General features: G+C 71.7%; 50 protein-coding genes and 1 pseudogene (1 of these 51 running past the window's edge). 35 read left to right on the plus strand and 16 right to left on the minus strand.

What is annotated here, in order from left to right; translation table 11 throughout:
• Positions 1-88 precede the first annotated feature (88 nt).
• The gene (locus ABD330_RS13670) at positions 89-364 is read right to left on the minus strand and encodes a hypothetical protein (RefSeq protein WP_344464517.1); all 276 of its coding nucleotides are present in this window, start codon (positions 362-364) and stop codon (positions 89-91) included.
• 1,389 nt (positions 365-1,753) lie between these two features.
• Between ABD330_RS13670 and ABD330_RS13675 the strand changes: the two genes are divergently transcribed.
• The 4 genes from ABD330_RS13675 (at position 1,754) to ABD330_RS13690 (ending at position 4,535) form a co-directional block, all read left to right on the plus strand.
• The gene (locus ABD330_RS13675) at positions 1,754-2,869 is read left to right on the plus strand and encodes a hypothetical protein (protein ID WP_344464519.1); all 1,116 of its coding nucleotides are present in this window, start codon (positions 1,754-1,756) and stop codon (positions 2,867-2,869) included.
• 89 nt (positions 2,870-2,958) lie between these two features.
• Entirely contained in the window at positions 2,959-3,474 is a 516-nt protein-coding gene (locus tag ABD330_RS13680) for a hypothetical protein (protein ID WP_344464521.1), read from the plus strand.
• A gap of 16 nt (positions 3,475-3,490) precedes the next feature.
• A complete protein-coding gene (locus ABD330_RS13685; protein WP_344464523.1) occupies positions 3,491-4,078 on the plus strand; it encodes a hypothetical protein in 588 nt (195 codons plus the stop codon).
• Positions 4,079-4,181: 103 nt separating this feature from the next.
• Positions 4,182-4,535: a hypothetical protein gene (locus tag ABD330_RS13690; protein ID WP_344464525.1), complete on the plus strand. Its 354-nt coding sequence runs from the start codon at positions 4,182-4,184 to the stop codon at positions 4,533-4,535.
• Between the two features lie 754 nt (positions 4,536-5,289).
• Here the strand turns inward: ABD330_RS13690 and ABD330_RS13695 are convergent.
• Together ABD330_RS13695 and ABD330_RS13700 are read right to left on the minus strand one after the other, a co-directional pair.
• Positions 5,290-6,156 carry a haloalkane dehalogenase gene (locus ABD330_RS13695; protein WP_344464527.1) on the minus strand — a complete coding sequence of 289 codons (867 nt, stop codon included), beginning with the start codon at positions 6,154-6,156 and terminating at the stop codon, positions 5,290-5,292.
• A 186-nt stretch (positions 6,157-6,342) separates the two neighbouring features.
• Positions 6,343-7,167: an SDR family oxidoreductase gene (locus tag ABD330_RS13700; protein WP_344464528.1), complete on the minus strand. Its 825-nt coding sequence runs from the start codon at positions 7,165-7,167 to the stop codon at positions 6,343-6,345.
• A gap of 95 nt (positions 7,168-7,262) precedes the next feature.
• Here ABD330_RS13700 and ABD330_RS13705 point away from each other — a divergent pair, with 95 nt between their 5' ends.
• The 14 genes and pseudogenes from ABD330_RS13705 to ABD330_RS13770 all read left to right on the plus strand — a co-directional run bounded on the left by ABD330_RS13705 (position 7,263) and on the right by ABD330_RS13770 (position 20,147).
• Positions 7,263-7,856, plus strand: coding sequence for a TetR/AcrR family transcriptional regulator (locus ABD330_RS13705; protein ID WP_425555523.1), 594 nt, complete (start codon positions 7,263-7,265; stop codon positions 7,854-7,856).
• Positions 7,857-8,073: 217 nt separating this feature from the next.
• Positions 8,074-8,631: an NUDIX hydrolase gene (locus tag ABD330_RS13710; RefSeq protein WP_344464530.1), complete on the plus strand. Its 558-nt coding sequence runs from the start codon at positions 8,074-8,076 to the stop codon at positions 8,629-8,631.
• A 239-nt stretch (positions 8,632-8,870) separates the two neighbouring features.
• On the plus strand, positions 8,871-9,554 hold the full coding sequence (locus ABD330_RS13715; RefSeq protein ID WP_344464532.1) for an HAD family hydrolase: 684 nt from the start codon (positions 8,871-8,873) through the stop codon (positions 9,552-9,554).
• An 808-nt stretch (positions 9,555-10,362) separates the two neighbouring features.
• Positions 10,363-11,148: a ParB/RepB/Spo0J family partition protein gene (locus ABD330_RS13720; RefSeq protein ID WP_344464534.1), complete on the plus strand. Its 786-nt coding sequence runs from the start codon at positions 10,363-10,365 to the stop codon at positions 11,146-11,148.
• 298 nt (positions 11,149-11,446) lie between these two features.
• Positions 11,447-12,481 carry a hypothetical protein gene (locus ABD330_RS13725; RefSeq protein ID WP_344464536.1) on the plus strand — a complete coding sequence of 345 codons (1,035 nt, stop codon included), beginning with the start codon at positions 11,447-11,449 and terminating at the stop codon, positions 12,479-12,481.
• Between the two features lie 8 nt (positions 12,482-12,489).
• A complete protein-coding gene (locus tag ABD330_RS13730; RefSeq protein ID WP_344464538.1) occupies positions 12,490-13,782 on the plus strand; it encodes an MFS transporter in 1,293 nt (430 codons plus the stop codon).
• Positions 13,772-14,254, plus strand: a complete 483-nt coding sequence (locus ABD330_RS13735) for a CYTH domain-containing protein (protein ID WP_344464540.1) — start codon at positions 13,772-13,774, stop codon at positions 14,252-14,254. Before ABD330_RS13730 ends, ABD330_RS13735 begins: the two co-directional genes overlap by 11 nt.
• Entirely contained in the window at positions 14,251-15,003 is a 753-nt protein-coding gene (locus tag ABD330_RS13740) for an SDR family NAD(P)-dependent oxidoreductase (RefSeq protein WP_344464542.1), read from the plus strand. The genes ABD330_RS13735 and ABD330_RS13740 overlap by 4 nt, the downstream gene beginning before the upstream one ends.
• Before the next feature lie 45 nt (positions 15,004-15,048).
• Positions 15,049-15,567, plus strand: coding sequence for a nucleoside/nucleotide kinase family protein (locus ABD330_RS13745; RefSeq protein ID WP_344464544.1), 519 nt, complete (start codon positions 15,049-15,051; stop codon positions 15,565-15,567).
• Complete coding sequence (locus tag ABD330_RS13750; RefSeq protein ID WP_344464546.1) at positions 15,561-16,016, plus strand: hypothetical protein; 456 nt, start codon at positions 15,561-15,563, stop codon at positions 16,014-16,016. Before ABD330_RS13745 ends, ABD330_RS13750 begins: the two co-directional genes overlap by 7 nt.
• A 100-nt stretch (positions 16,017-16,116) precedes the next feature.
• A pseudogene (locus tag ABD330_RS13755) lies at positions 16,117-17,223 on the plus strand (adenosine deaminase); the annotation flags it as partial.
• 12 nt (positions 17,224-17,235) lie between these two features.
• Positions 17,236-17,967: a phosphoribosylaminoimidazolesuccinocarboxamide synthase gene (locus ABD330_RS13760; RefSeq protein ID WP_344464778.1), complete on the plus strand. Its 732-nt coding sequence runs from the start codon at positions 17,236-17,238 to the stop codon at positions 17,965-17,967.
• 97 nt (positions 17,968-18,064) lie between these two features.
• Complete coding sequence (locus tag ABD330_RS13765; protein ID WP_344464548.1) at positions 18,065-18,877, plus strand: Cof-type HAD-IIB family hydrolase; 813 nt, start codon at positions 18,065-18,067, stop codon at positions 18,875-18,877.
• A 40-nt stretch (positions 18,878-18,917) separates the two neighbouring features.
• Positions 18,918-20,147, plus strand: coding sequence for an MFS transporter (locus ABD330_RS13770; protein ID WP_344464550.1), 1,230 nt, complete (start codon positions 18,918-18,920; stop codon positions 20,145-20,147).
• Between the two features lie 54 nt (positions 20,148-20,201).
• Here ABD330_RS13770 and ABD330_RS13775 read toward each other — a convergent pair whose 3' ends face one another.
• Together ABD330_RS13775 and ABD330_RS13780 are read right to left on the minus strand one after the other, a co-directional pair.
• Positions 20,202-20,735 carry a nuclear transport factor 2 family protein gene (locus ABD330_RS13775; RefSeq protein WP_344464552.1) on the minus strand — a complete coding sequence of 178 codons (534 nt, stop codon included), beginning with the start codon at positions 20,733-20,735 and terminating at the stop codon, positions 20,202-20,204.
• A gap of 61 nt (positions 20,736-20,796) precedes the next feature.
• The gene (locus ABD330_RS13780) at positions 20,797-21,828 is read right to left on the minus strand and encodes a medium chain dehydrogenase/reductase family protein (protein WP_344464554.1); all 1,032 of its coding nucleotides are present in this window, start codon (positions 21,826-21,828) and stop codon (positions 20,797-20,799) included.
• Between the two features lie 125 nt (positions 21,829-21,953).
• On the opposite strand from ABD330_RS13780, the gene ABD330_RS13785 reads away from it, so the two are divergent.
• The 8 genes from ABD330_RS13785 (at position 21,954) to ABD330_RS13820 (ending at position 32,065) form a co-directional block, all read left to right on the plus strand.
• The gene (locus ABD330_RS13785; RefSeq protein ID WP_344464556.1) at positions 21,954-22,637 is read left to right on the plus strand and encodes a TetR/AcrR family transcriptional regulator; all 684 of its coding nucleotides are present in this window, start codon (positions 21,954-21,956) and stop codon (positions 22,635-22,637) included.
• A 437-nt stretch (positions 22,638-23,074) separates the two neighbouring features.
• On the plus strand, positions 23,075-24,271 hold the full coding sequence (gene hemA / locus ABD330_RS13790) for a 5-aminolevulinate synthase (protein WP_344464558.1): 1,197 nt from the start codon (positions 23,075-23,077) through the stop codon (positions 24,269-24,271).
• Positions 24,272-24,368: 97 nt separating this feature from the next.
• Positions 24,369-25,244: a TauD/TfdA dioxygenase family protein gene (locus ABD330_RS13795; protein WP_344464560.1), complete on the plus strand. Its 876-nt coding sequence runs from the start codon at positions 24,369-24,371 to the stop codon at positions 25,242-25,244.
• Entirely contained in the window at positions 25,241-26,215 is a 975-nt protein-coding gene (locus ABD330_RS13800) for a 3-oxoacyl-ACP synthase III family protein (protein ID WP_344464562.1), read from the plus strand. Before ABD330_RS13795 ends, ABD330_RS13800 begins: the two co-directional genes overlap by 4 nt.
• Positions 26,212-27,420, plus strand: a complete 1,209-nt coding sequence (locus tag ABD330_RS13805) for an ATP-grasp domain-containing protein (protein WP_344464564.1) — start codon at positions 26,212-26,214, stop codon at positions 27,418-27,420. Before ABD330_RS13800 ends, ABD330_RS13805 begins: the two co-directional genes overlap by 4 nt.
• Positions 27,417-29,345, plus strand: a complete 1,929-nt coding sequence (locus ABD330_RS13810; protein WP_344464566.1) for a phenylacetate--CoA ligase family protein — start codon at positions 27,417-27,419, stop codon at positions 29,343-29,345. The genes ABD330_RS13805 and ABD330_RS13810 overlap by 4 nt, the downstream gene beginning before the upstream one ends.
• An 87-nt stretch (positions 29,346-29,432) precedes the next feature.
• Positions 29,433-30,797, plus strand: coding sequence for a hypothetical protein (locus ABD330_RS13815; RefSeq protein WP_344464568.1), 1,365 nt, complete (start codon positions 29,433-29,435; stop codon positions 30,795-30,797).
• 2 nt (positions 30,798-30,799) lie between these two features.
• On the plus strand, positions 30,800-32,065 hold the full coding sequence (locus ABD330_RS13820; protein ID WP_344464570.1) for an MFS transporter: 1,266 nt from the start codon (positions 30,800-30,802) through the stop codon (positions 32,063-32,065).
• Positions 32,066-32,225: 160 nt separating this feature from the next.
• Here ABD330_RS13820 and ABD330_RS13825 read toward each other — a convergent pair whose 3' ends face one another.
• On the minus strand, positions 32,226-33,209 hold the full coding sequence (locus ABD330_RS13825; RefSeq protein WP_344464572.1) for a LuxR C-terminal-related transcriptional regulator: 984 nt from the start codon (positions 33,207-33,209) through the stop codon (positions 32,226-32,228).
• Positions 33,210-33,370: 161 nt separating this feature from the next.
• On the opposite strand from ABD330_RS13825, the gene ABD330_RS13830 reads away from it, so the two are divergent.
• A complete protein-coding gene (locus tag ABD330_RS13830; RefSeq protein WP_344464574.1) occupies positions 33,371-36,421 on the plus strand; it encodes an AfsR/SARP family transcriptional regulator in 3,051 nt (1,016 codons plus the stop codon).
• A gap of 2 nt (positions 36,422-36,423) precedes the next feature.
• On the opposite strand, the gene ABD330_RS13835 is transcribed toward ABD330_RS13830, so the two are convergent.
• The 3 genes from ABD330_RS13835 to ABD330_RS13845 all read right to left on the minus strand — a co-directional run bounded on the left by ABD330_RS13835 (position 36,424) and on the right by ABD330_RS13845 (position 38,816).
• A complete protein-coding gene (locus ABD330_RS13835) occupies positions 36,424-36,591 on the minus strand; it encodes a hypothetical protein (RefSeq protein WP_344464576.1) in 168 nt (55 codons plus the stop codon).
• 138 nt (positions 36,592-36,729) lie between these two features.
• Positions 36,730-37,218, minus strand: coding sequence for a luciferase domain-containing protein (locus ABD330_RS13840; RefSeq protein ID WP_344464578.1), 489 nt, complete (start codon positions 37,216-37,218; stop codon positions 36,730-36,732).
• Between the two features lie 269 nt (positions 37,219-37,487).
• A complete protein-coding gene (locus tag ABD330_RS13845) occupies positions 37,488-38,816 on the minus strand; it encodes an FAD-dependent oxidoreductase (RefSeq protein ID WP_344464580.1) in 1,329 nt (442 codons plus the stop codon).
• Between the two features lie 169 nt (positions 38,817-38,985).
• On the opposite strand from ABD330_RS13845, the gene ABD330_RS13850 reads away from it, so the two are divergent.
• On the plus strand, positions 38,986-39,456 hold the full coding sequence (locus ABD330_RS13850; protein WP_344464582.1) for a MarR family winged helix-turn-helix transcriptional regulator: 471 nt from the start codon (positions 38,986-38,988) through the stop codon (positions 39,454-39,456).
• A 98-nt stretch (positions 39,457-39,554) separates the two neighbouring features.
• Here the strand turns inward: ABD330_RS13850 and ABD330_RS13855 are convergent, their stop codons facing one another.
• The 3 genes from ABD330_RS13855 to ABD330_RS13865 form a co-directional block, all read right to left on the minus strand.
• The gene (locus tag ABD330_RS13855; protein ID WP_344464584.1) at positions 39,555-40,157 is read right to left on the minus strand and encodes a superoxide dismutase; all 603 of its coding nucleotides are present in this window, start codon (positions 40,155-40,157) and stop codon (positions 39,555-39,557) included.
• 88 nt (positions 40,158-40,245) lie between these two features.
• Positions 40,246-40,683, minus strand: coding sequence for a nuclear transport factor 2 family protein (locus tag ABD330_RS13860; protein ID WP_344464586.1), 438 nt, complete (start codon positions 40,681-40,683; stop codon positions 40,246-40,248).
• A gap of 29 nt (positions 40,684-40,712) precedes the next feature.
• Positions 40,713-41,630, minus strand: coding sequence for a zinc-binding dehydrogenase (locus tag ABD330_RS13865; protein WP_344464588.1), 918 nt, complete (start codon positions 41,628-41,630; stop codon positions 40,713-40,715).
• A 120-nt stretch (positions 41,631-41,750) separates the two neighbouring features.
• On the opposite strand from ABD330_RS13865, the gene ABD330_RS13870 reads away from it, so the two are divergent.
• On the plus strand, positions 41,751-42,734 hold the full coding sequence (locus tag ABD330_RS13870; protein ID WP_344464590.1) for a LysR family transcriptional regulator: 984 nt from the start codon (positions 41,751-41,753) through the stop codon (positions 42,732-42,734).
• A gap of 159 nt (positions 42,735-42,893) precedes the next feature.
• On the opposite strand, the gene ABD330_RS13875 is transcribed toward ABD330_RS13870, so the two are convergent.
• Both ABD330_RS13875 and ABD330_RS13880 read right to left on the minus strand, forming a co-directional pair.
• Positions 42,894-44,183 (minus strand): L,D-transpeptidase, encoded by a 1,290-nt coding sequence (locus tag ABD330_RS13875; RefSeq protein ID WP_344464593.1) that lies wholly within the window; start codon positions 44,181-44,183, stop codon positions 42,894-42,896.
• Positions 44,184-44,453: 270 nt separating this feature from the next.
• Positions 44,454-47,294: a PKD domain-containing protein gene (locus tag ABD330_RS13880; RefSeq protein ID WP_344464595.1), complete on the minus strand. Its 2,841-nt coding sequence runs from the start codon at positions 47,292-47,294 to the stop codon at positions 44,454-44,456.
• Positions 47,295-47,515: 221 nt separating this feature from the next.
• Here ABD330_RS13880 and ABD330_RS13885 point away from each other — a divergent pair, with 221 nt between their 5' ends.
• Complete coding sequence (locus tag ABD330_RS13885) at positions 47,516-50,302, plus strand: PKD domain-containing protein (protein WP_344464597.1); 2,787 nt, start codon at positions 47,516-47,518, stop codon at positions 50,300-50,302.
• Positions 50,303-50,355: 53 nt separating this feature from the next.
• On the opposite strand, the gene ABD330_RS13890 is transcribed toward ABD330_RS13885, so the two are convergent.
• Both ABD330_RS13890 and ABD330_RS13895 read right to left on the minus strand, forming a co-directional pair.
• Positions 50,356-51,351, minus strand: a complete 996-nt coding sequence (locus tag ABD330_RS13890) for an MASE1 domain-containing protein (RefSeq protein WP_344464599.1) — start codon at positions 51,349-51,351, stop codon at positions 50,356-50,358.
• A 74-nt stretch (positions 51,352-51,425) separates the two neighbouring features.
• Complete coding sequence (locus ABD330_RS13895) at positions 51,426-52,259, minus strand: PP2C family protein-serine/threonine phosphatase (RefSeq protein WP_344464602.1); 834 nt, start codon at positions 52,257-52,259, stop codon at positions 51,426-51,428.
• A gap of 248 nt (positions 52,260-52,507) precedes the next feature.
• Here ABD330_RS13895 and ABD330_RS13900 point away from each other — a divergent pair, with 248 nt between their 5' ends.
• From ABD330_RS13900 to trxA, 5 genes are all read left to right on the plus strand, one after another.
• Complete coding sequence (locus tag ABD330_RS13900; RefSeq protein WP_344464604.1) at positions 52,508-54,166, plus strand: alkaline phosphatase family protein; 1,659 nt, start codon at positions 52,508-52,510, stop codon at positions 54,164-54,166.
• Between the two features lie 180 nt (positions 54,167-54,346).
• Positions 54,347-54,775, plus strand: coding sequence for a YciI family protein (locus ABD330_RS13905; RefSeq protein ID WP_344464606.1), 429 nt, complete (start codon positions 54,347-54,349; stop codon positions 54,773-54,775).
• Between the two features lie 103 nt (positions 54,776-54,878).
• Positions 54,879-56,225 carry an RNA polymerase sigma factor gene (locus ABD330_RS13910; RefSeq protein WP_344464608.1) on the plus strand — a complete coding sequence of 449 codons (1,347 nt, stop codon included), beginning with the start codon at positions 54,879-54,881 and terminating at the stop codon, positions 56,223-56,225.
• 72 nt (positions 56,226-56,297) lie between these two features.
• Positions 56,298-56,732, plus strand: coding sequence for a MerR family transcriptional regulator (locus ABD330_RS13915; RefSeq protein WP_344464610.1), 435 nt, complete (start codon positions 56,298-56,300; stop codon positions 56,730-56,732).
• A gap of 75 nt (positions 56,733-56,807) precedes the next feature.
• Positions 56,808-57,086, plus strand: partial view of a thioredoxin gene (gene trxA, locus ABD330_RS13920; RefSeq protein WP_344464612.1) — the 5' portion only. Its footprint extends 60 nt past the window's final position; 279 of the gene's 339 nt are visible here — the first part of the coding sequence; it begins with the start codon at positions 56,808-56,810; the stop codon falls past the right edge of the window.

The raw sequence follows: 57,086 nt of genomic DNA on the forward strand, positions 1-57,086 counted from the left end.
GCGCGGCTTCTTCTTCCCCATGCTCTCCATGATGGACATCATCCTTCCGGGGCCGAAGCCCCTGATCTCAGGTGTCCGTCAAAGCGGATCAAGCCCAGTTGAGCGACAGATCCGACTGGGCCAGCACCGGCGGTCGGCCGACGCCGTCATCGGAGGATGAGGTACTGAATTCAGTACGTGCCTCTGTGGTTGGCAGATGTGAAGCCAGGGCTTCAAGGACAGCGGCCCGACACTGCTCATCCTTGACCGTGATCTCGCCGGTCTTGAAGTCGTACCAGCCGACGGCTTTGTCGGCCCCCTCCCGGTTCACGTACAGCCGGTCGTGCCCGTGTCGACGCCAACGTCCGACGCTGAAGTCACCCATTCCCACCCCGAGACAACGATCATCTAAGGCTCCACCTCAGCACACGAGACAGCACCCGCCAGGGGGGCGTCAGCTCCAGCCGTGCCGATGGCATCGGGGGCACCGGGGGGACTTGAGTAAAAACCTTCTCTACGGGTTCAAGGCGGCTCGCTACCGCTCGCCGCGCGCGCCCCGGCTCACCGCCGGGCCGACGCTCCTGTCTTCGCCCCGCTTCCGGCCCGGCTCCGCCGGGCGCGCGGCTGTAAGCGAGCACGCTGTGAGACCCATGGGGCTCTGCCCCACACCCCGGCCCTCTCTCGGAGGGGGAGGCCGGCAGGCACGAGGGTGCACCGTCGTCATGGTGAACGTGGTGGGTCGCGGGACGGTCCCCTCCTCGACCGGACACCCAAGGGCGTACCCGGAACCTCCAGAGGCCGCCAAGGCCAAGCGCAAGCGTCACGACGTGAGCCTTGGCGGCCCCTGGAGAACCCGGGTGCGGCAAAGCTGCCCGATCGAGGAGGGAACCACCCCGCTCAGGCGGAGGTGTGCTGGCGGGCTGCTGTGGTGCTCCGACGTCCGCGCATTGACGTGCCCGGTCGCGCTCCCCGACGATGCGCAGTGTGATTCTTTCGATAGCGGCAGCCAGCGGCATAGGCATGGCCAGCAGCCCCCAGAGTTCCCAGGGGGGTTTGGCGTATCTCGTGGCTGGGCTACCGGGCCTTGCCTTCGGGCTCCTGCGGGCCACCAACTTCCGAGGCGTGGTCACACGCCAATATGCACAACAAGTGGCCTACCGGGCACGTCTGCCGAAGGTGCTCCGATGGGTATCGCCGCCGGCCGCGAGGCCCGGCGTTCAGCGCGTGGTTGGAGCGGCCATCGCTATCGGTAGCAGTGCGCTCATCGTTGCCGGGCTTCTGAGCTGAGCGGCCGTGCCCTTTGCGTGCCCTAACGGGCGGATGCGAGCGGTAAATCACGGTCATTCGAGGGCAGTGGACAGGTCGAAGCTCAGGCCGCAAGTAGAGAGATAGCAGCAGGTCAAGAGCACTCTGCTGGACCAGAGTTGGCGAAGGTTCCCAAGCTTGTAGCGCGAGTTCGATTCTCGTTGCCCGTTCAGAGAGAAAGCCCCAGGTCAACAGCCTGGGGCTTTCTTGTTGTCTGGACCAATTCCGGGTCGTCGCGCCAGATTCGTGCCAGAAGGGCCCGGGTGGCCAGTCGGATTCGATCGGCTGGGGATTTTCCGGCGTCGGGGTGGGCAGTAGGCAGTGACCCGCATCGGATGGCGAGACGCATTCTTCTGTGATCCGCGCCACGTGCACCTCCCGGGTTGGCCGACAGCGTGCGGCGTATCCCTGGTTGGGTGATATCCCACAGGAGTTCGGCTGACGAAGCTCCTGGCTAGGCTTCTGGCTCGTGACCTCTGAACAGCTCGAACCCATGACTCGCGACCGGGCGCTCGCCCTGCTTGCGGCACTCCCGGCGACCATCGGTCCCGGTCTCAGCGACGCCGAGGTCGAGGCCACCGAGGAGCGCTTCGGGTTCCGATTCGCGGCGGATCACCGGACCTTCCTGCAAGCCGGGATGCCGCTGGGCCGAGGCTGGCCGGACTGGCGCAATGGTGACGCCGGCGAGCTGCGCGGCCGCCTGAACTGGCCGAGGGACGGCGTGCTGTTCGATGTCAAGCACGGTTTCTGGTACCCCGGTTGGGGCGACAAGCCCGAGGACCGCCAGGAGGCACTCCGGCTCGCGGAAGCCCGTCTTCGCGAGGCGCCGCAGCTGGTGCCCGTCTTTTCGCACCGCTTTCTGCCCGGAATCGCCGGCCAGAGCGGACACCCCGTGCTCTCGGTGTACCAGACAGACATCATCTACTACGGCAACGACCTCGCGGACTACCTCCACCACGAGTTCGGAGGCCCCGTGGACAACCTGAGTCGTGCTCGCGCGAGTGTGCCCTTCTGGTCGTACTTCCTTGGGGGTGAGGAGCAGCGGGAGATCGCTGCGACCACTCCTCACGACCCCTATGCGGTCACCGCCGAGGAAGCCGTCGACCACCTGCTCATGCTCGCGATCGAACAGCGGATCGGCCGTCGCGTCGGAGCAGACACGCTCATCCAGGCCGCCTTGGTCGCGCTCGTCCTCGACATCGACACCCCCGCCCTCCGCGACCTCGCCGGCCTGACCCGAAGCGAGGAGTCGCAGGCCCACGAGCTCTTCGCGCAGGTCGTCGAGGAGCTCGGCCTCGCGGCACGGGTCCCCGCCACCGATGCGGAGGCCCGCTGGGCACTGGTGCGCTGGTGGCTGCAGCTCATCGCCAACGGCAGCATGAACGCCATCAAGGGCGGCAACCTGATCTCGTACGAGGCGTGGGACCAACTCGACCGCCCCGCAGCCCTCCGACCGTTCCTCGCTTGGACCAGCGAGTACGACGACTGGAAGGCGGACTGGGACACGCCCCGCAACGTCTTCAAACAACGGATCATCGACGACGCCCGGGCTCTCCTCGCCGGGCCGTGGCCGCCGGTGGCATGAGCCCCAAGCCGGTGTCTTCCGAGGCCAGGGTCAGACGAGCAGGCGGAATCCGTATGCCTCTCCGGCCGACGCCGGCCCATACTCGCCATGTGTCCACGATTCCGCGCTCCAGGACCCTGCGCCGGTTCCGGGACCCGCGCAGCACCGTCCACGACTTCCTCAAAGACATCCTGGTGGTCTGCCCGCGCTGCGCGGGCAGCGCCAACGTGCAGCAGGCGCAAGGTGGTTCTGATGCCGGAAACCGGCCGATCTTCGCGCCGCGTCGACTTGTCTGCCGCCACTGCGGCCTGGCGAAGGCGATGACGAGCCGACGACTGACCTTCTCTCGGGGAACCACCCGAGGGGCGACAGACCCGTACTTCGGGCTCCCGCTGCTGCTGCAGACCGAGACCCGCCACGGCTGGCTCTGGGCCTACAACCCCGAACGCCTCACCCTCATCCGCAGCTATGCCGCCGCCTCGCTGCGTGAGCGCGTTCCCTGGTACGACACCGGGCAGAAGATGACGCTCGTCGCTCGTCTCCCGGTCTGGATCAAGCACGCCAAGAACCGGGACGAGGTCCTGCGCGCCGTCGACCGCCTCCGCGCCGCGCTCATCGCTGACTGAAACCGGAGCCGACTCAATGATCACCGAATACCAGCGCCAGCTACGGGACCGACTCCTGGCCGCGCCGGTCATGGCCCCGCCTGCGCCGTGGAGGCCGGTGCTCGACAACAGGACGCCCGTCGGCGGTCTACAGGGCATCGGCTTCGGTATCCACCCCGACACCGGCAGCGACTTGGTCATGGTCGTCTCCATGGACGGCCACGGCCTCTTTGACGCGGTCACCGGCGAGAAGATCGCGCGTGACCGTGACCCCGACCCGGATACCAGCACCCCCGACGATTCCCGGGACCTCAGTTGTCCTGGCCTTGGTCCGTTGGCCGGCACTCGTGTGCAGATCGCGGGCCTGTTCGGCGGCGGACTGCACAGCGGCTCCGGTGACGGTTGGGCCATCGACGTGGTCACCCCGGAGTGGCCCAATGAGCAAGTCATCCTGTCCACGGACGGCGGTGTCTACGGGGGTGAAATGGGCCGGAGTTGGTGGCACATCTTCCACTCCGACTACTCCACTCTGCGCACGGCGGGCTTCTCCCCGTCCGGTCGCACCCTTGCGGTGGCCACGAGCAGCGACTTCACCCTGTGGGCCAAACCAGGCGTCTCCCGATGACCTTCGAAGGGAAGAGAGCTGCGGAACCGGGGCCGCTTCCTCCCGACCGCGCCGTGGCCGCGACGGGGTGAGTGCTGTCGGACGCGCGTGTGAGACTCCCCGGATGCTGATCGCCCGAACCAGCCGCGGTGCCGGTATTCGTAAGCCGTCACGTCCGGCCATCCGGAACATGCTCGCCAACCTCCGGCGAGGCAATTCCCACCTGGTGCTGGAACGTACCGAGGAGAACCTGGAGGGCGACTGGTACATCCAGGTACGCCTTCGGGACAACAACATCTACGAGCTGGAGTACCGCGACGGCGTACCCGCCGTGCACTACCAGACTCTGACTGTTTCGCTCGCGAAGGTCACCGACGCCTTCATAGCCTGGGCTGACGGGCGCACGGACTGGAAGGCCGGGTTCATGTGGACCAATATCGGCTCGCGGTTCATGGAGCAGGCCGACACCGCTGAGTGAGGGATCCACTCCGACTGCCGCCGAAGTGGTGGGCGAGGGAGAGCAGTTCGGATAGCGGCAATAGAAGACCGTAGGCCCGGAGAGCGGCACCTCCCGTGACCCTGCCCAGTGGGTGGGGGATCGCGGCGAGAGCGTCCTGGTGGCGCGTACGACGGAGTCCTGGCCGACAAGACGTCGGCCAGGACTCGGCTGTCATCCGGGCAAGGCTCGGCCCGGTGCGGAATGTTGGCGGGTGTGGCCACGCCAGGTGCTGCTCGAACTCCGGGATGATCTCGGGCGGGATGCCGCCAGGATGCTTGGCCGGCGGTCGGTCTTCGTCGCCCTCGTTCACCGGATCGGTGGTGGGGTACCCGTCCTCACTTGCCGCTGGTGCGCCATGGCTCCCCAGTGTTGTTCAGTCCCGCGACCACCGGTTGGTCGAGGCCGACGATGACGTCCGACTTCAACGTACGCAGGGCCGCCACTGGAGACGGGAAGTGGTCGGCCCTCTCCGCGAACGGGGTTGTGGCGGCCCAGGACGAGGCCGGGCAGCAGCTCCCGTCCCGCGTTGTCCGCGACGACGCAGACCCTCGGGCTGTTCGCCGCAGCGAGCGTGGCTCTGGCGGTCAAGGATGATCGCCCAGTTCTCGGGCCTGATTTGGGTGTCTGCGAGTGGTTTCCGCGCACGGCTGAGCTACGAGTCAGGGGCTCCCCAAAAGGCTGCCGATGGCCATGCCCGTGCGGCAGATCGACCGGCGCGTGCGGCGAGCGGGTACTACCGGTGGCGGAGGCCGAAGCGGTCCGTCCAGGCTGAGAGGGCCGTGGCGATGAGCAGTGGTTGGTCCTCCGGCGTGTGGTGGCCGGCGATGGCCGGGGAGTGCTCGATTTCCAGGGCGGCGATGTTTGCCGCACACCACGCGATGATGCCCTCGTGCATCATCGTTCCCGGTCCGGGGGCGAAGGTGAGCAGTAGTTTGGGTATCTCGGGGCTGGTTGCCAGCCACCGGTCGTACGCCTCGATCGTGGCCACGACGTCGGCGGGCTCGCCGCCCAGTGGCATCGAGCGCGGCCACTGCAGCAGTGGCTTTCGGCTTTCCGGGGTCGGGTACGGCTTGCGGTAGGCGTCGATGTCGCCCCCGGTGAGTGCTGTGGCGCTGGAGCCGGGCAGGGCCTGCTCGATGAAGGCGTTGTCGTGGAGGATCATCGTCTCGCCGACGCCGTCGGTTTTGATCGCCCGGAACAGCTCCCGGCCGCCCTCGGGGAACTCCTCCCAACTCATCGGCTTCACGATGGTCTCGGTGAAGGCGATGCCGCGCACCTGGTCCGGGTGGCGGGCGGCCCAGTCGAAGGCGAGGGCGCCACCCCAGTCGTGCCCGACCAGGACCACGTCCCGCAGATCGAGCGCGTCGAACCAGGCATCCAGGTAGCGGGCGTGGTCGGCGAAGGTGTAGTCGATATCGGGTTTGCCCGATTCCCCCATGCCGATGAGGTCGGGGGCCAGCAGCCGCCCGGCACCGACGGCCGGCATGACCTCGCGCCACAGGTAGGACGAGGTCGGGTTGCCGTGCAGGAAGACGATCGGCACGCCGGTGCCGGACTCCCGGTGGTGCATGGTCGAGTCAAGAATGCGCCGTACAGGCATGGTTCCAGTCCCCCTACGAAGGTTGGGCGGTGTGATGCATTGACTCTGATCTCGGTGACCACGAGGCCGGCCGTGCCTGGCCGTCCCGGGTGAAGCGCACCGCGAGTACGTGGGGAGAGCCGACGGGACGCGAGGCGGTCGGAGCGGCCGCCTGTGGCTCGGCGGGGAAGTCCTCGGCCGGTGTCCTCACCGGAAGGCCGGTGCGTTGCGTTCGGCCCAGCTGCCGAAGCTGCCCGGCGCGCGGCCGAGGACGCGCTCGATGTCAGGGCTCACCTGCTGCTCGCTTTCGGTGGGCTCGCCCAGGATGGCCAGGGTGCCCTCGACCACGGGCAACGGCATGAAGCGCGCCATCTGCTCGTGTGCCTCCGCACGGGTCTGCTCGGTGAATCGCACGGGCTCACCCAGGGCAGCCGCGATCGCCGCCGTCCGCTCGCGCGGGGTGGTCGGGGCGGGCCCGGTCAGGGTGTAGGTGGCGCCCAGGTGGGTGTCCTGGTCCCGCAGGACGGTGGCGGCGACCGCGGCCACGTCCTCGGGGTCGACGAACGGCAGGCCGACATCGCCGAACGGCGCCTCGGCCGCCCGCCGGGTGCGGATCGACTCGGCCCAGGCGAAGGCGTTGGTCGTCATCCCGCCCGATCGCAGGATGGTCCAGTCGAGCCCGGACGTCCGCACCGCCGCCTCGAACAGCCCTGGGTGCCGGTACGCCTGCGGCCGGGTCCCCGCGCCCTGCGAGGAGAGCAGCACCACCTGGCTGATCCCGGCGGCCCGCGCCGCCGCCATGATGCCGTCCGGGTCCTCGCCGGCCACCAGCAGGAAGAGTGCCCGCGCGCCGTCGAAGGCGTCCCGCAGCGTGCCCGGCTCGGCCAGGTCGGCGGCCACGGTGCGCACCCCCGGCGGTACGTCGGCGGCGGTGATGCGCCGTGCCACGGCCGTCACCGGCAGCTGCGCCTCGGTGAGCATGCGTACCAGCGCCCGTCCGACGTTCCCGGTCGCACCCGTCACAACGATCATGTCGATCTCCTCGACTCATCTGAGTTAGTTGACTGACTTACTCCGTCGGGAGGACGCTAGCACGGCGAGGCGGTCGGCTGTCTATAGTTAGTCGGGTGACTGACTCAATGGATTCTCCGTCGCCCCGCGCGGCGGCCGCCGGCAAGCGGCAGCGGCTGACGGCCGCCACCGCCCGGGTCCTGCACGAGCAGGGCGTGGAGCGGACGACTATCGCCGACATCGCCCGCGCCGCCGACGTTCCGGCGGGCAACGTCTACTACTACTTCAAGACCAAGGACGAGCTGGTCGAAGCCGCGCTCGCCGAGCACTCCGGATACCTGACATCCCTGACCCACCGGCTCGACCAACTCGCCGACCCGCGCGAACGCCTCAAGGGCCTGATTGCCACGTGGGTCGGTCAGCGCGACACCGCCGCCCGCTTCGGTTGCCCCACCGGCACCCTGGCCGTCGAACTCGACAAGCGGACCGAGGGCGGGCTCGACCTGGCGGCGGGCCAGGTCATCCGTCAGCTGCTGGACTGGGTGGAGCAGCAGTACCGACAGCTGGGCGTGGCCGATCCCGATGGCCGCGCACTGGCGCTCGTCGGCGCGTACCAGGGCATGTCGCTGCTCGCCAACGCGCTGCGTGACCCGGAGATCATGACCCGGGAGGGAGCCCGGCTCGCTTGCGAGCTCGACGGCCTGACCTGACGCGCACCAGCCGTCGGGGCGGACGGAGCCGTCCCGGGTGGGAATGGCAGGCGGCCGGCCGTCCTTCACGGTGCAGGAATCAACTGCTCAAGATCAAAGGGAGCCCCGCCTCCCGGGGTCACCCGCTCGGCCGCATTAATGAGATGACGAACCGTCAGTCGAACATAAGATGGGTGGTCCCGACGGAGCGAGGAGTGTCGAGGATGGGGGCGCGGGCGTGACGGAGAGCCTCGGACTGGCTGAACTGCTGGACCGGTACCAGCCGCAGGGACCGGCAGAGGCCGCGGACCATGCGCGGGTGCTCGGCCTGGTCGGGGCGGCGGACCCCTGGGACCGGAAGACGCCGCTGCACTTCACGGCCTCCGCTCTGATCGTCCACCCCACGACGCAGCGGGTGCTGCTGCGCTGGCACGCGCGCCAGCAGGCCTGGCTGCATGTCGGTGGGCACGGCGACCCGGGGGAGACACTGCCCCTGGAGATCGCCCTGCGCGAGAGCCGGGAGGAGACGAGCCTGCGGGACCTGGTGCCCTGGCCGACCGCCTCGCTGGTGCACCTCGCCGTTGTCCCGGTCCCGGCCTCTCCCGAGGAGCCGGCCCACGAACACGCGGATCTGAGGTTCCTGCTGGCCACCCGGTCCCCGGACCTGGCGCTGCCGGAGAACCCGGAATCCCCGCTGGTCTGGCTGTCGTCGGCCGAGGCGCGGCAGCGGACCACCGAGGAGAACTTCCGGGAGACCCTCGACCGGGCCGGCCGACTGCTGGCCGCGGCCGGCTGACCTCCCACCGTCTCTCAGTGCGTCGGCGGTCAACTGTTGCGCGGTGAGCGGGAGTTCGACCTCCAGCCGGCGCCCGACGGCGTCCTGCCGGCGGGCCCCGAGCCCGCGCCTCCGAGCCCGCGCCTCCGGGGCCGCTCCGGGCGCGATGACCGTTCTGTACGACTGCACACCCGCGTGTTCCGTGTCCGGCGGCGCCAGAGCCGCCGGACGGGTCAGCGACTCGTACCCGAGGTGATCAGATGCACAAGAACCAGGTACTCATCTTCGATGCCGATGACACGCTGTGGGAGAACAACATTCTCTTCGAGCGGGTCATCGACGGCTTTCTGGACTGGGTCTCCATGCCCGCCCGGCGCGCCGCGACCCGGGCCGCCCTGGACGCGATCGAGGCCGAGAACGCGGTGACCCTCGGGTACGGGGTCGAGATGTTCCGGCAGAGTCTCGGCGACTGCCTGGAGGGTCTGACCGGGCATGCCCCGGCGGCCGCGGAGATCGCTCGAATCGAGGCATTGCTCAGTCCTTTGACGGATCGTCAGATCGATCTCATCGACGGAGTCGCCGATACGCTCGCGGTGCTCGCGGAGCGCCACGAACTGCTGCTGCTCACCAAGGGCAACCCGGCGGAGCAGCAACGCAAGGTGGATGCCTCCGGAATCGCCCACCGCTTCCGCAGTATCCACATCGTCGCCGAGAAGACGGCGGACACCTATCGGCAGCTCGGTGCGGAGTTGGGGCTGGAAGGGGATCGGACATGGATGGTCGGAAACTCGCCCAAGTCCGACATGCACCCGGCGCGTGAGGCCGGGCTGAAGACGGTCTTCATCCCGCATGAGCACACCTGGGTGCTGGAGTTCGACGAGCAGCGCCCGGAAGGGCCGACTCTTGAACTCCGTTGCTTCAGCCAGCTGTTGGAGCACTTCTGATCGGTGTGACCGCTTCCCGGCCGGCCGTGGACGGCCTGGGTTCGGTGTGCCGCCGGGCGCGAAGTCGGCCCGAACGACTGAAGGGCTGAAGGGCCGAATGGCCGAACGCGCTGCGTGCTGCGTCTTTCGCGGACGGGACGGCGGCGCGCTCCTGCGCGGGTTCCGCGCCCGCTGGACCGAGCCGGCCACGATGGTCTCCGCGGACCCGGGCCCGCGGTGGTCACGGGCCCGGTCGCGAGCCCGAGCGCCCCGGGGTAGTCATCGGCCTTTGGTTGAGCGGACGGTTCGTCAATTCTCTTCCTGTCGTGGCCCGACAGTTCGGGTCACGAAGTTTGGATACGTTCAACTGACTCTCTTGAACTCTACGCGCGTGGAATCTAGTCTCTGGACATGCCAGACCTTTCAAGTCAACGTCATGGGCAGGCGCCACCGCCTCGCCTCGCCGTGCCCGGATGCCGCCGGTCCCAGACGCTGCCCGAGGGCCGGTCGGACGTTCTGCCGGTCGGCGACGGCCCGCGTTCCCCGCAGGTGTGAGGACCAACGACACAGACTGCCTTGACCGGCCTGGGGATTCCGGTCGGACCGGGGCCGCCGATGTGGCTCCTGGTCGGATGCGGACGCCCCGCCGGACGCACGAGAGAGGTGACCCATTCACCAGGAAACGGCGCACGGTGCGGACAGTCCTGCCCGCACCGTCGCGACAGCAGCAGCCACGGAGTACGTGCCCCTCGGAGTGCTTCGGCCAGGGCATTCGCCCCGGCTCGCGGGCGAGGACGAGGCCCATGTCCGCTTGCTCGCGGAGTGCGGCGTGCAGCTGCCGCCGATTCTCGTGCAGCGGAGCACCATGCTGGTGGTCGACGGTATGCACCGGCTGCGTGCGGCCGAGTTCCGCGGCGATGCCGAGATCGAGGTGGCCTATGTCGAGGGTCCGGACGACGAGATCTTCGTTCGCGCCGTCCGGGAGAACATCGCACACGGTCTCCCGCTGTCGCTGAGCGACCGCAAGGCCGCCGCGGCCCGGATCATGACGCTGCATCCGGAGTGGTCGGACCGGATGGTTGCCAAGATCGTGGCGCTCTCCCCGAAGACGGCGGGTGCGGTGCGGCGGCGTGCAGCTGAGGAGATTCCTCAGTTACACACCCGGATCGGTCAGGACGGGCGGAGTCGTCCGCTGTGCTCGGCCGAGCCGAGGCGCGCGGCGGTCGAGCTGATCACCAACCACCCCGAGACCTCGCTGCGCGAGGTGGCCCGGCTGAGCGGCGTCTCGGTGGGGACGGCCCGCCGGGTGCGCCAGGAGGTGGCCGGCTCGCGGCAGTCGGTGTCTCCCGCGCGCGCGTCCGTCCGGGACGAGCGGATGGTGATCCAGGCGCTGGCCAGCGATCCCTCCCTGAAGTTCTCCGAGGTCGGCCGGGGACTGCTCCGCAGACTCTCCGCCAATGCGATCGAGCCCGCCGAGTGGCAGGAACTGCTGGCCGCGGTCCCCCCGCACTGCGTCGACCTGGTATCGGAAATCGCCATTTCCTACAGCCGCTCCTGGGACCAGTTCGCCAAGAGCCTGAAAAGTGTCGCCGGGCAGTCGAGGTCAGGTTCTTGAACCGGGGAACACCTGCCGGTCCGGCGCCCGGATCGATAGATTGTTCAAATCGACGAGGCGGACGCCGGATCATCCGAACCGAGGATTCTCTGTTCGTCCGCCACCTGTGAAATGGGGTGCATGAAAATGGGTATCAAGCTCGCGATGGTCAAGGCCAAGGCTGCTCACGGCGTCAGCTGACGTTGTGCGGCACAGGGCGGGCGTGGCGGCTGGACCGCCACGCCCGCCAGTCCGCCCGCACCGCGCAATTACGCGTGGAAAAGGACAAGGACCAGGGCAAGGACAAGAAGGGCCCGAGATGACGAAGAAATACCTTCCCCGATTCCCCGAAGAGCTCGATCGGGCACGCGCGGCCGTTCTCTCCCTGGCCCGGGCGGAAGGGGTGACGGCGGCCTACATAGGCGGCGCGCTCGCCGCCGGACTCGGGACCCCGATGTCCGATGTGGACGTCTACTTCGTGGTCGCCGACGGCGTGCCGTCCGCGGCCAGGCAGATATTCGTCGACGGGCGCCGGTACGATATCGCCTACCAGAGCGCGGGCTCGCTCCGGGCGCTGGTCGACCGGATATCCGACTACCGTGCGGAGCGCGACGACCTCGGAATTCTCACGGAGGTCGGGCGGAAGTCGCTGGACCCCCTGGTGCGTTTCCTGCTGGGTGAGACCGTCGTGGACGACGGCACCATCAAGGCGCTGGAGGACCGCGCCCGGGAGTCGATCTCCGAGATCGCCAGGACCATGGTCGGCGTCATGTCCTTCGAGGTCCACAACGCACTGGAGGACGCGCACGGCTTCCACGCCGTCGGCGATCTCCAGGCTGCCTCCTGGGCCGTACGGTCCGCCTCGCTCTCCGCCGCCGAGGCCCTCCTGGCGTCGCGCGGTGACCTCTACCTCGGGCACAAGTGGGTCTGGGCCCGGTGGGCGCGGACCTTCGGCTCGCCGATTCCACTGCCGTCCCCCGAGGCGGCGCCGGCTGACCCGGTGGCCTTCGGGGAGTCCCTCGCGGTCTGCCAGGACCTGCTCATCCAGGCGATCACCGGCGGGGTGTACCCGCTGCGGCACAGCGTCGCCCCGGGCGCGCTGTCCCGCGCGCCGATGGCCTGCGCCGTCCCGCTGCGCGACTCCGTGCTGGTCTACGTCGGCGTCGGTGACGCGGCCGAGATCAGCCGGGAGGGCCTGTTGCTGCTCGGGCTCGCCCACGGTCGTACCCGCGCCGAGACCGTCGCCCTGACGGTCGATCAGCTGCGCTCGGGCGGCGCGGAGGTCACCGACGGCGAAGTGGCCTCCTATCTCGACGACTTCGTCGAGGCCGGCCTGCTCACGGTCAAGGCCTAGGCGACCCGGTGTCCCAGACGGCCACCCCCGTCCGGCGGTCGGCGACGGAGCAGCGTGCGGCCTTTCGGCCCCTGTGGATCGCGACCTTCGTCTCCGCGCTCGGCACGGGACTCGTCTACCCGGTCACCGCGATCCACATCGCGACGGACCTGCGGCTCGGGGTCCCGGCGGTGGCGCTCTTCTACGGGACGTTCGCCGTGGCCGCCGGGGTCTTCGGACCGCTCGGGGGTTCGCTGGCCACCCGCTTCGGAGCGCGGCTGACTGCCGTGGCCGGCGGGTCCTGCCAGATCGCCGCCTGGACGATCATGGCCTGCGTCTCCGGGATGCCCCAAGTCATGGTCGTCGCCGCGCTGTCCGGCTTCGGCAGCTCGCTCTTCTTCCCCGCACTCTTCAGCACGATCCTGAGCGGCCTTCCGGAGGAGCTGCGCAAGCGCACCTTCGGCTTCCGGTACACCGTGATCAACCTCGGCATCGCCGCGGGGGCGGCTCTCTCGGGCCTGCTGGTCGTGCGGGCGGCGCCCTCCGTCCTCTTCCTGGCGAACGCGGTGAGCTTCGTCCCGGTGATCCTCTGGGTGTGGCGGCACGGCGACGGCGGGGAGGCCGCGGAGCCCTCGGCGGATGCCGAGAGCGCCGAGGAGAGGGCCGAACAGGGTGCCGAGGAGAGCGCCGGACGGTCGTCCGTCTGGTCGGGTGCGTTCGGGATCGCACTGGCCGTGACGTTCCTGATGTCGGCCTTCGGGGCGGTGCAGCTGGAGTCCACCGTCCCGCTCATCCTGCGGCGGCTGGCGCACGAGAGCCTGTCCGTGGTCACCGTCGTGACGGTGGTGAACGCCGTCGCGGTCGTCCTGCTGCAACGCGTCCTGCGGGCGCGGGTGGACCGGTTCGGCAACGCCGGGGCGGTGGCGCTGAGTGCCGGGCTCTGGGTGGCCGCGTACGCGATCGGTCTGCTGGCGACCGGCCTTCCCGGCCACCGGTCCTGGTGGGGCGAGGGCCTGTTGATGTGCTTCGCGGTGGTCTTCGCCGCGGGGGAGGTGGTGGCGGCCTCGTCCCTGACCCCGCTGATCGTCGGCCTGGTCGCACCGGGTGCGGCCGCGCGGGCGACCGGGATCTCCGGGTCGGCGTGGAGCCTGGGAACGCTGGCCGGTCCGGCGGCCGGCAGCACGGCGGTGGCGCTGGCCGGGCCGATGGGCAGTTGGGGAGTCCTCGCGGCCGGCGGGGCCGGTGCGCTGCTGCTCGGGCTGTGGCTGCGCGGGCACGGAGGCGGACGACGACGAAACGAGGGGAAGCGGCATGGGTGTTGAGAGAGAGCGCAAGTTCCTGGTGCCCGGTGACGAGTGGCGGGCCGAGGTCGTCTCGGTGCACCGCATCCGCCAGGGTTTCCTGTCGACGGACCTCCGGCGGGTGGTCCGGGTCCGGGTGGTCGACGACAACGCCGGCTACCTGACGGTCAAGGGCGCCCGGCACGGCATCAGCCGCGCGGAGTACGAGTACCCCGTACCGGTGGCCGACGCGGTCGAGATGCTGGAGCGGCTCTGCCTGCCGGGCCGGATCGACAAGCTGCGCCATGTCTGCGGATCCGAGCACTACGAGCTGATCGTCGACGAGTTCGGCGGCGACCACCAGGGGCTCGTCCTCGCGGAGGTCGAGTACCACGGCGAGTCGACCGAGGCCGCGCTGCCCGGCTGGCTCGGTACCGAGGTCACCGGCGACGACCGGTACTCCAACGCGGCACTGGCCGCACGTCCGGGAACCGACGAGGGGAGCACGCCATGAGTGAGCAGACCACGAGTGAGCAGGCCGCCGGCGGGCAGCGCGTCGCCCTGGTGACCGGTACGAACCGCGGAGCGGGAAACGGCATCGCCCGGGCGCTGCACGCGGCGGGCTACCGCGTCATCTCGCTGAACCGCACACCCGGCGGTGCCCCGGAGCTCGGCGAGATCATCTGCGACCTCTCCGACCCGGCCGCGCTCACCGGGGCGCTGGCCGAGGTGCGCCGACGCACCGACCGGCTGGACGTGTGCGTCTGGAACGCGGCGGTCCGCCGGCTGGGGACCATGGCGGAGCTGGACGAGGAGTCGTGGGCGGCCAGCGTGTCCACCAACCTGGTCTCCCCGGCGCTGCTGACCCGCGGCACGCTGCCGATGCTGCGCGAGTCCGGCGGCATGTACGTCTTCGTGGGCAGCCACGCGGGGACCCGGTACTTCGAGGGCGGCGCCGCCTACAGCGCGACGAAGGCCGGCCTCAAGGCACTGGTGGAGGTCCTGCTGCTGGAGGAGCGCGGGAACGGCGTGCGGGCCGTGCTCGTCTCGCCGGGGGCGATCGCCAACCGCGCGTGGGACGACTCGCCGACCAAGATCTCAACCGGCTCGTTCGGCTCGCTCGTCGTCGACCTGGTCGACCGGATGCCGGCCGATCTCGCGGTCGGCGAGATCGAGGTGCGGCCCGCCGTGCTGGCACAGGCGCCGGAGCAGGGGCAGGCGCCGGAGCAGGGGTACGGGATCGCGCGGCTGCAGCGGGTCTGACGGAGCAACACCGATGGGGTTGTTGCTGGAACGAAGGAGACAGACATGATCACGGGACGCCGGTACGCGGCTCTGGACGGCCACGACGGGTGCGGCAAGTCGACCCTGGCGCGCGCGGTGGCCGACCGCGTCGGCGCGCAGGTCGTCAAGCCCTACCCCGACAGCCTGGGGGACCACATCGCGTGGCTGTGGGGCGGCAAGCGCTTCGAGGAGGCCGATGTGCTGGCCCGCTCCAGCATCGAACGCGTGCTGGAGCGGACCGACCCGGAGCGCCCGGTGCTGTTCGACCGGTGCTGGAGCACGATGTTCACGGTGCTCCCCGAGAGCCACTGGCAGGCCTGGTACCCGCTGTGCCCGACCGTGCTCTGCCACGCCGACACCCGGGTGGTCATGGAGCGTCTCGCGGAGCGCGGCGAGGACCCGGGCGATTTCGAGGAGCACGAGTACTACCAGAGGCTGTACAGGTCCCATGTGGAGCTCTCGCCCGACACGCTCCTGCTCGACACGACCGATCGTCCGATGGCCGACTGCGTGACAGAGATCCTGGACTTCCTGTCGTGGTAGCGGGCGGCGTCGCCGTGACCGCGCCGGTGCACTGGGATCCCCGGGAACGCTCGCTCGTGGTGGGCGAGCCCTGCGACGAACACGCGGACGGCTGCGCCCTGCTGAGGTTCACGGGGCTGGTCTGGCTGACCTTCGACAGCGACGGCCGCATCATGTCCGTCGATCTGCACGACGTGCCCGACGCCCTGGCGGTGGCCGTTCCCCGTGCCCTGCGCCCGCGTTACTCGTGGAACAGCACGGAGGTCGACAGCGGGAGCTCCTGGCTGCTCGACACCGACAGCGGCTGGGTCTGGATCCGGCTCGCCTCGGGCATGGCCCACCGTCGGCTGATCGGGGCGGCGGACGTCCTGGTGTGGCTGCGGGGCGGCGCCGTGGCGGCGCTGCGGCTGGTGCTCGACGAGGAGCCCGCCGCCGGAGGGGAGCCTTCGGCGACCCCCGGGCAGGGCTGACGGAACAGGTTCCGGAGGGGGCGGTGGCTTCGGCCGCCGCCCCTCGTCGTGCGCACCGAACACCCTTGAACTCTACGCGCGTCGATCCTAGGCTCTCGTCATGTCACTTACGAACTCAGCTGCGGGAACGTCGATTTCGTCTCAGATCCGTCGCGCACCGAAGGTGCTGCTGCACGACCATCTGGACGGCGGGCTGAGGCCGCTGACTGTGGTCGAGTTGGCGCGGGAGTGCGGGTACGGCGATCTGCCGACGACCGATGCCGAGGAGCTGGGCACCTGGTTCCAGGCCGCGGCCGACTCCGGCTCGCTGGAGCGCTACCTCGAAACCTTCCGGCACACCGTCGGCGTCACCCAGACCCGCGAGGCCCTGTTCCGGGTCGCGGCGGAGTGCGCTGAGGACCTGGCGGCCGACGGCGTCGTCTACGCCGAGGTCAGGTTCGCCCCGGAGCTGCACGTGGAGCGCGGCCTCACCCTCGGCCAGGTGGTGGAGGCGGTGCTGGACGGCTTCCGCGAGGGGGAGCGCCGGGCCGCGACCGCAGGACACGGCATCCGGGTGGGCGCCCTGCTCGCCGCCATGCGGCACGCCGACCGTGCCCAGGAGGTCGCCGAACTCGTCGTGCTGAACCGGCACTCGGGGGTCGTCGGATTCGACATCGCGGGCGCCGAGGCCGGGTACCGGCCGACCCGGCAGCTCTCCTCGTTCGAGTACCTGAAGCGGGAGAACGCGCACTTCACCATCCACGCGGGTGAGGCGTTCGGCCTGCCCTCCATCTGGGAGGCGCTGCAGCTCTGCGGCACCGAGCGGCTCGGCCACGGTGTGCGGATCATCGACGACATCAAGGTGGCCGACGACGGGACCGCGACGCTCGGGGAGCTCGCCGCCTACGTGCGGGACCGGCGGATTCCGCTGGAGCTGTGCCCGACGTCGAACCTGCAGACCGGCGCGGCGGCCTCGTACGCCGAACACCCCGTCGGCGTCTTGCGCGAGCTCGGATTCCGGGTGACGGTCAACACCGACAACCGGCTGATGAGCGGGACGAGCGTGAGCCGCGAGTTCGAGGAGCTGAGCGCGGCCTTCGGCTACACCCTCGACGACGTGCAGTGGTTCACCATCAACGCGATGAAGTCGTCGTTCCTGCCGTTCGACGAGCGGCTGGCCGTGATCAACGACGTGATCAAGCCGGGCTTCGCCGCGCTGAGGGCGGAGGCGGCGCAGGCGGTGGCGCTCCCGGAGCAGCCGGCGGCGCCCGGGCCGGACGATGTCCGGGGCGCCCCGGACATCGTCGGGCGCAGCAAGCGGCTGTGGCGCCGGGACGACGGCACCTGCGAGATCGAGATCATCCCCAGCCTGCGGAGCTTCACCTACGACCGCGACGAGCTGATCCCGGCGACCGCGAAGCTGCGGCTGGACTTCTACCAGGCGGCGGCCGCCCGGCTGGCCGAGCGGGGGATCAGGACGGTCTTCCGGGAGCGCCTGAGCGACAGCTCCTACCTCGCCGATTTCGTGCCGGGGCCGCCGTTCGAGGTCATCGTCAAGAACCTCGCGACCGGGTCGACCACGGTCAAGTACCCCGGCCTGTTCGCCGAGGGGCACCGGTTCGAGCCGCCGGTGGTGAAGTTCGACTTCCGGGTGGACCCGGAGGACCAGCCGATCGGCGAGGACTACCTGAAGGCCCTGGGGGTCGACACCGACGCGTACCGCCGGACGGCGCTGGCCTGCAACGAGGCGCTGCGCGACTGGCTCGCACCGCTCGACCTGTGGGACTTCTGCCTGGTCATCGGCGACGGCCCGGACGGGCAGCCGGTGATCAACTCCGAGATCTCCCCCGACTGCATGCGCCTGCGCGACCCCCAGGGCCGGCCACTGGACAAGGACTTGTTCCGCCAGGGTGCCTCCGCACACGAGATAGTGGCGGCCTGGACCGACCTGGTGCGGAGGATCAGCGGATGATCTCGATCCGGTGACACCACATTCCGGTGACACCACGTCGGCCGCCACGGTGACGAGGTGCTCGGCCGTCCGGCCGGGCAGAGGGACGGGAGTGTTCGTGGACCTGGTTCAGCTCATCTGCACGGATCTGGACGGCACGCTGCTCGACTCCCGGGGCGATCTGAGCCCCGGGAGCCTTGAGGCCGTCGAGGCGGCGCGGCGTTCGGGGCTCGCCGTCGTCTGTGTCACCGGCCGGCCGGTGCGGGACGCCCTGCCCTTCACCCGCAGGTACGGACTGACCGGGCCCCTGGTGTGCAGCAACGGCGCGGTGGTGGTCGATGCCGAAACCGGCTCGGCGCTGCTGAACCGGGGCTTCGACCCGGCGGAGTGCAGCTCGGTGGTCTCCGCGCTCCAGGGTGCGATCCCCGGCCTGGTCATGGGGGTCGAGTCCAACAGCGGCCTCTACCTGGAGAAGGAGTTCGCCGACCTCGTCCCGTACGGCTGGCTGCACGAACCGGTGCGCGCGGCGCGGGCGGCGATCCACCCCGACGACCCGGTGGTCAAGCTCCTGGCGGTCCACGCCGGGCTGACGGCGGAGGCGCTGGAGCGCGCCGTCGTCGACCTGGCCGGCGACCGGCTGGAGGTCACCCGCTCCACCGGTCGGTTCGTGGAGCTGTCCACCCGGGGGGTGGACAAGGGGCAGGCCCTGCGCTGGCTCGCCGGGCACCTGTCCGTGCCGGTCGCCCGGACGGCCGCCGTGGGGGACATGCCCAACGACCTGCCCATGCTCCGCGCGGCGGGGCTCGCCGCCGCCGTGGCCAACGCCCACCCCCAGGTGCGGGAGGCCGCTCGGCTCGTGCTGCCGAGCAACGACGAGGACGGTGTCGCCGCGCTGATCCACCGCTCGCTGCGCCGGGCCGGCACACCGTAATGCGCTGAGCGGACACACACCGTAAGGAGACCCACCACCCATGCCCTACCTCGCCCTCCTGGGCCGGCCTCATGTCGTCAGACTGCTCTCCAGCTCGCTGGTCGGACGGCTGCCAGGGGCGATGGCCGCCCTCGGCATCGCCCTGACGCTCCGTCATGCAGGGTACAGCTACCAGATGGTGGGCCTGACGACCGGAGTGTTCGCGGCGGCGGGCGCGATCGGCGGCCCGATGCTGGGCCGGCTGGTGGACCGTACCGGGCAGCCCCGGGTGCTGCTGTTCTCCGCCTGCCTGGCGGCGGCCGGGTTCGCCTTGCTGGCGGCCGCCCCCGGGGTCACGTGGGCGGCGGTGGCCGGGGCGGCGGTGGCCGGGGCCGCCGCGCCGCCGCTGGAACCCTGCCTGCGCACCCTGTGGCCCGCGCTGGTCGAGCCGGACGACGTCGAACAGGCCTACGCCGTCGACGCCGGCGCGCAGGAACTCCTCTTCATCGCAGGGCCGTTGGTCGTCGCGGGGATCGTCGCCCTCGCCCCGGCCCGGGACACCCTGTGGGCCGCCGCCGTCCTCGGCCTGGTCGGTTCCGCCGGGATGGCCACCGCCGCCCCCTCGCGCGCCTGGGCACCGGCCGCCACGTCCGCCGCACCGCACTGGCTGGGCCCGCTGCGCAGCACCGGGCTGCTGCTCCTGCTGGTCGCCCTGGGCGGCTCCGGAGTGGCCGTCGGGACCTTCAACGTCTTCACCGTGGCGTACGCCGAGAAGCATCACCTGGTGGGCGGCGCGGGCACCCTGCTGGCCCTGTCGGCTCTCGGGGCACTCGTCGGAGCGCTGACCTACGGCGCGGTCGGCACGAGCAGGTGGAAGGCGTCGGCCCCGGACAAGGCGGTCTTGCTGGCGGCGGGCATGGCCGGGTCGTACTGGCTGGTGGCGCTGGTCCCCGGTCCGGCCGGCAGCTGCCTGCTGGCCGTGCTCACCGGGGTGTTCTTCGCCCCGCTGCTGACGGTCTCCTTCGGCCTCGTCGGCGAGTTGGCGCCGGCGGGGGCCGTCACCGAGGCCTTCGCCTGGCTGGTGACGTTCATCGGCGTCGGCATCGCCCTGGGCGCGGCCGTCGGCGGGGCCGCCCTCTCCGGCGGGACGCTGCGCACCGCGGCGGCCTGCGGCGCCCTCGGCGCCACCCTCGGCGCGGCGACGTTGCTGGCCGCCAGGACCCGGCTGACCCCGGTACGGGCGGACGTGTCGCCAACGGTTGCCGGGACGGACCGGCACAGCACCGTGTGATCCGAGGGTCCTCGACGGGTCGGGACGGACCGACGGGTGGCCAGGAGCAGCGGCTCAGTGGGTGGGCGGGGTCCAGTCGGCGGGCAGGCCGGACTGGGCGAGGACGGAGTTGAGGCTGTAGTAGTCCTGGTCGGAGGCGATCCGGTGGTGCTCGCCGAGGTCGAGGAGGGTGGCCATCGGCACGGCGAACGGCTTGGGCGCACCCTTGAGGTGGCCGGAGTAGACGGCCTCGACGGTGATGTGGTCACCGTCGTGGTGGGCGGCCTTCACGGTGACGTGGACGTCGTCGATGAGGCTGTCGGTGCGGGCCTTCCAGCCGGCGATCTCCTGGCGGCCGTGGAAGGTGATGCCCAGGCCCTGGTCGGTGTAGGTGCTGTCCGTGGTGAACAGGGCGCCGAGCGCCTGGGGTTCGGCGCCGTTCCAGGCGGCGGCCCACGCGGTGACGACCTTCGGCAGGCGCTGCGCGGCGGACTGTACGGCGGCCGGCTGCGCGGCGGGCTGCGCGGCGGCGGCGGTGGCGCCGAGGACGGCGCAGACGGCCGTGGCGCTGATCAGTGCGGTCAGGGTGCGGCGCGGGCTGGACTTCACGGTGGGGCTCCTTCGGGTGGTGGGGGCGGGTCGAGAGGCGGGTCCTGGGTACGGCCGCAGGTCAGAAGGTCAGGACGACCTTGCCGGAGACGGTGCCGGACTCGGCCAGGCGCAGGGCCTCGGCGGCCTCGGTGAGGGGCAGTTGGGCGGCGATGCGGGCGGTGACCTCGCCGCGGAGGACGGCGGAGAAGACCTCGGTGAGGTCGGCGCGCAGCCGGGCCCGGAAGCCGGCCTTGTTCAGCGGCCGGCCGGCCCAGATGTTGTAGAAGTGGGCGCGGCGTCCGTTGGGCAGCGTGTTCCAGAGCCAGGTGCGGGCGAGGATCTTCAGGACGGGCCACTGCTTGGAGCCGCTGTCGTCGCGGGTGGAGGCGCTGCCGTAGGAGATGAGGGTGCCGCCGGGGGCGAGCAGGTGCCAGGAGTCGACGACGCTCCGGCCGCCGACGTGGTCGAAGACGGCGTCCACCCCGCCGGGTGCCAGTGCGCGGACCTGGGCGGGCACGTCGCCGGCGCGGTAGTCGACCGGGAGGACGCCGAGTTCCCGCAGGGCGTCGTGGTGCCGGGCGGAGGCCGTACCGATCACCTTCACACCCGCCGCGCCGGCGAGCTGGACGAGGACCGAGCCGACGCCGCCACTGGCGCCGTGCACCAGGACGGTCTGTCCGGCGCGCACCCGGGCCTTGCGGTGCAGCATCTGCCAGGCCGTGATGCCGTTGACCACGGCGGTCTCGGCCTCGGCCGCCGTGAGGCCCTCCGGGACCTTGACCGCGTCGTCGGCGTCGAGCACCACGTGGCTGGCCCACCCGCCGACCTTCACCAGCGCGGCCACCCGCTGCCCGGTCAGGGCCGGGTCGACGTCCGCGCCGGTGGCCAGCACCCGGCCCACCAGGTCGTAGCCGGGGACGAACGGGAACGGCGGCTGGTCGTAGTACCGCCCGCGGCGCATCTGCTGCTCGGCGAACGAGACGCCGGTCGCCTCCATGGCGACCAGGATCTGCCCCCGGCCCGCCTCCGGAACGGCGCTCTCGCGGATCTCCAGGCCCTCCGGCGCCACGATGCCCGGCAGGACGACCTCGATGCGGCGTTCGGTGCTCATGACCGTCTCTTCTCTCGTAGATGCTTTCGTGTTCGTTAGAAGTTATAACTCTTCAAAGTCGTGATGGTCAAGAGCGACAGTGATAGCTTCTAACTAAAGCTTCATCGGAGAGAGGAAGACGGGCCATGGGCGAAGCGGGTACGAGGACGCCGAGAGAGCGCTACCGGGCGCAGGTCCAGGAGGAGGTCAAGCAGCACGCCTGGGCACAGATCGCCACCGCCGGGGCCTCCGCGCTGTCCCTCAACGCCATCGCCAAGCAGATGGGCATGAGCGGGCCGGCCCTCTACCGGTACTTCGCCAACCGCGACGAGCTGATCACCGAACTCGTCAAGGACGCCTACCGCAGCCTGGCCGACACCTTCGCCGCCCGCGCCGAGGCCGGTACCGACCTCGACGGCCTGGCGCACGCCCTGCGCGGGTGGGCGCTGGACGACCCCCAGCGGTACTTCCTCGTCTACGGCACCCCCGTGCCCGGATACCAGGCCCCCGAGGACACCACACGCACCGCCGGCGAGATCATGGCGCACCTCCTCGACGCCTGCGCCGCCGAGGAGCCGCCCGCCGGGCACCCGTCCGCCGAGGAGCCGCCCGCCGCATCGCGCCCGCTCGACGGCCACCTCGACGACTACCGCGCCTGGGCCGGAGAGCACCCGGCCCCGCCATCGGCGCTCCGCCGGGCCCTCGCCTTCTGGACCCGCCTGCACGGTGTGCTCTCGCTCGAACTCGCCGGGCACTTCACCGGTATGGGATTCGATCCCGCCGAGCTCTACGCCGACGAGGTGCGGGCACTCGCGGGCCGCTGGGCCTGACGCCGCGCTGCCGGCCGAGGGGGAGTGGCACCGCGCCGAGGGCGGCGGTGTGCGGGGTATCCCTTGCCCGGCGGCATCCCGCAGGGGTGCGGCTGACGAGGCCCGTGGCCAGGCCACCGGCCCGTAACCCCTGCACCGCTCGAACCCGTGACCCGCGTCCGGGCGCGCCCGTTCGGCCCGCCCGGGAGGCGGCCGGCCTGCGTTGATGGCATGAGGGCGCCAGGCGAGCTCATGCCAGTGGAATCCGTTGGTTCGGCGCGGAGCGTGGGCCAGGATTGATCTCGGGCAGGAAGCCGGGGTGGTGCCCCGGCCGGCTCCGGCGCAGGACGGGAGCCGATGGGCGCGTTCCGCGCCGTCCTCCCGAGAAGTGACAAGCAAAAGCCATCCGGAACATCGCGGAGCACGAACGGTAACGGGGATGTGTCATGTCCATTGCAATGACTGAGACGCGGCAGGACGCCGTACTTGATTCCTTCGGAAGGAAGATCGCGGATCTCAAGCGCAGCGAGCTCTACCGCGACTTCTTCCCGGTCGGCCACCTGGCGGCCGACCGCGGACACACCCGCCACGGGGACCGGACGATCCAGGTCTGGTGCAGTAACGACTACCTGGGGCTGAGTCAGCACCCGGAGGTGATCTCGGCCCAGATCGAGGCGACGCTGCGGCACGGGACCGGCACCGGCGGATCCCGGAACATCGCCGGGACCAGCACCGCCCACGTGGCGTTGGAGCGCCGGCTGGCCGACTGGCACCGCAAGGAGCGGGCGCTGGTCTTCTCCAGCGGTTACGTCGCCAACTTCGAGACGCTGAGCACGCTGATCGCCGCGATCGACGACCTGGTGGTGTTCTCCGACGCGCTCAACCACCGCTCGCTGATCGAGGGCATCGTCCGGTCCGGCGCCAAGAAGCACGTCTTCGCGCACAACGACCTCGCGGACCTGGAGTCCAAGCTCGCGCTCTACCCCGCCGAGCACCCGAAGCTGATCGTCTTCGAGTCGGTGTACTCGATGGACGGCGACACCTCGCCGGCCGGCGCGATATTCGACCTCGCCGAGAAGTACGGTGCGCTGACCTTCCTGGACGAGACCCACTCCATCGGCGTGCGCGGTGCCACCGGCGCCGGCCTGTGCGAGGAACTGGACGACCACCGGGCGACCTTCGTCCAGGGCGTCTTCGGCAAGGCGATCGGCACCGTCGGCGGATACGTGGCCGGCCCCGACGCCGCGCTGGACTACGTCCGCTCGTACGCACCCGGCTTCATCTTCACCACCTCGCTGCCGCAGGCGGCGATGGAGGCCACGTTGAAGAGCCTGGACATCGTCCAGGACGGAGCCGCGCAGCGCGCCGAGCTCTCCCGCAAGGTGGCCCTGATGAAGGCCGAACTGCGCGCCCGGAACATCGACTTCATCGATGCCGACAGCCACCTGGTGCCGGTGATGGTGCCCGGCGGCGAGCGGGTGCGCCGGGTCTCCCAGCGGCTGCGCGAGGAGTACGACATCTACGTCCAGCCGATCAACTTCCCCTCGGTGGCGCGCGGCGGCGAGCGGTTCCGGGTCACCACCGCTCCGTTCCGGACGGACGAGCAGATCGCGAACTTCGCCGAGGCCATGCGCCGGTGCCTGGACGAGAACTGACCTCGCCGCCACACCCGCCGCGGACAGCTGTGCAACCCCGACGGACTGCTCCCGCAACCCCACGGACAGTCCCACCGAACCCCGACCGGAGGAATCAATGAAGGTCACCCGGATCACCCCCTTCATCGGCGTCGAGATCACCGGCGCCGACTATGCCGACCTGGCCCGCCCCGAGGTGTGGGACGAGGTGGTGAACGGCGTCAACCAGCACGAGCTGGTGATCGTCCGGGGCATCGAACTGACCCCGCAGCAGCAGATCGAGCTGGCCGCCCGGCTCGGCCGGCCGGTGCCGTTCGTGATCAGCAAGTACCGCCACCCGGAGTTCGAGGAGATCATGATCTCCTCGAACGAGCTGAAGGACGGCAAGCCGATCGGCGTGGCCCGGGTGGGCAACTTCTGGCACCAGGACTCGTCCTTCGTGGCCGAGCCGGCTCCGTACACCATGCTGCACGGTCTCAACGTGCCCTCCACCAGCGGCCACACCAAGTTCGCCAATGCCGCCGACGTCTACGACCGGCTGCCCGAGGAGTGGAAGGCGCGGCTCGCCGACCGCATCGGTGTCCACACGGTGGCCAAGCGGCTGCGCATCCGGCCGGAGCATGTCGGGCTGTCCGTGGCGGAGTTCAAGGCGCTGATCGACATCGAGCACCCCAAGGTGCAGCACCCGCTGATCCGCAAGGACGAGTTCACCGGCCGCGAGTACGTCTACGGCTCGCGCGAGTACATGGACTCGGTGCTGGGCTTCGACCTCAACGAGAACGAGGAGTTCTTCGCCCTGCTCGACCGGCTGATCCACGACGAGGAGCACGTCTACACCCACGTCTGGAGCCCGAACGACCTGGTGATCTGGAAGACCGTGACGGCGTACCACGTCGCCACCGAGGTCGAGCCCGGCGTGGGCCGGACGGTGCACCGGGTCAGCATCGAGTCCGCCGAGGCCGAGGTGCGCCCCGTCGAAGAGAAGGTGCAGTGAGCGGCGTCCTCGACTTCGCCGTGAGCTTTCCCCGGGGGCGGGCCGACGTGCAGCGGATGCACGCCGCCTCCGGGGTGCCGGTGGCCGACATCCTCGCCATCACCCACGCCGAGGGGTTCCCGGTGCTGGGCGACGGCGAGACGGCCTGGGAGCTGGCCGTGCGGGCGGCCCGCGAGGTGCTCGACCGTACCGCGGTGGCGCCGGAGGAGATCCGGTACGTCATCTACGCCGGTTCGGGCGCGTGGGACCACCCGTTCTGGTCGCCGGCCGCCAAGGTGGCGCACGAGCTGGGCATCGGCCGGGCGCACTGCTTCGAGGTGGCGAACTTCTGCAACGCGGGCATGGCCGCGCTGAAGGTGGCCACCGACCGGCTCGACCTGGGCGGCGAGGGCTACGCACTGGTGCTGGTCGGCGACCGGCTCAGCCGGATGGTGGACTACACCGACCCGGAGTCCAAGGCGCTGTTCAACTTCGGCGACGCGGCGGCCGCGATGCTGGTCGCGCGGGGGCAGACCCCCTTCCGGCTCCTGCACACGGCGATGCGCACCGACCCGAGCTGGTCGGACTACTACCTCGGCGAGCACCGCCCCGGCCCGGACCACCCCGGCCGGGTGGCGATCCGCCGGGCGGCGCACCGCAAGGGCCTCGCGGCCGCGTACGTGGAGAACTTCACCGCACTGATCGGCGACACCCTGGACGCCGTCGGCGCGAAGCTCACGGACGTCGACCACCTGCTGATCAACCAGGGCGACCAGGACATGCACCGGCGACTCCTGGCGGAGCTCGGCCTCCCGGCCGAGAAGAGCGTCTTCAACTACCACCGGCTCGGCCACATGGGCGGCGCCGACACATTGATCGCCCTCGGCGGCCTGCGCGACGAGCAGCGGCTGCGCGGTGGCGAACTGATCCTGTTGGCCACCAGCGCCATGGGCTTCAGCTGGGGAATCACGGCTTTGGAGTATCAGCGATGAAGATTCTGATCATGAATCAGGTGCCGTACCGGAAGATCCGGTACCACCTGGGGATCGACCACGAGAAGCACGACGTCACCTACGTCTGCGGTCCGATCGGTGACAAGCAGCTGCCCGAGGGGCTGCGCTGCGAGCGGCTCCTGATCGACCCGACGCAGGACCTGACCGAGCAGGTCATCGCCCGGACCTCGCCCGAGGACGGTTTCGAGAAGGTGCTGGCGCTCTCCGAGTCCGGCATCCTGGGCGCGCACCGGATCCGGGAGCACCTGGGGATCCCGGGGCCGTCGCTGGCCCGGCTGGAGCAGGTCCGCGACAAGGTCGCGATGAAGCGGGCCCTCCAGGACGCCGAGGTGCGCCACCCGCGCTTCGTGGCCGCCCCGCCGGCCGGCGGCGAGCTGCCCTGGGCGGGGAAGACCGTGGTCAAGCCCCGCCAGGGCGCCTCCAGCGAAGGCGTCAGCATCCACGGGACGGCCCGCGAGGCGGTGGACTTCTACCGCACGCTGGCGGAGCCCGCCGAGTACCAGCTGGAGGAGTACATCGAGGGCGACCTCTTCCACGCCGACGCGCTGGTGACCGACGGTGTGGTCTCCGACCTGGTGGTCAGCCGGTACGTCGGGAAGCCGGTGGACTTCGCCGGTGGTCAGCCGATCGGCTCCAGCCAGCTGCCGTACGAGGAGCGCTACCACCGCTTCGTGGCACAGGCGGTCGAGGCGCTCGGCATCGAGGAGGGCTGCCTGCACCTGGAGTTCTTCGAGACCGCCGAGCAGGAGCTGGTCTTCCTGGAGGTCGCCAACCGGCTCGGCGGCGGCGGCATCGTGGACTCGCACCTGCGGCACACGGGTGTGCACCTGCCCTCGCACGAGATCGCCATCCGGCTGGGCTTCGAACGGCCCGAGCCGCAGGCCCCCAGCGGGCGCTACCACGGGTTCCTGATCTTCCCGGGGCACCAGCTGACGCCGGGCGCCCGCGTGACGGTCGCCATCCCGGACGAGCTGCGCGACCACCCCTGCGTCGACCGGCTGCACCTGCTGGACCCCGCCGGGGACGCCGCTCCGGCCACCGGTTCGGTCACCTACCAGGAGTGGGAGGTGCCGCTGTTCGTCGAGGCCTCCCACGAGGACCCGGTGGTGCTCGCCGAGTTCGTGGCCGCGTGCGCGCAGGCCGTCACTGTCACCGAGGCGGTCCTCGCGGGAGCCGCCGCATGAGCGCCACCCGGTACTACCCGACCGACCTGCTGCTGGTGGTCGGGCACGTCGAACGGGAGCTCGCCGAACGCCCGGACTCCGAGCTCGCCCGGCTGGCCGGCTCCGCCGCACCGGCCGGCCTGTGGGACGCGGCGGAGTTCGCCGAGGGACTGGACGAGCTGTTCGACGGGCTCGGCCAGTACCCCTGGCAGGTGCTGGTCGACACCGACGACGTGGTCGAAGCCGCACCCGTCGGGACCGTCGTGGTCGACGACCTCCGCAGCGGCAACACCCTGCGCGGCCTGCTGCTCGGCTGGGCGACCGGCAACGAGGTGGTCGTCCGTACCGCCCGGCGGCCCTTCTGGCGCGCGCTGGTCGCCGGTCTGCACGGGATCGGCTTCCCGCTGCCGCCCGGCCGGGTGGTGGCCGAGGGCACCGAGGTGCCCGGGGGACGTCCGGTCGTGGTCCCGGACCTGCTGGTGCCCGCGGAACTGGCCGACGAGGTGCTCTGCACCTCCGTCGAGCGGGACGGCGTGCCGGCGCTGCGGATCCGGACCGGCACCGGGCACGGTGGCGACGCCTCCCGGCTCGCCGCCCGCGTGCTGCGGCAGGACTGCCGGTCGGGCTGGGTCACCGGCCTGTACCGGCGCGAGTACCTGATGGGCACCTCGCTCGCGGCCGCCCGCAGCGCCGACTCCGCGCAGGACGGGACCCGGCTCGCCGCGAAGCTGCGCTACCTGGTCGAGCAGGCCCGCCGCTCGCCGTACTACCGCGAGCTTCCCCGGGTCGCCAAGCTCGCCGACCTCGAACTGCTCCCGGTCCTGGACAAGTCGGCGCTGGAGCAGCACTCGCTGCCGGCCGGCCGCGGGCTGTGCAGCGGCGCCCGGCCGAGCGGCGAGGTGCTGCGCAGCGGGGCCACCACCGGCCCGCCGCGCTACATCGTCTACTCGCGCACGGACTGGAACAACATGATGCGCGAGGCCGTCCCGCTGTTCTACGCACTGGGCGTACGGCCGGGCGACCGGGTCATCAACTCGCTGTTCGGCGGCGGCCTCTACGGCGGGCTGATCACCAGCAGCATGGAGCTCTCCCGGATGCCGGTGGAGGCGTACAGCACCGGCCAGATCATCACGCCGGACGACGTGCTGATGCTGGCCGGCAGCTTCTCCGCCAACGTCGTGCTCGGCCAGCCGGCCCTGCTGCTGCCGGTGCTGCGCGAGGCCAAGGCCCGCAACCCCGGACTCCGGATCGAGAAGGTCGTCTACGGCGGTACGCCGATGCAGGAGTCCGACAAGCTGTGGCTGCGCGAGCAGCTCGGCACCAAGGTGGTCTCCAGCATCCTGGCGGCCAACGACGGCGCCCAACTCGGCTACCAGTGCGGCGAACTGGGCGGCACGCTGCACCACCTCTGCGAGGACTACAACCTGATCGAGGTGGTCGACGAGCAGGGCCGCCCGGTGCCGGAGGGGACACCGGGCGAGCTGCTGGTCACCAGCATGCAGAAGTTCGAGGGCCCGCTGATCCGCTACCGGATCGGCGATGTGGGCCGGATCCTGCGGCACGCGTGCGGCTGCGGTGTGACCGGACGGGTGCTGGAGTACCTCGGCCGCTCGGACGGCCAGATCAAGGTCAAGGGGCGGACCGTGCTGTACGGCCAGATCATGGCCGAGCTCGCGCAGTTCAAGGTCTCCCAGCTCCAGGTCGAGATCGACTCGCAGGGCGCCAAGGAGACCGTGACCGTCCGTACGGAGTCGCCCGAGCCCTTGGACCCAAGTGCGGTGCGCGCGCATCTGGCCGACCGGTTCGAGGTGCTGAGCGACCGTCACTCCTTCGACGCCTCGCTCGACGTCTTCGAGCTCCGGGTGGAGTGCCGCGCGGAGGGCGGGCTCGCCCGGAACGCCGTCAGCGGCAAGATCAAGACCGTCATCGACCGCCGCCTCCAGTGACCCGCCGCCTCCTGAACTCCAGTGACTCCTGCCGCCCTTGACCCGCGCGCGGGCCTGATGCGGGCCGAGTGCAGAACGGAAACCCCCATGACCGACCCCATGACCCGGCTGTTCAACCAGGAACTGGCCCGGCCGGGAAGCCCGCTACGGGACATCGACCTCGACTCCGGGCGGTTCCCGGAGCTGGCGGCCCTCGGGTACCGGTACCTGAACCGGCCGATGTTCTTCGGCGAGGGCGAGATGCGCCGGTTCGAGGCCGACCTGCTCGGCGTGGTCGACCTGCTCACCGACCTGCCGGGGCGGCTCTTCGACGGCGATGTGGACCGCGTCTGCCAGGCGCTCGGGCTCAGCGCGGCCAAGGCCCGGCTGGTCGGCGGGTTCCAGCAGCCGAAGCCGGCGCGGTTCGGGCGGATCGACGCCTACCACGACGGCGAGTCGCTGAAGATCCTGGAGTTCAACGCCTCCAGCCAGACCGGCGGCCAGGAGTGGGTCGGCGCGGTGGCGGGCGCGATGCTGGAGACCGACGGCTTCCGTTCCTTCGCGGACGCCCGGGGCCTGCACTACGTCGACACCACGGCGGTGCTCGCCCGGTCGCTGCGCGAGGCCGGCGCCGCGGTCTCGGCCGGACCCGATCCGGTCGTCGCCCTGATCGAGGGGCCGGGCGGGCTCGCCGCCTACGGCCACGCCTGGCGCCCGTTGCAGCGGATCCTCCAGGGCCACGGTCTGGAGTGCCACCTCGGCGAGATCGGGGACCTGCGCGTCGACGGCGGCCGGGTCCGGTTCGGCGACGTACCGGTCGACGTGGTCTACCGCGTCTTCGACCTCGACCAGGTGGTCGACCACCCGGAGGGGTCGGCCCTGACCGAGCAGCTGCGCGACGCGCACCAGGACGGGCGCGTGGTGCTCTGGAGCCCGCTGGAGACCGACCTGCACGCCAACAAGCGTTGGATGGCCTACCTCTCCGACCCCCGCCTGCGGTCCCACCTCTCGGCGGACGAGCAGCGGATGGTCGACCGGGTGCTGCCCTGGACCCGGATGCTGACGCCGGGTTCGGCCGTCGGCGACCGGGCGATGCTCGCGGAGTGCCGGGAGCGCCGGGAGCACCTGATCCTCAAGCTGAACGAGGGTTTCGCCGGTCAGGGCATCACCTGCGGCTGGCTGGTGGACGACCGCCGCTGGGAGCAGGCGCTGGAGCGGGCCGCCGAGGTCGGGGCCGTGGTGCAGGAGCGGGTCGTCCCGAGGCGGGAGCCGGTGCTCGACCCGGTGACGGGACGGACCGAGGACTGGGACTCCTGCCTGGGGCTGTACTGGATGCCCAGCGGCTTCGCAGGCGGCGGCAGCCGGCTGGTACCGTCCGGCGAGCCGTTCACGCTCGACGCGGGGCTCAAGCGCCTGGCGGGCGTCTACCTGTACCCCGACGCCGCCACGCCGTCCCCGACCGAGGAGAGCTGACCATGGCGCTGACCACCGAACTCGCCCCTGCGCCGCCGGCCCGGCCCGGGCCCGGCCGGGACTTCCGCTACCTGCTGTCCGCCTACTCGATGCAGACGCTCGGCGAGGGCGTGCTGCTCGCCACCCTGCCGCTGCTGGCCAGTCAGCTGACCACGGACCCCCGGCTGATCTCCGGCGTCGTCCTGGCGGAGGGGCTGCCCTGGCTGCTGCTCGCCCTGCCGGGCGGAGTGATCGTCGACCGGTTCGACCGGCGGCGGCTGATGCTCGGCACCCAGGCCGTCCAGGCGGTCCTCCTGCTCACCATCGCGCTGCTCGCCTCGCTCCACCTGACCCGGATCTGGATGATCTACCTGCTCGCCTTCGGGCTGAACGCCGGCGACATCCTCTTCACCGGGGCGAGCCGGGCGGTGATCCCCACAGTGGTGCCCACCGCCGCCCTGGAACGGGCCAACGGACGGAGCGTCACGGCCGAGACGCTCGGCCGGCAGTTCATCGGCCCGCCGCTGGGCTCAGCGCTGTTCGCCTTCCTGCTTCCGCTGCCGTTCTGGGTGGACGCGCTGGCCTATCTCGGTTCGCTGCTGCTGATCTCCCGGATCCGCGGCGGCGCGGACCGGTTCCGCCCCGAGCGCGGCCCCCGGGCGGCGCAGGGGGTGCGGGGCATGCTGGCGGAGGCCACCGAGGGGCTGCGGCTGCTGGCCCGGCACCCGGTGCTGCGCGTCATCGTGGCGCTCGCCGCCGCCAGCAACTTCTGCGTCACCATGGCGCAGTCGGTGCTGGTGCTGTTCGCCGACCAGGTGCTGCACGTGGGCAAGAGCGGCTACGGGGTGCTGCTCGCGATGATGGCGATCGGCGGCGTGGTCGGCGCACTGGCCAGCGGCCGGGTCGTGGAGCGGTTCGGCGCCCGGGCCGTGGCGATCACCGTCTCGACGGTCGGCTCGGCGAGCCTGCTGGCCGTCGGGCTGTTCGGCCGGCAGACGGTGGTCGTGGCGGCGCTCTTCTGCGTCTGGTCGGCGGGCCTGTCGCTGTGGAACGTGATGGCGCAGTCGGTCAGCCAGCGGCTGGTCCCCGACGAGCTGCGGGGACGGGTGGGCACCGGCACCCGGATGATCTGCTTCGGTGCGATCCCGCTCGGAGCCCTGGCCGGCGGCTTCGTCGCCGCGTCGTACGGGCTGCGGGCACCGTGGCTGGTCGGCGGTCTGGTCAACCTGGTGGTGGCGCTGGTGTTCGTACCCGCGATGCTGCGCTGGCCGTCGAAGGAGTCGGCATGAGGACGATCCTCAGCGTGGCCGGGCGGCGGGCGCGCATGCTGGCGGGCCGCAGGACCCGCAGGTAGACGCAGACGACGCAAAGACGGCGGACCGGCTCGATGAGCCGGTCCGCCGTCTGCGTCCGCCGTCCGGGTCCGTCTTCGGGCCGCCGTCGGGCCGCTCAGACCAGCCACCCGAGTGCGGCCGCCCGTACGCCCGCCTGGAACCGGCTGGCAGCCTGCAACCGCTCCATCAGGGTGGCGACGATCCGGCTGATGGACCGGGCCGAGATGCCGAGCTGGCGGGCGATCACCTCGTCCTTCTTCCCGGCCGCCATCAGCCGCAGGACCGCCCGCTCCAGGTCGGTCGGCCCCGCCGCCGGCTCCTGCTCGGTGACGCCGAAGTCCCCCGCCTGCTCCCAGTGCTGCTCGAACAGCCGCATCAGCACCTGGAGCACCGCCGGGTCGCGGATCACCACGGCCCCGGCCCCGGCCGGGCCGGGCTCCAGCGGCAGGACGGCGGTCGTGCCGTCGTACACCAGCAGGCAGGCGGGCAGCAGGGTGAGGCTCTTGACCTGGGCCCCCGCGGTGGAGATCGCCCGCGCGTAGCTGGCGGTGGCCTGGTGGCCCGAGCCCGACCGCTGGAAGAGCGTCCGGATCGTCACACCGCGCTCCAGCAGGGCCAGGCCGAGCGGGATGTCGGGCAGCAGGGCCCGGTCGCTCCGGCCGCCGACCGGGACCATCGCGTCCACCGTCGACCGGCACGAGCGGCTCAGCTCGTCGAGGGCGGCCCGCACGGCCTGCTCGCCCTCCACGGTCTCCACGCCGCCGGAGCTCGGCCGCAGGCTGCGGGCGTCGAGGTACTCGCAGGTGAGCGCGGTCAGGTTGGCCCTGGCCTCCGCCACCGCGGCGCGCTGCTCCAGCAGCGCCTGCTCGGCCTCGGCCAGCAGCAGGTCGGAGGCGGTCTCGGGGCTCACCGCCACCCAGCCCTCGTTCGGGGCCGGGCGCAGCAGCCGCAGCGACGCGAGCGCGCGGTCGGCCTCGGCCAGCTCGGCCGGCCCGATCCCGAGCAGCGCGGAGATCTGCGCGGCGGTGGCCGTCGGGTGGCCGACCCGCGCGCGGTACACCGTGATGGTGGACTCATCCAGGTTGGTGAGGTTCAGCACTTCTGGTCTCCTGTGGCCGGGACGGTCCTGAGCGGCAGCAGCCCGAGCATCCGCCGGGCCGTTACCCCTCCGGTCCTGTTCCGTTCCTCACCGGCTCCGCTCGGTTATGATCGGCCGCCAGGCCTCGGACCTGCGTATTTGGACGACGGAGTGATCGACACATGTGGGCGGACCCCCAGCAGTGCCTGGTCGGCTTCAAGGTCCTCGGCTCGCTCGAATGCTGGGTGGGGGACGACCGGCTGCGGCTCGGCGGGCCCTTGCAGGAGCGGGTGCTGGCGACCCTCCTCCTGGAGGCCGGGCGCGTCGTCCCGGTCGCCCGGCTGGTGGAGGCCGCCTGGGAGGACGAACCGCCGGGCACCGCCGCGCACCAGGTCCGGAAGATCGTCGCGGACCTCCGGCGACGCCTCCCGTCCGGCGCCGAGCTGATCCTCACCGACGGCCCCGGCTACCGGACGGCCGTCGAGGCGGACCAGCTCGACCTGAGCCTGTTCGGCATCCGGCTGGACCGCGCCCGCGAGGCGGTGGCCGCCGGACTGCCCGCCAACGCCGTCGACCAGCTCCGCGCGGCGCTGGACCTCTGGCGCGGCCCGGCCCTCGACGGCCACGGCACCCCGGTGATCCAGGCGGCCGCCACCGCCCTGGAGGAACGCCGGCTGACCGCGACCGAGCAGCTGTTCGCGCTGCGGCTGGACCTCGGCGAAGCGGCCGAGCTGGTCGGCGACCTCCGCCAGGTGACCCAGGAGCACCCGCTCCGCGAGACCCTGCGCGGCCAGCTGATCCTGGCCCTCTACCGTGCGGGCCGCCAGGCCGAGGCACTGGAGGAGTACGGCCGGGTCCGCGAACTGCTGGCCGAGGAACTGGGCATCGACCCGGGCGCCGAGCTGACCGCGCTGCACCAGGCCATCCTCCAGGGCAGCCCCGGACTCGCCGCCCCGCCGAAGCCCGCCGGTGAGGACCCGCGCCCCGGCGAGGTCCGGCGGCTCGGCCCCGCTCCGAGCTCCATCCCGTACGACCTGGCGGACTTCACCGGCCGCGACGACGAGCTGCGGCGCCTCCTCGCGCTGGCCGGGAGAGCGGCGGACCAGGGCACCCGGATCATCGCGATCGACGGCATGGGCGGCAGCGGGAAGACGGCGCTGACGGTCCACGCCGCGCACCGGCTGTCCGGGCGGTACCCCGACGGCCGGCTCTACATCGACCTGCACGGCTTCACCCCGCAGCAGTCGCCGCTGACGCCGGGCGAGGCGCTGGACGTCCTGCTGCGCATCCTCGGCCTGCCCGGCGACCAGATCCCGGACGACCTGCTCAGCCGGACCGCCCTGTGGCGGGTGGTCACGGCCGGCCGCCGCCTGCTGATCCTGCTGGACAACGCCTCGGACGCGGAGCAGGTGCGCTCGCTGCTCCCGGCCTCCGCCGACTGCCTGGTGCTGATCACCAGCCGGGTCCGGCTGGTGGACCTGGACGGCGTCGAGTCGATGTCGCTGGGCGTGATGTCGGCCGCCGACAGCGTGGCACTGGTGGACCGGACGCTGGGCGGCGGACGGGTCGCCGCCGACCCCGCCGCCGCCGACGAACTGGTGCGGCTCTGCGGCGGACTGCCGCTGGCGCTGCGGATCAGCACCGCACGGCTGCGCAACCGCCCGCTCTGGACGGTCCGGCACCTGGTCGACCGGCTCACCGACCAGACCCGCACCCTCACCGAGCTGAGCGCCGGGGAGCGGAGCGTCGCCGCGAGCCTCCGGCTGTCGTACCGGGCGATGGAACCGGAGCCCCGGGCCTCCTTCCGGCTGCTCGGGCTGCACCCGGGCGGGGACCTGGACGTCCACACGGCGGCGGCGCTGCTCGGGGTACGGGCCGTCGAGGCGGATGACCTGCTGGAGCTGCTCCTGGACGCCCACCTGCTGGAGCAGCAGGAGGTGGGGCGCTACTCGTTCCACGACCTGGTCCGCAGCTTCGCGCACGGACTGCGCGGCCCCGACACCGAGGCGCCGGACGCGAGCGCCGTCCGCGGGCTGCTGGACTACTACGTGCTGGCCGTGGAGGCCGCGTGCGAGCTGCTGTTCCCCGGGCGGCCGAGCCACGGCATCGACCTCCCCGTCTCGTCCGTCCAGCTGCCCCCGCTCGCGGACGCCGGTGCCGCCCTCGCCTGGTTCCAGCGCGAGCACCGCAACCTGCTGGCCGCCGTCCGCCTGGCGGCCCAGGCCGGACTGCACTGGCACGCCGCCTACCTGCCGCGCGGCCTCGGCAACTACCTCCGGCTCCAGGGCTGCCCGGACGAGGGGCACGAGGTCGGACAGATCGCGGTGGCGGCCGCCCGGCAGGCAGGGGACCGACCGCTGCTCCGGATCAGCCTGATGAACCTCGCGGTGGCGTTCTGGCCGCTGGGGCGGATGCAGGAAGGCATCGCCTGCCTGAACGAGGCGCGTGAAGTAGCGGTCGAGATCGGCGACCGGCAGGGGGAGGCCGGCTGCCTGAGCCGGCTCGGTGTGTTCCACAACAGCCTCGGCGAGTACACCGAGGGGTTGAGCCTGCTCCAGCAGGCCCTGCCGCTCCACCGGGAATCGGCTCACTCGCGCGAAGAGGCAGCCACGCTTGTCAGCATCAGTTCGGTGACGGCGCTGCTCGGCCGTTACCCGGAGGCGGCGGAGGCGGCCCGGGGGGCCCTGGAACTCCACCGGCAGATGGGTGAGCCGGACAACGGGGCCCTGGCCCTCATCAACCTGGCCAGGGCCCACCTCGGACTGGGCGAGTCCGACGCGGCACTGGCGGCTCTCGGTGAAGCCCTCGACCTGCAACAGCGGCTGGGAGGGTCGGCCAACACCGGGCTGGTGCTGGCCTGGCTGGCGGAGACCCACCACCGGCTGGGACGTCTCACAGCGGCGTACGACTTCGGACTGCGCGCGCTGGACCTGATCTGGGCCAGCGGGTTCACGGCCTGGAAGGCAGCGGCCGAGAACATCCTCGGCCGCATCCAGCAGACCCGAGCCGAGTACATCCTGGCCCAGGAGCGGCACGGGCACGCCCTCCGGCTCGCCGAGCAGATCGGTTCCCGGATCGAGGCGGCCTACGCCCTGGACGGGCTGGCCGCCGCCGCCAAGGCGCTCGGTGACCCCGAGCGGGCCCGCGTCCACCAGGAACGGGCGGACCAGCTGTTCGACGGCATGGGCATCCCGGAGGAGATCCGGCACCCCGCCGGTTTGGGGTGCCAGTAGGTTCAGGCCCGGATGACGCCCGGGATCGGGTTGTCGACCGCCAGCGTCACCGTTCCGGTGTCGCCGCGCTGTGCGCCGTCGCCGCCCGCTCCGTGTGTCGTACCCGCCAGGCCCAGCGCGAGTGCCGCCAGGATGCCCGCCGAAACCAGGCCGATCAGCTTGCTCTTCATGTTCGTTCCCACCCCGTTGTTTGCGGTGCCCTGCTCTCTGACACCACAGATGCTCGCGACGGCGGTTCCTGAAATGTTCCCATCGCGATCCCCCCCTGGGTGATTATGGAGGGAACGGGTGAGAATCGGGGAGACAATTTACGTTGCCGACATGATTGGACCCGGCTCCCCGGCGTCGTCGACCGGTGGTTCCCAGGCACAGGCGTAGCGGTACGAGGCGAGCAGGAGCCCCCGGGCGACCGCCGCCTCCTGTTCGTCCCGAGGCCCGTAGACGAGCACCGACCCGGAGGGCGCCGCCGGTACGCCCCAGCCGTTGCGGATCACCTCCGACGCCAGCGCCTGCGGCAGTGCCAGGTGCAGACTGCCGTCGTACGGCGGGTGGAGGTGGCCGAACTCGGTCGCGGAGAGGAAGGCCCCGGCCGGGGCGTGGGCCAGGGCCGGCGACAGGTGGGCGCCCAGGGTGCCCGGCACGCAGACGAAGGACGGCCGCAGCTGCACCCCGGGTAGGGCGCCCAGCATCTGTGCCAGCTGTTCCCGCAGGTGTGCCGGGGTGCACTGGGTGATCTGCTCGACCGGATGGTCGGTGGAGACCAGTGGGCGGCGGCCGGGGCGCTCGGGCAGGGGCATCGGACTCTCCTGTTCGGTCAGGGTGTCCTCGCAGCCTGCCGCGGGCCGTTCCCGAACCGTTCCCGCCCGGCTACGGTCCCGGCCCGCCACGACGTCGGAACGGGAGGCCGACAGGTTCCCGATTGAGCTGAGGCGACGTCATGAAAGTTCAAGAGCTGGCATATTGGTGATATCGGATGGTGCCCGCCCGGGCGGTGATTCGGATTTCCGAGGATATCCGGGTTCCTTCGAAATCCTCGGCGCATTCGGGCGGGGGATGCCGGCCCGGCTCACACCGCATCCGCGCCCCGGTAGGCGTACAGGTCGTCCAGGAACTTGCGCCGCAGTGCCGGGACTCTGCCGGTCAGGCTGAAGTAGGTCCGGGCCGCGAAGAGCGCGACGCGCCCGAGGTAGGGCCGGTACAGCGGGTCGTCGCCGCGGGTGCCGTTGTTGTCGAGGGACTCGGCGACCCGGGCGAAGCCGTACGGGATCATCTCGGCCTCGTAGGCGCCGATCGCGGCGAGCAGGTCCTGTTCGCCGCGGTCGGCCGCCACGAGCCGGCGGCAGAGCAGGGCGGCGTCGCGCAGGGCGGTGTTGGCGCCCACGCCCTGACCCGGCGTCATGGTGTGGATGGCGTCGCCGAGCAGGGTGATGTTGCTGGTGGGCCAGGGGGCGATCGGTTCGGAGGTGGCGATCCGGACCGGGAACGCCGCCGCAGGGTCCGACAGTTCGAACAGCCGGCGCAGGTCCGGGTGCCAGTTGGCGGTCAACTTCAGTGCCAGGTCGATCAGTTCACTGCCGCGCAACTCGGTCGCCGCGGGCGGGAACCGGTTGTCGGCGCTCCAGACCGAGAGGTTGAGGTAGTCGCGGCTGGTGTCGTGCCGCAGTCCGGCCCAGCGGCCGAGCCCCGCCGGGTCGGCCGGGTCCTTGGGCCGGCCCTCGGCGTCCCAGGGGAACTCCATCACGTGCAGCATGCCGATCACCCCCTTGGTCCCGAAGATCATCGAGAGGCCGTTGAGCGCCTCCTCGGGGACCAGGGCGCGGGTCTCGGGGGTGAGCGGTGTCCTGGTGGCGATCGCGGTGATGCCCGCGTCCTTCACCGTGGCGTGCGGCAGGTACTGCCGGCGGACGGCGGAGCGGGTGCCTTCGGCGGAGACCAGGACGTCGCCGGTGGCGCTGCTCCCGTCCGCGAAGAAAGCGGTGACCGTGCCGTCCTCGTTCCGTTCGTACCGGGTGAAGACCCTGCCGAAGTGCACGACGTCGTCCATCCCGGTGAAGAGCACCTGGCGCAGGGTGGCCCGCGAGACGGAACGCTCGCTGTTGACGTCGTCGGTGTCCGGGCGGAGCGGGATCGACGCCGTCCGGCGCATCCTCTCGGTGAGTACGTTGAAGTAGCGCGGGGAGCGGGCGCAGGTGGCGACGAAGATGCGGAACAGCTCGGGCGGCAGGCACTCCTTGAGTGCGCGGTTGCCGGTCGGGTCGATGCCGACCCGGTAGCCGTAGAGGCCGTCGCTGCGACTGCCGTAGCGCTCGTACACGGCTACCGACACGCCGGACTGCTTCAGGCCGTGCGCCAGGCACATGCCGCCGGTCCCGCCGCCGATGATGATCACATGCATGGGGTTCCCCGATGGTCGGGCCCGTGACGGGCCTGCGGCGGGTCCCCGGGTCCGGGCCTGCGCGGCTTCGGGCCGCCGGGAGGCTCACGGATCTCTTGGGGCCCGGGTATCTTGGCTTTCAAGGTACTTATATCTTGAGTATCAAGAGACTCGACTGTCAAGGGAAAATATGGACGACCTCCGCGCGGCCCTCTCGGTCGAGATGCAGACCCTCCAGGCGGCCGTGGACGCCTTCGACGAGGCTGCCGCCGGGGTGCTGGGAGTGAACCGCACCGACCTGCGCTGCCTGGAGATCCTCGTCCGGGAGGAGGCGGCCGCCCCGAGCGCGCTCGGCCTGGCGCTCGGCCTGACCACGGGGAGCGTCACCGCGATGCTGGACCGGCTGGAGAAGCTGGGCTATCTCACCCGCTCGCCCGACCCCTCGGACCGCCGCAAGGTCGCGGTGCGGGCCACCGACGCCGTCCGGCAGAAGGCCTGGGAGCTGTACGGGCCGTTCGTCGCCGAGGGGGAGGAGCTGACGCGCGACTACAGCGCGGAGCAACTCCGCCTGCTGGCCGACTTCCTGCGCCGCTCGCGCGAACTCTACGACCACCAGCTCGCCCGGGTTCGCGAGCTTCCGGTAGTCAAGCGCCGCCGCTGAACTCGGTGCTGCTGAACGCGGCGCGGCGGCCGTGGTGGGACGGCGGCTGTGGCGGGACGGCCGGTGAGGCGCGGTGGCCGCGCCTCACCGGCGTGGCGTCAGGCGCCGGAGGCGGCGGTGAAGCGGGCGGCTACGTCGTTCCAGTTGACGACGTCCCAGAGCTTCTCGACGTAGTCCGGGCGGACGTTCCGGTACTGGAGGTAGTACGCGTGCTCCCAGGCGTCGAACGCCAGCAGCGGCGTGGTGCCCTGGCCGACGTTGCCGTGGTGGTCGTAGACCTGCTCGACGATCAGGCTCCGGCTGAGCGGCTCCCAGGCCAGCAGGCCCCAGCCCGAGCCCTGGACGCCGGCGGTGGCGGCGGTCAGCTGCCCGCGGAACGCCTCGAAGCTGCCGAAGTGCTCCTCGATCGCGGTGCCGAGCACGCCGTCGGGGCGGTCGCCGCCGTCCGGGGAGAGGTTCTCCCAGAAGAGCGAGTGCAGCACATGGCCGGACAGGTGGAAGGCGTGCGTCTTCTGCAGCCCGACCAGGCTGCCGAACTGCTCCTTGGCGCGCGCCTCGGCCAGCTGCTCCAGGGTGTCGTTGGCGCCCTTGACGTAGGCGGCGTGGTGCTTGGAGTGGTGCAGCTCCAGGATCTCGGCGCTCATCGCGCGCTCCAGCGCCGAGTAGTCGTACGGGAGGTCGGGAAGCGAGTAGGTGCCCATCGGGACACTGCCCCTTTCAAAGGTGGTGATGATGCCGAGTCACACTATTGCGCATAGTTTGCAACAGCAGTGAGTGTGCTTCAGCATGTCATGCGCCATCCGGGCCCTCCTCGGCGAACAGGGTGCGCTCGACGTGCTGGGTGTCGGTGTACTCACGGACCGAGGCGATCCGGCCGTCGCGGACGGTGAAGATCCCCACGCACCGGTTGTCGTAGCGGTGCCCGTGGACGGTGGTGCCCTTCGAGGTCCACTCCGCCATCACCTGGTCGCCGTCGGCGATCGTGTGGGTGAGGACGATCTCGGGGGTGCAGCCGGGCGCGAAGAGGGCACCGGCCGAGCCGAGGAAGTCGTTGACGATGGCGTCCCGGCCGCGCCACACCCCGGTCAGCGGCAGGTCGCCCGGGTAGGTCCAGGTGGCGTCCTCGGTGAAGGCGGCCACGACCGCCGCCAGGTCGCCCTCGGCGACGGCGTTGACGTAGTCGATGACGACGGTGCGGGGGTCGGTACGGGGGTCGGTGGCGTTCATGACGCGGTCTCCTTGGGGGTGAGGGGTGTTCAGGACAGGGTGAGGACGGCGTTGCCGCGGATGCGGCGGGCGCGCAGGTCGGTGAGGACGGCGGCGGTGCGGCTCCAGTCCTCGACCAGGCCGATCTCCGGGTGCAGACGGCCCGCCGCGACGAGGCGGACCAGCGTCCGCAGGTCGTCGGCGTAGGGCTGCCCGGCATCGGCGTAGCTGAAGTGCCTGACCGTCGCGGACACCGGGCCGTTCAGCAGGTCGAAGAAGTCCAGGGTCACGGGCTCGCGGCTCGCCTGGCCGAACCAGATGAGCTCGCCGCGCGGGACCAGCCGGCCGAGGGCGAGCGGCAGGCCGGCGCCGCCGGTCGACTCCAGGACCAGGTCGAACGGCCCCGGTGCGTCCTCGATCCGTTGGACCACGGTGGCCCCGAGCTCGGCCAGCCGGGCGCCGCGCTCCGCCGAACGGCTGACCGCGGTGACCAGCGCCCCTGCGGCGGCGGCCAGTTCGACGAAGTAGTGCCCGACGCCGCCGGAGGCGCCGGTGAGCAGCACCCGCCTGCCGGTGACGCCGCCCGCCGCCCGCAGCAGCCGCAGCGCCGTCAGCCCGGCCAGCGGCAGCGCCGCGGCCTGGACGGTCGTCACCTGCTCGGGCAGCCGGGCCACCGAGCCGGCCGGCACCGCCACGTACTCGGCCCAGCCGGACGCGGGCGGATGGGCCACCACGCGCTGCCCGACGGCGGGTCCGGTGCCGTCGGCGGCGGCCTGGACGACCAGGCCCGCGACGTCCTTGCCCGGCCGCCAGGCGGCGGGCGGCCGCTCCAGCAGGAAGGTCTCGCCCCGGTTGACCGAGTAGGCGTCGACCTTGACCAGGACTTCGTCCGGGCGCGGCTCGGGCTCGGGCACCTCGCCGATCTCCACCATCCGGTCCGGCCGGCCGGTGGCCGTGAACGCCTTCATCGTTGCTCCCCCGCTTGCTCGTTCGCTCGTTCCTGCTCTCGAAGACCAGCAAACCGCTCGTCCGGCAGGGCGGTCCAACAACCGGAAAGGGGCTGTGACAACTGCGGGTTGTCGGCGAGGATGGCCCTCGTGGACCTTGATCTGGCACAGCTGCGCGCCTTCGTCGCGGTCGCCGAGCAACTGCACTTCCGGCGGGCCGCCGAGACGCTCTCGATCACCCAACAGGGGCTGTCCAAACGGATCTCGCGGCTGGAGGAGACGCTCGGCGCCCGACTCCTGGACCGGGGCCGGACCCGGGTCGGGCTCACCGCCGCCGGGCAGCGCCTCCTCGAACCGGCCCGCGCCGCACTGGCCGCGGGGGCCGCCGCCGTCGCGGCGGTCGGCCGGGACGACCGGCCGCTGCGCCTCGACGTGTGGGGGCACCTCTACGAGCCGCTGCGGACGGTACGGGAGGCGCTGGACGCCCTGGACCGCCTGGGCACCGGAGCCGGGACACAGGTGGAGGTCGGGCCGGGCCGCGACCTGCCCGGGGTCGGGGCAGCACTCGTACGCGGCGAGATCGGCGCCGGATTCGGCCGCTTCCACGCCGTGGGCGACGGGTACGACCCGGCGCTCGCCCACCGGCTGGTCCGGCTGGAGCCGGTGGACGCCGTGATCGCCGCCGGCCATCCGCTGGCGGCCGCCGGGCAGCTCCGCCCGGACCAGCTGAGCGGGCTGCGGCTGGTGCTCCCCGCCACGGCCGGGCGGCTGGACTTCCTCGGCCGCTTCGCCGGGCAGTTCGACGTGCCCGTCCTGCCCGGCGAGCTCAACCTGGGGCTCGACCACCTCCTGGAGCGGGTGCGGGCCACCGCGGACGGGTTCACCCTGCTGCCCTCGGAGCTGCCGCTGACCCCCGGTTCGGGCCTCGCGGTGGTGCCGCTCGTCCAGCCCACCCCGCTCTACGCCTGGTCGCTGGTCTGGCACCGGGACCGGCCCGACCCGGGCGTGCCCGCGCTGCTCCAGGCGTTCTCCGAGGCCGGCCGGCGGCGCCGCTGGCTGGAGTACCGCCCGGGCCGCGACTGGCTCCCGGAGGCGGACCAGCGGGAGGTCCTGACCGGCCGGTAGGCGGCGGCGCCCGTCCCGGCCCGTCGAATGAGGCGCAGACCTGCGGACGGCCCGGCGCTGGGCTGCGCCGGGCCGTCGGGGCCGTTCGGTGATGGTGGTTCCGTGGTGCTGCGGGTGGGTGCGGGTGCGGGTGCGGGTGCCGGGGTGGGGCGGGTGGCTCTACCAGGCGGACCAGGGCATGTTCCAGCCGCCCAGGCCGTTGTCGGGCTGGACGTCCTTGCCGATGGAGTTCTTGACGATCACCACGTCGCCGAGGATCGAGTCGGCGTAGAACCGGCCCGCCACGGAGTTGTCGTCGCCGTCCTCGGTGTCGGGGAGGCCGACGCAGCCGTGGCTGATGTTCTGCCGGCCGGCGACGGCGCCGGCCTTGGGGTTGCCGTGCACGTAGGTGCCGGAGTCGGTGATCTTCATGGCGTGCGGCTCGTCGACCGAGTAGGCCGCGCCCTTGATGGTCGTGGTGGCCGAGTCCATGTGTTCCATCCGGGTCTTCTGGAACACCACCATGGTGCCGTTGTACGAGGGGTTGTCGTCGCTGCCGGCCGTGATCGCGATGGTCTGCGGCGCGGCACCGTCCTTCGCGACGGTCATCCGGTGGGCCTGGGCGTCCACTGTGGTGATCTTGGAGCGGCCGATGGTGAACGACTCGTCGCGGTCGGAGTTGCCGTAGACGCCGGGGGCGAACTCCACGCTCTTGGTGCGGAAGTGCACGGCCACCTTGGTGCCGGGCTTCCAGTAGGACTCCGGCCGCAGGTCCAGCCGGGTGTCGCCGTCGAACCAGTGGCCCTTGACCACGGTGTTGTCCGAGGCCTGCACCGTGATGGCCTTCTCCACGGCCGCCTTGTTCTTGACCGCCTTCTGGAAGTCGACCCGGATGATCATGCCGACGCCGTAGGTCTCGTTCGTCGTCACGTTGTCGTCGGTGCGCGTCGTCTTCGACGGGGTGAGCGTGCTGAAGGTGTTGGTCGCGGTGGTCCGGACACCTGCGGCGTCGACGGCCTGCGCGCTCACCTTGTACGCCGTCCCGACGGCGAGCCCGGCCGTCGGCACCCAGCTCAGGCCGTCGGCCGCGACCGCCCCGGCGACCGCCTGCCCGTCCGGGCCGGTCACCGCCACCTGGGTCAGCTTGCCGCTGGTCACGGAGACCTTCAGCGCGCCGCTCGGCGGCACGTCCTGGGCGCCGTTCTTCGGTTCCACGTCGAGTACGGCGGCCGACGGCTTCGCCGTTACGGACGTGGCACCCGCCCCGCCCGCACCCGCGTTGCCGCCCGCGCCCGCGCTCACGGCGGCGCCGCCCGGGTGCACCCCGGCGCTGCCGCAGGCCGTGGCGAGCAGGAGCGCGCCGCCCAGCGCCAGCGCGGCCAGCGGCCGGCGGCCCGCACGCCTCGGCTTCCACCGCGAGGCGACGCCGTTCGACCGCTCGTTGGCCGACCCCACTCGAATCGACTGCATTGCACGTCCCCCTGCTCGGGTCATCTTCTGTCTGCTGACGAGCCGGGCGTCTGGCGGCGACCATGGCGAAGATCGGCTCATCCGGTCACACGCGACGGGCCGAGCGGGAGGTCTCACGCTTTCGGCGGCTGTCACAGAATCGGGACGTTCGGACCTCCGCCCCGGCACGACACCGGCCGCCCGGGGGATCCCGGACGGCCGGTGGGTGCCGTGTTGCGTGCTGCCGTGCAGCGCCGCGTGTTGTCGCGCGGCGGCGTGCGGCTGCGGCGACTACGGCTTCGCGAAGTAGCCGAACAGGTCGGCGATCACGTCGGTGCGGCCGGCCCGGTTGTAGACGTCGAAACTGCCGTCGGCGCCCAGCGGCGTGATGACGTGGTTCGGTACGACCTGGCCGGGGGTGAAGTTGACGCTACTGGTGGCGGGACGGGTGGTGCCGTCCGCCCAGACGGTCAGGAAGCCACCGGTGGTCGGGGTGACGGCGGTGACGTTCAGGACGGCGCCGGTGGCGCCGGCCGGGGCGCCCGAGGCGACGGTGTGCGAGGCGCCGGCGTCCAGGGTGCCGGTGCCGTCGTAGCGGGTGTCGGTCAGGCGCTTGGGCGGTACCGCCGTGAACAGGCTGCCGCCGTCGGCCGAGTAGTAGCCGAAGACGTCCGCGATCACGTCGACCAGGCCGCCGGTGTTGCAGATGGTCACCGTGCCGTCCTGGTCGATCGGGGCGATGACCTGGTTGGCGACGGTCTGCCCGGCGCCGAAGTTGAGGTTGGAGGTGGCCTTGGTGTGGCCGACGGTCAGGAAGCCCGCGTACTGCGGGTCGGTGACGGTCAGGTTGAGCACCGCGTACGCCGCCTGGGCCGGCACCCCGCCCGCGCCCCGGATCTGGAGCGTGGTGGTGCAGTCGGAGCTGATCGGGCCCTTGGCGGGGACGCCGACGCCGTACCGGGTGTCCATCAGCCGCACCGGGGCGACCGGCGCGTACTGGCTGCCGTGGTCGGGGTTGTACTCGCCGAGGGCGTCCACCACCACGTCGACCGGGGAGCCGGACTTGCCGTTCCAGACGGTGACGGTGCCGTCGGTGCCGACCGGGACGGTCACCAGGTTGGAGACGATCGAGCCCGCGGTGTAGTTGATGTTGGAGCTCTTCGGCTGGTCGGTGCCGCCGGGGGCGACCGTCAGGTAGCCGCCGCCGGACGGCAGGACGGCGGTGACGTTGAGCACGACGGCACTGGCCGCCCAGCCCGCCGGGATGCCGGTGTCGCCGACGTTCAGGGTGAGCCTTCCGCCGGGGGCGAGCTTCGCCGGGGCGCTGCCGGAGCGGGTGTCGGCCACCCGGACGGGGGTGTACGCGGTGTAACTGCTGGGCCGGTAACCGACCTTGACGGTCTTGGTGAGCGAGGCGGTCTGGCCGGCCTTGTCGGTGGCCGTCACGGTGACCTGGTAGTCGCCGGGAGCCTGGTAGGCGTGCGGCAGGGTGTTGGCGGCGACCGGGCTGCCGTCGCCGTAGTCCACGCTGTAGCCGGTGATCGGCCACGGTCCGGTGGTGCCGGTGGTGTCGACGGTGTACACCAGCGGGCGCAGGCAGCTGCGGGTCTGCACGGTGCAGGGCGCGGCGGTGAAGGCCACGGTGGGCTTGCCCGGCGCGGCGACTGTCACCGGCTGGCCGGCCTGGTAGGTGGTGGCCGTCCCGGCGGCGTCGGTCTGCGTCAGGGCGACCGTGAAGCTGCCGGCCTTCAGGTAACTGTGCTGCGCGCTCGGCGAGTTGGAGACCACCGGCGCGGTGCCGTCGCCGAAGTCGAAGGAGTAGCTCACCTGGGTCGGCCAGTGCTGCTGCGAACTCGCGGTGGCGGTGACCGTCAGCGGGTACGGGCCGGAGTTGTTGTCGAGCCGCACCGTCGCCGGGGTCAGGCTCTGCAACTCGTAGGCGCCCCGGTCACGGTGGCCGGTGCCGGTGTCCGGGACCTGCGTGTCGTCGACGATCGGGTTGCCGTCGAGGTCGGTCGGCAGCGCGCCGAAGACGTCGCCCTTGGCCGAGTCGATCGCGGGCGAGGCCGGCAGCAGCCCGCGGTCGGCGTAGCCGTCCTGGCCCAGCTGCGGGTCGGCGACCAGGTCGCCGGTGCCGGGCGGCGGGCCGTACGGGCCGGAGTACACCGCGCCGGTGGCGGCGATCAGGTCGGCCGGCGTGTTGTAGATCGTGCCCGCCCAGCTGTACGGGACGCCGCCGCTGACCGAGTTCATGATGTTGGAGCCCACCCGGCTGTTGAACGCCGAGCCGGTGTCCAGGCTGAGCAGCGGGTAGGGGCCGTTGCCGCAGCCGCCGCCGGTCGCGTCCAGGATGTTGTTGTAGACCTGCGAGCCGTCCGACTGGCCGGTCAGTACGACCAGGGTGCCGCAGGGCTGGGTCAGCGTGTTGTTGACGATGTCGGTGTAACTGGCGTTCTGCGCCCAGATCGTGCTGTTGCCGCCGGTGAAGTCGTTGGCGGTGACGATCGTGCCGGTCGGGCTCCCGACCGTGTTCCCGCCCTCGTCCAGCAGCAGCGGCAGGCCGGTGCCGCCGATGACGTTCCGGGAGACCGTGACGGCCTGCGAGGGGCCGAGGACCTGGATCGAGGCGCGCGCGTACTGCCCCGGCTGGTAGGTCTGCGCGAGGTGGTCGACGGTGACCGAGGACGAGGCGGTCACCACGGCCGCCGACACGGCCGGGCCGATCTGGAAGTTGCGGATCACCACGTCGTGCACGCCCTGCAGCGTGAAGGCGGGGCCCGCGGGATACGGCCGGACCAGCGCGGCCTGCGCGGAGGACTGGTTGTTCCAGTTGCCGGTGGTGATGGTGATCGGGCTGCCGGGCGTGCCGGAGTTCCTCACGGTCACCGCCTCGTCGTAGCCGCCCGGCTTCGGCGCGACCTGCACGGTCTGGCCGGGCTTGGCGTCGTACACGGCGGCCTGGATGGTGCAGTACGGCTGGGCGGAACCGCCCCCGCTGTCGCTGCACGGGACGGTCGGATTGACGTAGAGCGTGTCGCCGCCGGCCGACGCCGAGGCGAACGGCCCGGAGAGGCCGGTGCCGAGCGTGACGGTGACAGCGGTGACTAGGCCGGCGAGGTGTCGCAGGCGCACGGTGATACCCCCTGTAGACGTGGCGCCCCGCCGCGCGAGTGGATCTTCACGGGCGGGCGTTCACATTCTTCCGCGCAGGTGTTCGACGTGTCCCGGGATTCGGCCTCCCCGCCGCCGCTACGCGAAAGTTCGTACGGCACACTGATGCCGTCTCGGACTGCCCGAGTCAGCTGCCTTCCGGGGGAAGAGTGCCCATCCGTCAACGCGTCGGCCTGTCGGCTGTGGCCGCTGCCGTCACTCTCGGTGCGGGCCTGCCCGCCCTCCCGGCGGCGGCCGCCGCCGGAGCCGCCACGCTTTATGTCGACCGGATGAACCGGGCGTGCTCGGACAGCGGGACCGGCACGTACGAGCGGCCCTACTGCACGGTCTCGGCGGCCGCCGCCGTGGTCGGGCCCGGGCAGACGGTGCAGATCGGCGATGCCGTCTACCAGGAGCACGTGGAGATCACCCGGTCCGGCACGCCGGACCGGCCCATCGTCTTCACCGGCTCGCTGCCCGGGGCGCACATGGGGCGGCCATTGATCGGCGGAGACGTCAGCGCGCCCGCCATCACCGTCTCCGGCGCGCACGACGTGGTGATCCAGGACCTCGCGACCATGTCGGTCGCGGAAGGCATCCTGGTCAGCGGGTCGGCCCGGATCACCATCGACCACGACTTCGACCAGGTCTCTCTGACGGGTTCCGACTGGTTCTCGCACACCCCGTGGGTCCGGCTCACCGGCGGCACCTCGGACACCGTGGTCAGCCGGAGCGACATCGGGGGGCGCGGTACCGGGGTGACGTTGGACCCGGGCACGCACGACAACACCGTCACCACCAACGACCTGGGCAGCACCAACGACGCCGGGGTGATGGCGACGGACGCTCCCGGGACGGTCGTCACCAGCAACACGATCAGCCACAACTGCGGGACGGGGATCTCCCTCGCAGGTGCTTCCACCGGTTCGACGGTCGAGAACAACATCCTGGCCCCTGCGACGACCGGGTGCTCGGGCAAGGGCGGGCCGACCCCCGGCGCTGCGGGCCTGCTGGTCTCGGCCGGTTCGGCCACCGGCACCAAGGCCGACTACAACGTCGTCCGGGCGGCGGCCGACGGCACCGCCTACAGCTGGGCCGGGACGCCGTACCCAGGACCGGTCGAGCTCGCCAAGGCCACCGGCCAGGGGCAGCACGACAGTTCGGCCGATCCGGCGCTGACCGGCCCGGGCGGGTCCCCGGACAAGGGGTCACCCGCCCTCGACTCCGCCGACGCTGCCGCGCCGGGCGAACTCGACAGCGACCTCAACTACGTCCCCGCCGTGGACTACCCGGGCCAGCCCGACACCGGTACCGGGTCCGGTCACCGGGACCGGGGCGCGGTCGAGAACCAGGGCATCACCACGGCTGCGCTGACCGTGGACCGGGCTCAGGGCGCGTACCCGTTCAAGGTCTCCGTGTCAGCAACCGCCAAGGAGACCTGGCCCGGCGCCACGCTCGCGTACTCCTTCGACTTCGGTGACGGCACGGCCCCGGTCGTCTCCGCCGTTCCGAAGGCCGACCACACCTACACCGCTCGCGGGGTGTACGAGCCGTTGGTCACGGTCACCGACAGTGCCGGAGGACTGCTGACGACGGGCACCGTGAATCCGGTGTCCGTCGGTGATCCGGGGCCGCCGCAGGCCGTTCTGTCCGTCAGCCCGGGCAGGAGCGGCTGGTCCGCCTCCGCGCCGTTCACCTTCGAGGCGGATGCCGGCCTCTCGGCCGGGCCGTGGCCGATCGTCTCGCGCATGGTGGACTTCGGGGACGGCAGCGCTCCGGTGCAGTGTGCCGGCCCCGGCGGCTCTCTCTGCGACCACACCTACGCGCGGCCCGGCAGCTACACCGTCACACTGACCGTCAAGGACTCGGCCGGCGGGACGAGCAGCACCTCCCAGGCCGTCGATGCGGCCTACCAGCCGGGCGGGTTCGACTGGAAGTCGAAGCGCATCCTCGACACCCGGAACGGGACCGGCGGCCCGGCACAGCGGCTCGGGCCCGACAGCGAGCTCACGCTGAGCGTTGCCGGTGCGGTCGGCACGGACACGACCGCCGTGGTGCTCAACCTGACCGCCGTGAACCCGAGCTCGGCGGGCTTCCTGACCGCCTACCCGTCCGGTCAGGCGCGTCCGACCACCTCGAACAGCAACTTCACGGCCGGGCAGACGGTCGCGCATCTGGTCACCGTCCCGGTCGGCAGCGACGGCAAGATCAAGATCTACAACCGCTCGGGCTCGGTCGACCTGGTGGCCGACCTGGTCGGTGCCTACGCCCCGAGCGAGTCGGCCGGTTTCACGGCCGTCACCCCGACCCGGGTACTCGACACCCGGACCGGGACCGGGTCCCCGGCCGGCAAGGTCGGCCCCAAGGGGGGCGCCTGTTTCACGCTGCCCGACTCGGTCCCCAGGGACAGTGCCTACGCCGTCCTGAACATCACCGCGACCGGGGCCGACCAGCCTGGTTTCCTGACCTTCGACGGGAACTGGAACAGCTCGATCCTCAACGTGGCTCCAGGCCGGACGGTCGCCAACCAGAGCGTGATCGAGGACGCCCAGGGCGAGATCTGCCTGAGCAACGCGACGGGCCACACCGATATCGTCGCCGACCTCACCGGTTACTACTACGGTCGTAGCGGAGACCGCTTCACCCCCGTGGGGCCCAGCCGGCTGCTCGACACCCGGATCGGCAGCACCCCGCTCGGGCCGGACTCGACTCTCGGAGTGCAGGTCACCGGCCGGGCCGGGGTGCCGGCCGACGCGACCGGCGCGGTGCTGAGCGTCACCGCCACCGCGCCCGACCAGGGTGGCTTCCTCACCGCCTACCCCACCGGAGGTACCCGTCCGGCCACCTCCAGCGTCAACTTCGCGGCCGGGGAGACCGTCCCGAACCTCGTCACCAGCGGCGTCGGTACGGGCGGCGGAGTCACCCTGTACAACCACACCGGCCGCACCCAGGCGGTGGTGGACGTCTCCGGCTACTTCAGCAAGCCCTGACGCCCGGCCGTGCTGTCCCACCGCACAGCGGTACCGGCGCCACAGCCGTCACGTCAGATCGGCTCGTCGGTGGGCGGCCAGCCGGGGCCCGGTTCGCCCGGGGCGAGGCGGGCCACCACCTCGGCGAGGTCGAGGCAGGCGTGCTCGATCTTGCGGTAGGTGCTCTCCCGTTCGGCGACGACGGCCGCGAGCAGCAGGGTGGTCAGCGCCGCCGAGCCGTTCAGGGCCTGCAGGGTGACCATGGTCGCGAGCAGGCTGTGGTGCGCGAACGGCCCGGCGTGGTCGGTCGCCGCCGTGATCGTCAGCACGGAGACCAGCAGGACGCACGGCGTGGCGCCGACCAGCTCGAACCGCAGGGCGGCCCAGATGAGCAGCGGGAAGACCAGGAAGAGCAGGTCGAGGGAGCTGCGGCTGACCACCAGCGTGACGACAGTGGTGCCGGCCAGCAGCAGCACCGCCTCGGCCCACTCGTACGGGCCGGTGTCCCGGGGCAGCCGGGCCGTCCGCAGGACCAGCAGCAGCGGCGCGACCACCAGGACGCCCATCGCGTCGCCCGTCCACCAGGCCGACCAGGTCGACCAGTAGCCGCTCAGCGGCAGTGAGCCGGAGAGCACCAGGGTGGAGGTGCCGACGGTCGCGCTGATCAGCATCCCGGTGAGGGCGGCCAGGAAGACCAGCGCCAGCCCGTCCCGCAGCCGGTCCAGCTCGATCCGGAAGCCGACCCGCCGGAGCATCAGGCAGGCGCAGACCGGCGCCAGGGTGTTCCCGGCGACGATCCCGACGGAGCCCGGGTCGGCCGGCCCGATCGAGACGATCACCAGGAAGGCACCGAGCGCGATCCCCGGCCAGATCCGCAGGCCGAACAGGAGCAGGCAGGTCACGGCGATGCCGGTGGGCGGCCAGAGCGGCGTGACCTTCGCCCCCGCGATCACCACCTGTTGCAGCAGGCCGAGCCGGCCGGCCACGAAGTAGGCGGCGGCCACCGCGAGGATCCGCAGACCCGCAGCCCCGACCCGCCGGAGTTCCTCGTTCAGCGCCACACCAGCCATCAGACAGCCTTCCGCCCCCGGGACCCGCCGTGACACGCTGACCGCCGCCGGTGCGCGCCGACGGCTCCACGGGCTCAGCCGCCGTCGGGGGGCGCCGCGTCGTGGCGCAGTACCAGCACCGCCGCGTCGTCCGTGTGGCCGGTGAGGTCCGCGACCTTGATGACCTCCGCCGCCAGTTCGCCCGGGTCCGCGCCGACCCCGGCCCGGACCACCCGGGTCACCTGCTCCAGCCCGGCCTCGATCGGGAACGACGGCCCTTCCACCACACCGTCCGTGACCAGGACGAACGCCCCGGCCGCCGTCAGCCGCCGCCGGGTGACGGGGTACCCCTCGCCGGGCAGGACGCCGAGCGGCAGGCCGCCCTCGTCCTGGGCGATGCCGAAGCGGCCGTCGTCGGTGGCCCAGACGGCGGGGACGTGTCCGGCCCGGGCGTCGGTCAGCTCCCAGGTCTCCGGGTCGAAGCGGAGGAAGCTGCAGGTCGCGAAGAGCCGGGTGTCCATCGACAGCAGCAGCTCGTTGGCCCGGCTCAGCACCTCGCCCGGGTCGGCGGCGGCCGCCGCCACCGCGCGCAGCCCCACCCTGACCTGGCCCATGAAGGCCGCCGCCTCCACGTCGTGGCCCTGGACGTCGCCGATCGAGAACCCGAGTGCGCCGTCGGGCAGCCAGAAGCCGTCGTACCAGTCGCCGCCGATGTTCAGGCCGTGCCGGGCGGGGGCGTAGCGGGCGGCGGTCCGCAGCCCCGGCAGTTCGGGCAGTGCGGCGGGGAGCAGCCCGCGCTGCAGGGCCTCGGCCAGTTCGACCCGGGCCTGCTGCAGCTCGGCCCGCTCCAGCGCCTGGGCGGTGAGCCGCCCGAGTTCGGTCAGCAGGTCGTCGGCGCTCGCGGGTCGGATCGGACGGCGTCGGGTCATCGACCCTCCGGGTGGCCTTGGGTTGGATCCCCCTCCCGGAGGGTCCAATTCCGGATCATCCTATTTCCGGGCCGCTTCGTCCGCTTGGCGGAGCCCGAGCGTCCGCCCGCCGGGACTCCGGACACTTGGCCGGAAACAGCCCAGGGCCTTCCCCGTCCGTTCATGTGCCCGCCGTGGCGGGGTCACGGAGCGCCACTACTCATGAGCCGAGGCCTTGCCGCGCACCGCATGAGTACCGAGGAGCATTCGTGACCCGCAGAGCAGTTCGACTCGCCGCCGTCCTCAGCGCCACCGGAGTCCTGGCCGGAGCGACCATCGCCCAGTCCTACGCCGCCACCGGCCCCGTCGACGCGCTGCACCGCGCCGCCGCCAAGCACGTACTGCTGGTATCGGTGGACGGGCTGCACCAGTCGGACCTGGCCTGGTACGTCGCCCAGCACCCGCACTCGGCGCTGGCCCGCCTGGTCGGCGGCGGCGTGGAGTACACCGGCGCCCGGACCACCACGCCCTCGGACTCCTTCCCCGGCATGGTCGCCCAGGCGACCGGCGGCGGCCCCGGCACCACCGGCGTCTACTACGACGACACCTACAACGCCGCGCTGCTCCCGGCGGGCACCACCCACTGCGCGGGCGTGAAGCCCGGCGTCGAGGTCGACCTCACCGAGGACCTGGACCGGAACAAGGCGTCCATCGACGCCGGCCAGGGCCTCCAGGGCCTGCCGAACAGCATCCTCTCGCTGACCGGCAACGCGGCGAGCCTGCTCGACCCGAGCAAGCTCCCGGTCGACCCGAAGACCTGCCGCCCGGTCTACCCGCACTCGTACCTCCAGGTGAACACCATGTTCGAGGTGGCCCGGGACGCGGGTCTGCGCACCGCCTGGTCGGACAAGCACGCCGCCTACGACATCCTGAACGGCCCGTCGGGCACCGGCATCCAGGACCTGTTCGCGCCCGAGATCAACAGTGACGCCCCGGGCTACCCGGCCGGCGGCGACTGGACCACGGACAACAAGGCCACCGAGCAGTACGACGGCTACAAGGTGCAGGCCGTCCTGAACGAGATCGACGGCTACGACCACAGCCGCGCGCACAAGGTCGGCACCCCGGCGATCTTCGGCCTGAACCTCCAGTCCGTCTCCACCGCCCAGAAGCTGGCCGGCTCGGACGGCCTCAAGGGCGGCTACGCGGCGAAGAACGTCCCCGGCCCGCTGCTGGCGAAGAACCTGGACTTCGTCGACCGGCAGATCGGCGCGCTGACCGCCGAGATCCACAAGCAGCACCTGGACGGCAGCACCACGGTCATCCTGTCCGCCAAGCACGGCCAGTCGCCGGCCGACCCGGCCTCGCTGACCCGGATTGACGACGGCCCGCTGCTGGACGGCCTGAACGCCGCCTGGAAGAAGCTGCACCCGCAGGCCGGCGACCTGGTCGCGCACGCCGTGGACGACGACGGCGTGCTGCTCTGGCTGAACGACCGCTCCTCGGCCGCCACCGACTTCGCCAAGAACTACCTGCTGGCGCAGCACGGCACCGGCACCGACATCGACGCCAAGCCCAAGGCGTTCACCCACGGCGGCCTGACCAAGGTCTACGCGGGCGAGGCGGCGGCCGACTACTTCGGCGTCAAGCCCGGCGACGCCCGCGTCCCGGACGTCTTCGGCATCGCCCAGTACGGCGTCGTCTACACCGGCGGCACCAAGAAGGTCGCCGAGCACGGCGGCGCCCACGCCGACGACCTGGACGTCCCGCTGGTCGTCTCCGGCGCCTCGACCCCGGGCGGCGTGCGGGACTCGGCGCCGGTCGAGACCAAGCAGATCGCCCCGACCATCCTCAGCCTGCTCGGCCTGAACCCGCAGTCCCTGCAGGCCGTCCGCCAGGAGCACACCCGGGTGCTGCCGGTCCGCTGACCAGCCGTTCTCCCCGGCGCGGGGCCGCACACCGACGGTGTGCGGCCCCGCGCCGCGCCACCTCCGGAACCGGCGGGAGAAATCCCCGCCGCAGGTGTCGAGAGCCGTCGCCCCCGTTCGACGCAGAGGTGGAGCGGCCGGAAGGACCGGCGGCAGCGGGTGACCCAGGGAGACACGGAGATGCGATTCATGATGCTGGTCAAGGCGACCGAGGACTCCGAGGCGGGCGTCCTCCCCACGGCGGAGCAGTTCAGCACGATGGGCGCGTACAACGAGGAGCTGGCCAAGGCGGGGGTGCTGCTCGGGCTGGACGGCCTGCAGGCGAGTTCGAAGGGCGCGCGGGTCAGGTTCGACGGCGGGAAGCGCACGGTGACGGACGGCCCGTTCGCCGAGACCAAGGAGCTGCTCGCCGGGTACTGGCTGATCCAGGTGAAGTCGAAGGAGGAGGCCGTCGAGTGGGCCAAGCGGATCCCGTTCGACGCGGGCGAGGAGGTCGAGATCCGGCAGGTCTTCGACCCGTCCGACTTCCCCGCCGAGGTCCTCACCCCGGACGCGGCCGCCCGCGAGCAGACCGTCCGCGAGGGCCTGGAGGCGGCCGACCCCCGCTGAGCGGGGCCGCCCGGCGGCGGCGCCCGACCGGGGCCGGTGAACGACGGAGCCGGCGGGCGCGCCGCTGGTGCACGCGGCGCGGAAGCTGATCTGATGGGCTGCCGTGACCCCTCCCGATGACCAGCTGGAAACCCACCGCGCGATCGAGGCGGTCTGGCGGATCGAGTCCGCCCGGCTGATCGCCGGCCTCACCCGGCTGGTCCGGGATCTGGGCCTGGCCGAGGAGCTGGCCCAGGACGCGCTGGTCGCCGCGCTGGAGCAGTGGCCGCAGACCGGTGTCCCACGCAACCCGGGCGCCTGGCTGATGACCACCGCGAAGCGCCGCGCGATCGACCTGATCCGGCGCCGGCAGCGGCTGGAGCAGAAGATCACCGAACTGGGCCACGAGCTGGAGAACGAGCAGGCGGGGGCCGTGTCCGAGAGTGACGCGGCCTTCGACGCGGTGCTGGAGGACACCGCCGACCGGATCGAGGACGACCTGCTGCGCCTGGTCTTCACGGCCTGCCACCCGGTGCTCGCCACCGAGGCGAGGGTCGCGCTCACGCTGCGGCTGCTCGGCGGGCTGACCACCAAGGAGATCGCCCGCGCCTACCTCGTCCCGGAGTCGACCGTCGCCCAGCGGATCACCCGGGCCAAGCGGACCCTGGCCGAGGCGCACGTCCCGTTCGAGGTCCCGCGCGGGGAGGAGCTGGCGGCCCGGCTCTCCTCGGTGCTGGAGGTGGTCTACCTGATCTTCAACGAGGGGTACGCGGCGACCGCCGGTGACGACTGGATGCGGCCCGCGCTCTGCGAGGAGGCACTGCGGCTCGGCCGGATCCTCGCCGGACTCGCCCCGGACGAGCCGGAGGTGCACGGCCTGGTCGCACTGATGGAGATCCAGGCCTCCCGCTCGGCTGCCCGGACCGGGCCGGACGGCGAGCCGGTCCTGCTGCTGGAGCAGGACCGGGGGCGCTGGGACCACGTCCTGATCCGCCGGGGCCTGGCGGCGCTGGACAGGTCCGAGCAGCTCGCGGCGGCACGCGGCAGCGGGCTCGGCCCGTACGCCCTGCAGGCCGCCATCGCCGCCTGCCACGCGCGGGCCCGCACCCCGCAGGAGACCGACTGGCGGCTGATCGCGACGCTCTACCAGGAGCTGGCCGGGCTGCTGCCGTCGCCGGTGGTGGAGCTGAACCGGGGCGTCGCACTGGCGATGGCGTACGGCCCGGAGGCCGGACTGGAACTCGTCGACCGGCTGGCCGGCGAGCCCTCGCTCAAGGGCTACCACCTGCTGCCCACCGTGCGCGGCGACCTGCTCGCCAAGCTCGGGCGCCTCGACGAGGCCCGGCAGGAGTTCGAACGCGCGGCGGACCTGACCCGCAACGGGCGCGAGCGCGCCCTGCTGCTCGGGCGGGCCGCCGCCTGCGGGCAGGGACGGGCCGGCCGGTCCCAGGGTCCGCACGACCAGGCCTGATCCGACGTGAATGAATGGGACGGACCCTGACCGCTGGCCTTGACGTCAGGGTCAAGGTCTACCGTCGTCCTCATGCGGATCGGCGAACTGGCAGAGCGGACCGGCACCACCACGCGCACCCTCCGGTACTACGAGTCGCGCGGGCTGCTGTCCGCGCGGCGTACCGGCAACGGGTACCGGGCGTACGGCGAGGACGACGTACGGCTGCTGCGGCAGATCCGGCTGCTGCAGGACTTCGGGTTCGAGCTGGAGCAGACCCGGCCGTTCGTGGAGTGCCTGCGGGCCGGGCACCCGGCGGGCGACTCCTGCCCGGCCTCGCTGGAGGTGTACCGCGCCAAGCTCGCCGAACTGGACGCCTGCATCGCCGGACTCCAGGCCGTCCGCGAGCAGGTCGGCGCACAGCTCGCGCGGGCCGAGCTGGAGGCCGGGGAGGCCGAACCGCGCTGCGAGCTCTCGCCCGGACCGGGCCGGGCGGCCGACCAGCTGAGTGGCAGTCCGGCTGAGTGACAGTCCGGCTGAGTGGCCGAGTGACCGACAACTGACCAACAACTGACCGATCGTCATCTGACAGGAGTGCGAACCATGGTGGAGACAGCGGAAAGCCTCGTGGCCGAGGTCACCGACGCGACCTTCGCGGCGGAGGTGCTGGCGTCGGAGCTGCCGGTGCTGGTGGACTTCACGGCCTCCTGGTGCGCGCCGTGCCGGATGATCGCGCCGGTGCTGGAGGACCTCGCGGGCGACGAGGCCGGGCGCCTCAAGATCGTCAAGCTGGACGTGGACAGCAACCCGCAGACCCAGGCCGAGTACGCCGTCCTGTCGATGCCCACCCTGATGGTGTTCCGCGCGGGGGAGCCGGTGAAG

The sequence above is a fragment of the Kitasatospora kazusensis genome (genome assembly GCF_039529945.1).
GTDB classification, from domain to species: Bacteria; Actinomycetota; Actinomycetes; order Streptomycetales; family Streptomycetaceae; genus Kitasatospora; species Kitasatospora kazusensis.

What these genes read in the sequence shown, in the direction of transcription:
- ABD330_RS13670 (WP_344464517.1), bottom strand. Translation starts at nt 364, where the DNA reads ATGGGTGACTTCAGCGTCGGACGTTGGCGTCGACACGGGCACGACCGG.
- ABD330_RS13685 (WP_344464523.1), top strand. Translation starts at nt 3,491, where the DNA reads ATGATCACCGAATACCAGCGCCAGCTACGGGACCGACTCCTGGCCGCG.
- ABD330_RS13690 (WP_344464525.1), top strand. Translation starts at nt 4,182, where the DNA reads ATGCTGATCGCCCGAACCAGCCGCGGTGCCGGTATTCGTAAGCCGTCA.
- ABD330_RS13695 (WP_344464527.1), bottom strand. Translation starts at nt 6,156, where the DNA reads ATGCCTGTACGGCGCATTCTTGACTCGACCATGCACCACCGGGAGTCC.
- ABD330_RS13700 (WP_344464528.1), bottom strand. Translation starts at nt 7,167, where the DNA reads ATGATCGTTGTGACGGGTGCGACCGGGAACGTCGGACGGGCGCTGGTA.
- ABD330_RS13715 (WP_344464532.1), top strand. Translation starts at nt 8,871, where the DNA reads ATGCACAAGAACCAGGTACTCATCTTCGATGCCGATGACACGCTGTGG.
- ABD330_RS13725 (WP_344464536.1), top strand. Translation starts at nt 11,447, where the DNA reads ATGACGAAGAAATACCTTCCCCGATTCCCCGAAGAGCTCGATCGGGCA.
- ABD330_RS13735 (WP_344464540.1), top strand. Translation starts at nt 13,772, where the DNA reads ATGGGTGTTGAGAGAGAGCGCAAGTTCCTGGTGCCCGGTGACGAGTGG.
- ABD330_RS13740 (WP_344464542.1), top strand. Translation starts at nt 14,251, where the DNA reads ATGAGTGAGCAGACCACGAGTGAGCAGGCCGCCGGCGGGCAGCGCGTC.
- ABD330_RS13745 (WP_344464544.1), top strand. Translation starts at nt 15,049, where the DNA reads ATGATCACGGGACGCCGGTACGCGGCTCTGGACGGCCACGACGGGTGC.
- ABD330_RS13770 (WP_344464550.1), top strand. Translation starts at nt 18,918, where the DNA reads ATGCCCTACCTCGCCCTCCTGGGCCGGCCTCATGTCGTCAGACTGCTC.
- ABD330_RS13780 (WP_344464554.1), bottom strand. Translation starts at nt 21,828, where the DNA reads ATGAGCACCGAACGCCGCATCGAGGTCGTCCTGCCGGGCATCGTGGCG.
- ABD330_RS13785 (WP_344464556.1), top strand. Translation starts at nt 21,954, where the DNA reads ATGGGCGAAGCGGGTACGAGGACGCCGAGAGAGCGCTACCGGGCGCAG.
- hemA (WP_344464558.1), top strand. Translation starts at nt 23,075, where the DNA reads ATGACTGAGACGCGGCAGGACGCCGTACTTGATTCCTTCGGAAGGAAG.
- ABD330_RS13795 (WP_344464560.1), top strand. Translation starts at nt 24,369, where the DNA reads ATGAAGGTCACCCGGATCACCCCCTTCATCGGCGTCGAGATCACCGGC.
- ABD330_RS13805 (WP_344464564.1), top strand. Translation starts at nt 26,212, where the DNA reads ATGAAGATTCTGATCATGAATCAGGTGCCGTACCGGAAGATCCGGTAC.
- ABD330_RS13810 (WP_344464566.1), top strand. Translation starts at nt 27,417, where the DNA reads ATGAGCGCCACCCGGTACTACCCGACCGACCTGCTGCTGGTGGTCGGG.
- ABD330_RS13815 (WP_344464568.1), top strand. Translation starts at nt 29,433, where the DNA reads ATGACCGACCCCATGACCCGGCTGTTCAACCAGGAACTGGCCCGGCCG.
- ABD330_RS13820 (WP_344464570.1), top strand. Translation starts at nt 30,800, where the DNA reads ATGGCGCTGACCACCGAACTCGCCCCTGCGCCGCCGGCCCGGCCCGGG.
- ABD330_RS13830 (WP_344464574.1), top strand. Translation starts at nt 33,371, where the DNA reads ATGTGGGCGGACCCCCAGCAGTGCCTGGTCGGCTTCAAGGTCCTCGGC.
- ABD330_RS13835 (WP_344464576.1), bottom strand. Translation starts at nt 36,591, where the DNA reads ATGAAGAGCAAGCTGATCGGCCTGGTTTCGGCGGGCATCCTGGCGGCA.
- ABD330_RS13840 (WP_344464578.1), bottom strand. Translation starts at nt 37,218, where the DNA reads ATGCCCCTGCCCGAGCGCCCCGGCCGCCGCCCACTGGTCTCCACCGAC.
- ABD330_RS13845 (WP_344464580.1), bottom strand. Translation starts at nt 38,816, where the DNA reads ATGCATGTGATCATCATCGGCGGCGGGACCGGCGGCATGTGCCTGGCG.
- ABD330_RS13850 (WP_344464582.1), top strand. Translation starts at nt 38,986, where the DNA reads ATGGACGACCTCCGCGCGGCCCTCTCGGTCGAGATGCAGACCCTCCAG.
- ABD330_RS13855 (WP_344464584.1), bottom strand. Translation starts at nt 40,157, where the DNA reads ATGGGCACCTACTCGCTTCCCGACCTCCCGTACGACTACTCGGCGCTG.
- ABD330_RS13860 (WP_344464586.1), bottom strand. Translation starts at nt 40,683, where the DNA reads ATGAACGCCACCGACCCCCGTACCGACCCCCGCACCGTCGTCATCGAC.
- ABD330_RS13865 (WP_344464588.1), bottom strand. Translation starts at nt 41,630, where the DNA reads ATGAAGGCGTTCACGGCCACCGGCCGGCCGGACCGGATGGTGGAGATC.
- ABD330_RS13870 (WP_344464590.1), top strand. Translation starts at nt 41,751, where the DNA reads ATGGCCCTCGTGGACCTTGATCTGGCACAGCTGCGCGCCTTCGTCGCG.
- ABD330_RS13875 (WP_344464593.1), bottom strand. Translation starts at nt 44,183, where the DNA reads ATGCAGTCGATTCGAGTGGGGTCGGCCAACGAGCGGTCGAACGGCGTC.
- ABD330_RS13890 (WP_344464599.1), bottom strand. Translation starts at nt 51,351, where the DNA reads ATGGCTGGTGTGGCGCTGAACGAGGAACTCCGGCGGGTCGGGGCTGCG.
- ABD330_RS13895 (WP_344464602.1), bottom strand. Translation starts at nt 52,259, where the DNA reads ATGACCCGACGCCGTCCGATCCGACCCGCGAGCGCCGACGACCTGCTG.
- ABD330_RS13905 (WP_344464606.1), top strand. Translation starts at nt 54,347, where the DNA reads ATGCGATTCATGATGCTGGTCAAGGCGACCGAGGACTCCGAGGCGGGC.
- ABD330_RS13915 (WP_344464610.1), top strand. Translation starts at nt 56,298, where the DNA reads ATGCGGATCGGCGAACTGGCAGAGCGGACCGGCACCACCACGCGCACC.